The sequence below is a fragment of the Glutamicibacter sp. Je.9.36 genome (assembly GCF_051129975.1).
In the GTDB taxonomy this organism is placed as follows: domain Bacteria; phylum Actinomycetota; class Actinomycetes; order Actinomycetales; family Micrococcaceae; genus Glutamicibacter.
Genome location: NZ_JBCPSN010000005.1, coordinates 57,672 through 111,329, shown reverse-complemented (window position 1 = coordinate 111,329; position 53,658 = coordinate 57,672). Strand labels below are relative to the sequence as shown.

63 protein-coding genes and 1 riboswitch (1 of these 64 cut by a window edge) are annotated in these 53,658 nt (G+C 61.0%); of the genes, 34 read left to right on the top strand and 29 right to left on the bottom strand.

All coding sequences use genetic code 11. The features are described 5' to 3' along the window. Nucleotides 1–30: 30 nt before the first annotated feature. Complete coding sequence (locus AAZQ98_RS13270) at nucleotides 31–537, bottom strand: Lrp/AsnC family transcriptional regulator (RefSeq protein WP_105657592.1); 507 nt, start codon at nucleotides 535–537, stop codon at nucleotides 31–33. A 112-nt stretch (nucleotides 538–649) separates the two neighbouring features. Here AAZQ98_RS13270 and AAZQ98_RS13265 point away from each other — a divergent pair, with 112 nt between their 5' ends. From AAZQ98_RS13265 to AAZQ98_RS13250, 4 genes are all read left to right on the top strand, one after another. Further along, complete coding sequence (locus AAZQ98_RS13265) at nucleotides 650–1,120, top strand: NUDIX hydrolase (RefSeq protein ID WP_402470595.1); 471 nt, start codon at nucleotides 650–652, stop codon at nucleotides 1,118–1,120. A gap of 40 nt (nucleotides 1,121–1,160) precedes the next feature. After that, entirely contained in the window at nucleotides 1,161–2,066 is a 906-nt protein-coding gene (locus AAZQ98_RS13260; protein WP_434692897.1) for a glycine betaine ABC transporter substrate-binding protein, read from the top strand. Between the two features lie 92 nt (nucleotides 2,067–2,158). Beyond that, complete coding sequence (locus AAZQ98_RS13255; RefSeq protein ID WP_434692894.1) at nucleotides 2,159–3,379, top strand: pyridoxal phosphate-dependent aminotransferase; 1,221 nt, start codon at nucleotides 2,159–2,161, stop codon at nucleotides 3,377–3,379. A gap of 303 nt (nucleotides 3,380–3,682) precedes the next feature. Beyond that, the gene (locus AAZQ98_RS13250) at nucleotides 3,683–4,546 is read left to right on the top strand and encodes a PPK2 family polyphosphate kinase (RefSeq protein ID WP_105657588.1); all 864 of its coding nucleotides are present in this window, start codon (nucleotides 3,683–3,685) and stop codon (nucleotides 4,544–4,546) included. Nucleotides 4,547–4,563: 17 nt separating this feature from the next. On the opposite strand, the gene AAZQ98_RS13245 is transcribed toward AAZQ98_RS13250, so the two are convergent. Next, nucleotides 4,564–4,794, bottom strand: a complete 231-nt coding sequence (locus tag AAZQ98_RS13245; RefSeq protein ID WP_434692892.1) for an exodeoxyribonuclease VII small subunit — start codon at nucleotides 4,792–4,794, stop codon at nucleotides 4,564–4,566. Between the two features lie 28 nt (nucleotides 4,795–4,822). Further along, nucleotides 4,823–6,085, bottom strand: coding sequence for an exodeoxyribonuclease VII large subunit (xseA, locus tag AAZQ98_RS13240; protein WP_105657586.1), 1,263 nt, complete (start codon nucleotides 6,083–6,085; stop codon nucleotides 4,823–4,825). A gap of 327 nt (nucleotides 6,086–6,412) precedes the next feature. Here xseA and AAZQ98_RS13235 point away from each other — a divergent pair, with 327 nt between their 5' ends. The 3 genes from AAZQ98_RS13235 (at nucleotide 6,413) to ychF (ending at nucleotide 9,905) form a co-directional block, all read left to right on the top strand. Continuing rightward, entirely contained in the window at nucleotides 6,413–7,555 is a 1,143-nt protein-coding gene (locus tag AAZQ98_RS13235; RefSeq protein ID WP_434692890.1) for an SH3 domain-containing protein, read from the top strand. A 100-nt stretch (nucleotides 7,556–7,655) separates the two neighbouring features. Beyond that, on the top strand, nucleotides 7,656–8,747 hold the full coding sequence (locus AAZQ98_RS13230; RefSeq protein WP_105657584.1) for a 4-hydroxy-3-methylbut-2-enyl diphosphate reductase: 1,092 nt from the start codon (nucleotides 7,656–7,658) through the stop codon (nucleotides 8,745–8,747). 72 nt (nucleotides 8,748–8,819) lie between these two features. Beyond that, nucleotides 8,820–9,905: a redox-regulated ATPase YchF gene (ychF, locus tag AAZQ98_RS13225; RefSeq protein WP_105657583.1), complete on the top strand. Its 1,086-nt coding sequence runs from the start codon at nucleotides 8,820–8,822 to the stop codon at nucleotides 9,903–9,905. Between the two features lie 102 nt (nucleotides 9,906–10,007). Here ychF and AAZQ98_RS13220 read toward each other — a convergent pair whose 3' ends face one another. From AAZQ98_RS13220 to AAZQ98_RS13200, 5 genes are all read right to left on the bottom strand, one after another. Beyond that, a complete protein-coding gene (locus AAZQ98_RS13220) occupies nucleotides 10,008–10,997 on the bottom strand; it encodes a Clp protease N-terminal domain-containing protein (protein WP_434692888.1) in 990 nt (329 codons plus the stop codon). Further along, a complete protein-coding gene (locus AAZQ98_RS13215; RefSeq protein ID WP_096146702.1) occupies nucleotides 10,994–11,239 on the bottom strand; it encodes a hypothetical protein in 246 nt (81 codons plus the stop codon). Before AAZQ98_RS13215 ends, AAZQ98_RS13220 begins: the two co-directional genes overlap by 4 nt. Nucleotides 11,240–11,466: 227 nt before the next feature. Further along, nucleotides 11,467–12,069, bottom strand: coding sequence for a GNAT family N-acetyltransferase (locus AAZQ98_RS13210; protein WP_332594886.1), 603 nt, complete (start codon nucleotides 12,067–12,069; stop codon nucleotides 11,467–11,469). After that, nucleotides 12,066–12,641 carry a TetR/AcrR family transcriptional regulator gene (locus AAZQ98_RS13205; protein ID WP_434692884.1) on the bottom strand — a complete coding sequence of 192 codons (576 nt, stop codon included), beginning with the start codon at nucleotides 12,639–12,641 and terminating at the stop codon, nucleotides 12,066–12,068. Before AAZQ98_RS13205 ends, AAZQ98_RS13210 begins: the two co-directional genes overlap by 4 nt. A 645-nt stretch (nucleotides 12,642–13,286) precedes the next feature. After that, the gene (locus AAZQ98_RS13200; RefSeq protein ID WP_434692882.1) at nucleotides 13,287–13,646 is read right to left on the bottom strand and encodes a MerR family transcriptional regulator; all 360 of its coding nucleotides are present in this window, start codon (nucleotides 13,644–13,646) and stop codon (nucleotides 13,287–13,289) included. Between the two features lie 177 nt (nucleotides 13,647–13,823). Here AAZQ98_RS13200 and AAZQ98_RS13195 point away from each other — a divergent pair, with 177 nt between their 5' ends. Then, nucleotides 13,824–15,155 (top strand): NtaA/DmoA family FMN-dependent monooxygenase, encoded by a 1,332-nt coding sequence (locus AAZQ98_RS13195; RefSeq protein WP_434692880.1) that lies wholly within the window; start codon nucleotides 13,824–13,826, stop codon nucleotides 15,153–15,155. Nucleotides 15,156–15,504: 349 nt separating this feature from the next. Then, nucleotides 15,505–16,092 carry a GNAT family N-acetyltransferase gene (locus AAZQ98_RS13190; RefSeq protein WP_434692877.1) on the top strand — a complete coding sequence of 196 codons (588 nt, stop codon included), beginning with the start codon at nucleotides 15,505–15,507 and terminating at the stop codon, nucleotides 16,090–16,092. 397 nt (nucleotides 16,093–16,489) lie between these two features. Here the strand turns inward: AAZQ98_RS13190 and AAZQ98_RS13185 are convergent, their stop codons facing one another. From AAZQ98_RS13185 to AAZQ98_RS13160, 6 genes are all read right to left on the bottom strand, one after another. After that, nucleotides 16,490–16,783, bottom strand: a complete 294-nt coding sequence (locus AAZQ98_RS13185) for a DUF4287 domain-containing protein (RefSeq protein ID WP_332489176.1) — start codon at nucleotides 16,781–16,783, stop codon at nucleotides 16,490–16,492. Nucleotides 16,784–17,063: 280 nt separating this feature from the next. After that, the gene (locus AAZQ98_RS13180; RefSeq protein WP_332489177.1) at nucleotides 17,064–17,441 is read right to left on the bottom strand and encodes a hypothetical protein; all 378 of its coding nucleotides are present in this window, start codon (nucleotides 17,439–17,441) and stop codon (nucleotides 17,064–17,066) included. A 48-nt stretch (nucleotides 17,442–17,489) separates the two neighbouring features. Then, entirely contained in the window at nucleotides 17,490–18,329 is an 840-nt protein-coding gene (locus tag AAZQ98_RS13175; protein WP_434692872.1) for an alpha/beta fold hydrolase, read from the bottom strand. A 73-nt stretch (nucleotides 18,330–18,402) separates the two neighbouring features. Continuing rightward, on the bottom strand, nucleotides 18,403–19,170 hold the full coding sequence (locus AAZQ98_RS13170; RefSeq protein WP_332489179.1) for an SCO1664 family protein: 768 nt from the start codon (nucleotides 19,168–19,170) through the stop codon (nucleotides 18,403–18,405). Further along, nucleotides 19,167–19,706, bottom strand: coding sequence for a DUF3090 domain-containing protein (locus tag AAZQ98_RS13165; protein ID WP_133833662.1), 540 nt, complete (start codon nucleotides 19,704–19,706; stop codon nucleotides 19,167–19,169). The genes AAZQ98_RS13170 and AAZQ98_RS13165 overlap by 4 nt, the downstream gene beginning before the upstream one ends. A 10-nt stretch (nucleotides 19,707–19,716) precedes the next feature. Next, a complete protein-coding gene (locus tag AAZQ98_RS13160) occupies nucleotides 19,717–20,400 on the bottom strand; it encodes an MSMEG_4193 family putative phosphomutase (protein WP_434692869.1) in 684 nt (227 codons plus the stop codon). A 368-nt stretch (nucleotides 20,401–20,768) separates the two neighbouring features. On the opposite strand from AAZQ98_RS13160, the gene AAZQ98_RS13155 reads away from it, so the two are divergent. Next, a complete protein-coding gene (locus tag AAZQ98_RS13155; protein WP_434692867.1) occupies nucleotides 20,769–21,734 on the top strand; it encodes an RluA family pseudouridine synthase in 966 nt (321 codons plus the stop codon). A 29-nt stretch (nucleotides 21,735–21,763) separates the two neighbouring features. Then, nucleotides 21,764–22,627, top strand: a complete 864-nt coding sequence (locus AAZQ98_RS13150; protein WP_332503855.1) for an MBL fold metallo-hydrolase — start codon at nucleotides 21,764–21,766, stop codon at nucleotides 22,625–22,627. A gap of 66 nt (nucleotides 22,628–22,693) precedes the next feature. On the opposite strand, the gene AAZQ98_RS13145 is transcribed toward AAZQ98_RS13150, so the two are convergent. The 4 genes from AAZQ98_RS13145 to AAZQ98_RS13130 all read right to left on the bottom strand — a co-directional run bounded on the left by AAZQ98_RS13145 (nucleotide 22,694) and on the right by AAZQ98_RS13130 (nucleotide 27,189). Next, on the bottom strand, nucleotides 22,694–23,158 hold the full coding sequence (locus AAZQ98_RS13145) for a phage tail protein (protein WP_133833666.1): 465 nt from the start codon (nucleotides 23,156–23,158) through the stop codon (nucleotides 22,694–22,696). A 63-nt stretch (nucleotides 23,159–23,221) separates the two neighbouring features. Continuing rightward, on the bottom strand, nucleotides 23,222–24,421 hold the full coding sequence (locus tag AAZQ98_RS13140) for an acyl-CoA dehydrogenase family protein (RefSeq protein WP_105657569.1): 1,200 nt from the start codon (nucleotides 24,419–24,421) through the stop codon (nucleotides 23,222–23,224). Next, nucleotides 24,418–26,010, bottom strand: coding sequence for a fatty acyl-CoA synthetase (locus tag AAZQ98_RS13135; protein WP_434692864.1), 1,593 nt, complete (start codon nucleotides 26,008–26,010; stop codon nucleotides 24,418–24,420). The genes AAZQ98_RS13140 and AAZQ98_RS13135 overlap by 4 nt, the downstream gene beginning before the upstream one ends. A gap of 30 nt (nucleotides 26,011–26,040) precedes the next feature. Then, the gene (locus tag AAZQ98_RS13130; RefSeq protein WP_434692862.1) at nucleotides 26,041–27,189 is read right to left on the bottom strand and encodes an acetyl-CoA C-acetyltransferase; all 1,149 of its coding nucleotides are present in this window, start codon (nucleotides 27,187–27,189) and stop codon (nucleotides 26,041–26,043) included. 648 nt (nucleotides 27,190–27,837) lie between these two features. Here AAZQ98_RS13130 and AAZQ98_RS13125 point away from each other — a divergent pair. The 3 genes from AAZQ98_RS13125 to AAZQ98_RS13115 are packed head-to-tail and all read left to right on the top strand — an operon-like array spanning nucleotide 27,838 to nucleotide 29,654. Further along, complete coding sequence (locus AAZQ98_RS13125) at nucleotides 27,838–28,596, top strand: class I SAM-dependent methyltransferase (protein WP_400288409.1); 759 nt, start codon at nucleotides 27,838–27,840, stop codon at nucleotides 28,594–28,596. Next, nucleotides 28,589–29,134 (top strand): GNAT family N-acetyltransferase, encoded by a 546-nt coding sequence (locus tag AAZQ98_RS13120; RefSeq protein WP_434692859.1) that lies wholly within the window; start codon nucleotides 28,589–28,591, stop codon nucleotides 29,132–29,134. Before AAZQ98_RS13125 ends, AAZQ98_RS13120 begins: the two co-directional genes overlap by 8 nt. Continuing rightward, nucleotides 29,127–29,654, top strand: a complete 528-nt coding sequence (locus AAZQ98_RS13115; RefSeq protein WP_434692857.1) for a 2'-5' RNA ligase family protein — start codon at nucleotides 29,127–29,129, stop codon at nucleotides 29,652–29,654. The genes AAZQ98_RS13120 and AAZQ98_RS13115 overlap by 8 nt, the downstream gene beginning before the upstream one ends. Here the strand turns inward: AAZQ98_RS13115 and AAZQ98_RS13110 are convergent. Continuing rightward, on the bottom strand, nucleotides 29,651–30,229 hold the full coding sequence (locus tag AAZQ98_RS13110; protein ID WP_434692854.1) for a CDP-alcohol phosphatidyltransferase family protein: 579 nt from the start codon (nucleotides 30,227–30,229) through the stop codon (nucleotides 29,651–29,653). The genes AAZQ98_RS13115 and AAZQ98_RS13110 overlap by 4 nt on opposite strands. 181 nt (nucleotides 30,230–30,410) lie before the next feature. Beyond that, on the bottom strand, nucleotides 30,411–30,704 hold the full coding sequence (locus tag AAZQ98_RS13105; RefSeq protein WP_105657563.1) for a Fe-S cluster assembly protein HesB: 294 nt from the start codon (nucleotides 30,702–30,704) through the stop codon (nucleotides 30,411–30,413). A 235-nt stretch (nucleotides 30,705–30,939) separates the two neighbouring features. Between AAZQ98_RS13105 and AAZQ98_RS13100 the strand changes: the two genes are divergently transcribed. From AAZQ98_RS13100 to AAZQ98_RS13085, 4 genes are all read left to right on the top strand, one after another. After that, nucleotides 30,940–31,419 carry a GNAT family N-acetyltransferase gene (locus AAZQ98_RS13100; protein ID WP_286172153.1) on the top strand — a complete coding sequence of 160 codons (480 nt, stop codon included), beginning with the start codon at nucleotides 30,940–30,942 and terminating at the stop codon, nucleotides 31,417–31,419. Between the two features lie 56 nt (nucleotides 31,420–31,475). Continuing rightward, a complete protein-coding gene (locus AAZQ98_RS13095; protein WP_434692851.1) occupies nucleotides 31,476–31,862 on the top strand; it encodes a VOC family protein in 387 nt (128 codons plus the stop codon). A 28-nt stretch (nucleotides 31,863–31,890) separates the two neighbouring features. Then, the gene (locus AAZQ98_RS13090) at nucleotides 31,891–32,367 is read left to right on the top strand and encodes a GNAT family N-acetyltransferase (protein WP_434692849.1); all 477 of its coding nucleotides are present in this window, start codon (nucleotides 31,891–31,893) and stop codon (nucleotides 32,365–32,367) included. A gap of 129 nt (nucleotides 32,368–32,496) precedes the next feature. Then, complete coding sequence (locus tag AAZQ98_RS13085; protein ID WP_434692846.1) at nucleotides 32,497–33,258, top strand: isocitrate lyase/PEP mutase family protein; 762 nt, start codon at nucleotides 32,497–32,499, stop codon at nucleotides 33,256–33,258. Nucleotides 33,259–33,485: 227 nt separating this feature from the next. On the opposite strand, the gene AAZQ98_RS13080 is transcribed toward AAZQ98_RS13085, so the two are convergent. Genes AAZQ98_RS13080 through AAZQ98_RS13070 form a run of 3 tightly spaced genes read right to left on the bottom strand, consistent with a single transcriptional unit; the run spans nucleotide 33,486 to nucleotide 34,869 of the window. Further along, on the bottom strand, nucleotides 33,486–34,103 hold the full coding sequence (locus AAZQ98_RS13080) for an NAD(P)-dependent oxidoreductase (RefSeq protein WP_332731047.1): 618 nt from the start codon (nucleotides 34,101–34,103) through the stop codon (nucleotides 33,486–33,488). A gap of 41 nt (nucleotides 34,104–34,144) precedes the next feature. Continuing rightward, on the bottom strand, nucleotides 34,145–34,432 hold the full coding sequence (locus AAZQ98_RS13075; RefSeq protein ID WP_434692843.1) for a transcriptional regulator: 288 nt from the start codon (nucleotides 34,430–34,432) through the stop codon (nucleotides 34,145–34,147). Between the two features lie 5 nt (nucleotides 34,433–34,437). Continuing rightward, a complete protein-coding gene (locus AAZQ98_RS13070) occupies nucleotides 34,438–34,869 on the bottom strand; it encodes a hypothetical protein (RefSeq protein WP_434692840.1) in 432 nt (143 codons plus the stop codon). Between the two features lie 151 nt (nucleotides 34,870–35,020). On the opposite strand from AAZQ98_RS13070, the gene AAZQ98_RS13065 reads away from it, so the two are divergent. Continuing rightward, nucleotides 35,021–35,758: a hypothetical protein gene (locus AAZQ98_RS13065; RefSeq protein WP_434692838.1), complete on the top strand. Its 738-nt coding sequence runs from the start codon at nucleotides 35,021–35,023 to the stop codon at nucleotides 35,756–35,758. Here AAZQ98_RS13065 and AAZQ98_RS13060 read toward each other — a convergent pair. From AAZQ98_RS13060 to AAZQ98_RS13050, 3 genes are all read right to left on the bottom strand, one after another. After that, nucleotides 35,755–36,249, bottom strand: a complete 495-nt coding sequence (locus tag AAZQ98_RS13060) for a DinB family protein (RefSeq protein WP_434692835.1) — start codon at nucleotides 36,247–36,249, stop codon at nucleotides 35,755–35,757. The two genes, AAZQ98_RS13065 and AAZQ98_RS13060, sit on opposite strands and share 4 nt — an antisense overlap. Then, complete coding sequence (locus tag AAZQ98_RS13055; RefSeq protein ID WP_434692833.1) at nucleotides 36,246–37,133, bottom strand: GNAT family N-acetyltransferase; 888 nt, start codon at nucleotides 37,131–37,133, stop codon at nucleotides 36,246–36,248. Before AAZQ98_RS13055 ends, AAZQ98_RS13060 begins: the two co-directional genes overlap by 4 nt. Before the next feature lie 128 nt (nucleotides 37,134–37,261). Further along, entirely contained in the window at nucleotides 37,262–39,373 is a 2,112-nt protein-coding gene (locus AAZQ98_RS13050; protein ID WP_434692830.1) for an FAD-dependent oxidoreductase, read from the bottom strand. A gap of 275 nt (nucleotides 39,374–39,648) precedes the next feature. Here AAZQ98_RS13050 and AAZQ98_RS13045 point away from each other — a divergent pair, with 275 nt between their 5' ends. The 6 genes from AAZQ98_RS13045 (at nucleotide 39,649) to AAZQ98_RS13020 (ending at nucleotide 44,434) form a co-directional block, all read left to right on the top strand. After that, nucleotides 39,649–40,335, top strand: coding sequence for a VOC family protein (locus tag AAZQ98_RS13045; protein ID WP_434692827.1), 687 nt, complete (start codon nucleotides 39,649–39,651; stop codon nucleotides 40,333–40,335). Nucleotides 40,336–40,395: 60 nt separating this feature from the next. Further along, nucleotides 40,396–41,115, top strand: coding sequence for a lysoplasmalogenase (locus AAZQ98_RS13040; RefSeq protein WP_434692824.1), 720 nt, complete (start codon nucleotides 40,396–40,398; stop codon nucleotides 41,113–41,115). After that, the gene (locus AAZQ98_RS13035; protein ID WP_434692823.1) at nucleotides 41,106–41,900 is read left to right on the top strand and encodes an alpha/beta fold hydrolase; all 795 of its coding nucleotides are present in this window, start codon (nucleotides 41,106–41,108) and stop codon (nucleotides 41,898–41,900) included. Before AAZQ98_RS13040 ends, AAZQ98_RS13035 begins: the two co-directional genes overlap by 10 nt. A gap of 121 nt (nucleotides 41,901–42,021) precedes the next feature. Then, nucleotides 42,022–42,456, top strand: a complete 435-nt coding sequence (locus AAZQ98_RS13030; protein WP_434692821.1) for a GNAT family N-acetyltransferase — start codon at nucleotides 42,022–42,024, stop codon at nucleotides 42,454–42,456. Nucleotides 42,457–42,487: 31 nt separating this feature from the next. Next, nucleotides 42,488–42,919: an OsmC family protein gene (locus AAZQ98_RS13025; RefSeq protein ID WP_105661525.1), complete on the top strand. Its 432-nt coding sequence runs from the start codon at nucleotides 42,488–42,490 to the stop codon at nucleotides 42,917–42,919. A gap of 294 nt (nucleotides 42,920–43,213) precedes the next feature. After that, nucleotides 43,214–44,434: a mechanosensitive ion channel gene (locus tag AAZQ98_RS13020; protein ID WP_434692819.1), complete on the top strand. Its 1,221-nt coding sequence runs from the start codon at nucleotides 43,214–43,216 to the stop codon at nucleotides 44,432–44,434. 83 nt (nucleotides 44,435–44,517) lie between these two features. Here AAZQ98_RS13020 and AAZQ98_RS13015 read toward each other — a convergent pair whose 3' ends face one another. Beyond that, entirely contained in the window at nucleotides 44,518–45,546 is a 1,029-nt protein-coding gene (locus tag AAZQ98_RS13015) for a GNAT family N-acetyltransferase (RefSeq protein WP_434692817.1), read from the bottom strand. A gap of 10 nt (nucleotides 45,547–45,556) precedes the next feature. Next, a riboswitch (TPP riboswitch) is annotated at nucleotides 45,557–45,661 on the top strand. On the opposite strand from AAZQ98_RS13015, the gene thiO reads away from it, so the two are divergent. The 7 genes from thiO to AAZQ98_RS12980 all read left to right on the top strand — a co-directional run bounded on the left by thiO (nucleotide 45,659) and on the right by AAZQ98_RS12980 (nucleotide 52,077). Further along, a complete protein-coding gene (gene thiO / locus AAZQ98_RS13010) occupies nucleotides 45,659–46,756 on the top strand; it encodes a glycine oxidase ThiO (protein WP_434692815.1) in 1,098 nt (365 codons plus the stop codon). It overlaps the preceding riboswitch by 3 nt. Before the next feature lie 26 nt (nucleotides 46,757–46,782). Then, nucleotides 46,783–47,028: a sulfur carrier protein ThiS gene (thiS, locus tag AAZQ98_RS13005; RefSeq protein ID WP_434692812.1), complete on the top strand. Its 246-nt coding sequence runs from the start codon at nucleotides 46,783–46,785 to the stop codon at nucleotides 47,026–47,028. Nucleotides 47,029–47,030: 2 nt separating this feature from the next. Next, nucleotides 47,031–47,852, top strand: coding sequence for a thiazole synthase (locus AAZQ98_RS13000; protein ID WP_332727127.1), 822 nt, complete (start codon nucleotides 47,031–47,033; stop codon nucleotides 47,850–47,852). Next, a complete protein-coding gene (locus tag AAZQ98_RS12995; protein WP_434692809.1) occupies nucleotides 47,849–48,994 on the top strand; it encodes a ThiF family adenylyltransferase in 1,146 nt (381 codons plus the stop codon). The genes AAZQ98_RS13000 and AAZQ98_RS12995 overlap by 4 nt, the downstream gene beginning before the upstream one ends. 67 nt (nucleotides 48,995–49,061) lie before the next feature. Then, nucleotides 49,062–49,604 (top strand): GNAT family N-acetyltransferase, encoded by a 543-nt coding sequence (locus tag AAZQ98_RS12990; RefSeq protein WP_434692806.1) that lies wholly within the window; start codon nucleotides 49,062–49,064, stop codon nucleotides 49,602–49,604. 147 nt (nucleotides 49,605–49,751) lie between these two features. After that, nucleotides 49,752–51,659, top strand: a complete 1,908-nt coding sequence (gene typA, locus AAZQ98_RS12985) for a translational GTPase TypA (protein WP_105657542.1) — start codon at nucleotides 49,752–49,754, stop codon at nucleotides 51,657–51,659. Next, nucleotides 51,640–52,077, top strand: a complete 438-nt coding sequence (locus tag AAZQ98_RS12980) for a hypothetical protein (RefSeq protein ID WP_105657541.1) — start codon at nucleotides 51,640–51,642, stop codon at nucleotides 52,075–52,077. The genes typA and AAZQ98_RS12980 overlap by 20 nt, the downstream gene beginning before the upstream one ends. 81 nt (nucleotides 52,078–52,158) lie before the next feature. Here AAZQ98_RS12980 and AAZQ98_RS12975 read toward each other — a convergent pair whose 3' ends face one another. Beyond that, nucleotides 52,159–52,668 (bottom strand): helix-turn-helix domain-containing protein, encoded by a 510-nt coding sequence (locus AAZQ98_RS12975; RefSeq protein WP_105657540.1) that lies wholly within the window; start codon nucleotides 52,666–52,668, stop codon nucleotides 52,159–52,161. Nucleotides 52,669–52,793: 125 nt separating this feature from the next. Next, entirely contained in the window at nucleotides 52,794–53,036 is a 243-nt protein-coding gene (locus AAZQ98_RS12970) for a putative acetyltransferase (protein ID WP_105661520.1), read from the bottom strand. Nucleotides 53,037–53,251: 215 nt separating this feature from the next. On the opposite strand from AAZQ98_RS12970, the gene fdxA reads away from it, so the two are divergent. Both fdxA and dapC read left to right on the top strand, forming a co-directional pair. Beyond that, on the top strand, nucleotides 53,252–53,575 hold the full coding sequence (fdxA, locus tag AAZQ98_RS12965) for a ferredoxin (protein ID WP_013349521.1): 324 nt from the start codon (nucleotides 53,252–53,254) through the stop codon (nucleotides 53,573–53,575). 12 nt (nucleotides 53,576–53,587) lie between these two features. Further along, a protein-coding gene (gene dapC / locus AAZQ98_RS12960; protein WP_434692804.1) for a succinyldiaminopimelate transaminase crosses the window boundary here: on the top strand, nucleotides 53,588–53,658 show its beginning. The gene runs 1,045 nt beyond the window's last position; the window shows 71 of its 1,116 coding nt (coding positions 1–71); it begins with the start codon at nucleotides 53,588–53,590; the stop codon falls past the right edge of the window.

Genomic DNA, 53,658 nt, shown 5'->3' with positions numbered 1-53,658 from the left:
AGGTCCGGGCCACAAGTCGCTTAAGCGCTGCTAGCTGATCATGTCATCGAATGGCAGCGGGCCGCGGTTGCCGCGGTGGTGCGCGAAGACCAAGGTGGTTTCGGTATGGCCCACCGACTCGTCGGTGGCGAGGTTGTCCAGCACCCAGTCACGCAGCGCATCGGTGGAACCGACCGCGATATGCAGCAGGTAATCGGTGCCGCCGGAAACATGGAACATGGACAGCACCTCGGGCAGCTGCGGGATGCGTGCCACGAAAGCGTCGATCTTCTCGCGGTCGTGGGCGCGCAGCTTGACCGAGATCAGTGCCTGCACGGTACGGCCTACAGCGCCCAGCGATACCTCGGCGTGGTAGCCGGTGAGGATGCCGCGCTCGACCAGCGAACGGGTGCGCAGCAGTGCGGTGGATGGAGCGATGCCCGCACGCTGTGCGAGGGTCGCATTGGAGATACGTGCATTAGCGACCAATTCGTCGATGATGATTCGATCGATTTCGTCCAGATCGACGTTTGATGAAAGCTCTGATTGCTGGGCCATAAGAATATTTCATCATATTCGCGAGATATCAGTGGGATCTTTGGCAGAAAAATCGGTGTATGCCGTCCGCGTACGAGTAAATAATCGGTGAACAAACGGATATATTGGGGATATGACACGTCGTTCTGAGCACACCGGTGAATCCTTTGATACCAGGCTGGCGGCCTATTGCTTGGTGGAACACGAAGGAAAGGTACTGCTTACGCTCTGGGATATGCGTCATCGCGATCCACGCTTCACCCCGCGCTGGTCCCTTCCCGGCGGCGGCATCGACTTGGGGGAGCCTATCGAAGAAGGCGCGCGCCGTGAAGTCTATGAAGAGACCGGCTACGCGGTGGGCGAGCTGGCGCTCCTGGATGTCAGCACGGGAGTTATTCCCGGTTCCAAGCGCTACTCGGGCGAAGGCCATGCCATGCAAACGGTGGCGGTCACCTATCGGGCCAAACTGACCGGTGGAGAACTGCGCCATGAAGTCAACGGTTCTACCAGCCAGGCCGCCTGGTTTACCCGCGAGGAGATCGCCAAGCTGAACTGCATTGAACGCGTTGAGAGCATCTTGCGACTGACCGCACCCGGCAAGTAGCGGCGGATCGCCGCTGGCCTGCCCTAGAATCAATAGGGACATGAACTTGCGAAATACCATCACCGTTGGCGCACTCAGCGCAACCCTGCTGCTAACCCTGTCTGCTTGCACCGAAGAGGCAACGCCGACGGCCGAGCCAAGCAAGGCCATCACCTTGCAGATTGCTGCCGGTTCCCAGCCTGCGGACCAGGCCTTGGCCCATGTCTATGCCAATGCGCTGAAAGCCGAAGGCTACAAGGTGTCGCTGAACAAGCCCAGTGCTGATCCTTACCAGCAGGTGGTCGACGGAAAAGCCGATTTGGCGGTGGACCAAGCGGCCAAGGCCCTGCCCCTGGTTGCTGACCCGGCGGCTATCACCGGTGAAGATCAATTGCTGAGCGTCGAGGAATCCAAGAACCTGCGCAGCGCCATCAATGACGCTGGGGGGCAGCTTTCTGCCTTGGAACTCAGCCCAGCTGATGCGGGAAAGGTCTTGGTCATGAGCCAGGCCCAGGCAACCTTGCACAAGGTCGATTCGGTGGAAACCCTGATTGCGGCTTGCACAGATCTGACGATCATTAGCGATGAAGCCAACGCCGCATCCTTGAAGGCATCATTGGAGGACGCTGGCTGCGAGAAGCCGAAGGTCGTGGCTGAGGAGCCGGCGAAACTGGCCAGCAAGCTGCGTGCCTCGGTGGACAGCGCGGTGGCGCTCGGGTCGGGAGATGCAGTCATCTCCGATGAAGGCTTCTACAGCATTCCGGGAAGCGCCGCCTTCTTCAACGCCGAGCAGTACATGGTGCTGGCCAACGGCGACGTGAATGACAAGGCCCGGGCAGAACTGGACAAGATCACCGGCGAATTCTCGCAGCAGTCCCTCGTGGACCTGAACCGGATGGTCAGCCAGGCCGACGGACTGAGCCCAGAGCAAGCGGCCACCCGTTGGGAATGGATCATCGAAGAGTAGGCCCCAGCCAGCTCTCCCAGGATTTCGACCGCTGACCATAGCGGTCGAGTAACAAGGTGTGTCGATCGCACCTGACGTGAGAAAGTGTAACCATGGCAGAATTCAAACAATCAACGAAACTGCACAACGTCCTCTACGACATCCGCGGCCCGCTGCTTGAGCACGCCACGCGCATGGAGTCCGAAGGACACCGCATCCTGAAGCTGAATATCGGCAATCCCGCGCCGTTCGGCTTCGAGGCGCCCGACGCGGTGCTCGTTGACATGATTCGCAACCTGCCTAACGCCCAAGGATACTCGGACTCCCGCGGCATTCTCTCGGCACGTACCGCCGTCTCGCAGTACTACCAGACCCGTGGCATCCAGACCATCGGCGTGGATGACGTCTACCTGGGCAACGGTGTCTCCGAGCTGATCACCCTCTCGTTGAATGCGCTGCTGAATAACGGCGACGAGATCCTGATTCCCGCCCCTGACTACCCGCTGTGGACCGCTTCGGTTTCACTGGCCGGCGGCACCCCGGTGCATTACCTGAATACCGAGGAAGAGGGCTGGCTTCCTGATCTTCAGGACATGGAAGCGAAGATCACCGATCGCACCAAGGGCATCGTGATCATCAACCCCAATAACCCGACCGGTGCGGTGTACCCCAAGGAAACCCTGGAGGGAATCCTCGAGCTGGCGCGCAAGCACAACCTGATTGTGTTCTCGGACGAGATCTACGAAAAGATCCTCTACGAAGACGCCGTGCACATCAACACCGCTTCGTTGGCAGATGACGTGCTGATACTGACCTTCTCCGGCCTGTCCAAGGCCTACCGCGTGTGCGGCTTCCGTGCTGGGTGGATGGCTATTTCCGGTCCCAAGCACCAGGCCGGCGACTACATCGAGGGCATCAACCTGCTGACCAACATGCGCCTGTGCGCCAATGTGCCGGCGCAGCACGCAATCCAGACCGCCTTGGGCGGCTACCAGTCGATCAATGACTTGATCCTGCCTGGCGGACGCCTGCTTGAACAGCGCGATGCGGCCTACAACCTGCTCAACGCGATTCCTGGCGTGAGCGTCCAGAAGGCCAAGGGCGCGCTCTACATGTTCCCGAAGCTGGATCCCGAGGTCTACCCGATCCACAACGATGAGACCTTCGCCCTTGAGCTGCTCAAGGCGCAGAAGATCCTGATCTCCCAGGGCACTGCCTTCAACTGGATCCGTCCGGACCACTTCCGTTTGGTCACCTTGCCCAACGTGCGCGACCTGACTGATGCGGTTGGACGCATCGGACAGTTCTTGGAGGACTGGCGCGCTCGCGCATAGGCTGCCCGGATGCGGAACCGGCCCAGAATCACCCACGTGATTCTGGGCCGGTTGTGCGTTAAGGCGGCTATCGGGGAATGCGGTCCCCGGAACTTCAGGGATATCGCCTGCCAGCGACTGCGATCGGAGAATTTGGTGTCCTGCAGCCGAAGAATTGCGTTTTCGCGGGGCTCAGCGATCCTGAGCATCGAGCCGTGATGGGTGCTTCGCCGTTGACGAATACCGCTTCTCACGGCGCCCGCAGTGGAAGTAGGCTGGCAACAACGAATCGCATCACTTCGACACACGCGTGAGGACTTAATGATGAGCGCCTACCCTGCCAACCTGTTAGAAGCACTACGTGCAGAACCGGGCGTGAAGCTTTCAGAGCGCGCAACCAAGGATGCTGATTGGTGGCCCGGGGACGCCCCGCAGGATAAGAAGGCCGCCGAGAAGCGCATGGTGCAGCTGGCTGAACTGCTCTCGGATCTGCAAGAGAGGCTCTTCGCCGCCTCGGTAGCTGGCGGACAAGGCCCAGCAGTCCTGCTCATTTTGCAGGGAATGGATACGTCCGGCAAGGGAGGGACTGTTCGCCACGTCCTTGGCATGCTGGATCCGCAGGGCGTCAAGCACCATGCCTTCAAGGCGCCAACCGAGGAAGAAGCAGCCCATGACTTCCTCTGGCGCATCACCAGGCAATTGCCCGCCGGGGGACTAGTGGGAGTCTTTGACCGTTCCCACTATGAAGACGTTCTGGTCGCCAAAGTGAAGGGCTTCGCCACCCCGGATGCGGTCGAGTCCCGCTACGGGAAAATAGTCGACTTCGAGAAGCAGCTGATCGAGCAGGGCATCCACCCGATCAAGGTGATGCTGCATATCAGCCGAGAAGAACAATTCGAGCGCCTCTCGGCACGCCTGGAGCGTGCCGACAAGCATTGGAAGTATTCGCCGGGCGATGTCGATGATCGCCTGCTGTGGGATGACTTCCAGTCCGCCTACGAGGTGGCGATTAACCGCACCGATAACCAGGGCGCACCATGGCATATCGTTCCCGCTGACCAGAAGTGGAAGGCCCGCTTGTGCGTCGCTGAGCTGCTGCTGGCTACCCTGGAGCGTGTCGCTCCGGACTGGCCCGTTGCCACCTTCGATGTGGAGCAGGAGAAGGCCCGGCTGGCGGCCGCGAAGTAGGTCCGGGTGAGGACAGGCTATTCGCCGGCGGCCTGCTCGTGCTTGGCGCGGGCCTGCTCCAGACGCTGAGAGACACCGTTGAGCCAGTTCTCGCAGTGGGCTGCCAGTGCTTCGCCACGCTCCCACAACGCCAGCGAGGCTTCCAGCGCAACTCCGCCGGTCTCGAGCTGGTTGACCACGGCCAGCAGTTCTTCGCGAGCCTGCTCGTAGGAAAGCTTGGCAATGTCTTCAGGGATTTGTGCAGTCATGATTACTCCAAATTGGTATTCGTGGTGATTAGCTTGCGTTGTCGCCGGCAGGGAGGGATTCAAGGGTTCGTGCAACCAGCTGCCCGGAAGCCACCCGGATGAGCACCTTGCTGTCTGCTGGCGCCTGGGCTGCCTCGCGCACGATGCTTCCGTCCTCCAGCTGGGTGACCGAATAGCCGCGGTCCAGGGTCTGCTGCGGGGACAGGGCACGCATCTGGTTCTTCAGATGGTTGATCTCGTCGTTGGCGCGCATCACGCGGTGGCGCAGCAGATCCGTCGAGCGCTGCTTCCAGCGCTCCAGGTCTTCGGCACGGGAGGTGACCATCACCTGCGGGTTGGCCAGCACCGGGCGTTCGCGCACCGAGGCCAGCAGCTGGGCTTCGCGCTGGAGAAGATTGTTGATGGAACGGTCCAAGCGATTGCGGGCGATTTCCAAGCCGGCGAATTCTTCTTGCAGATCCGGGACAATGCGCTTGGCTGCATCGGTGGGGGTCGACGCGCGAAGATCGGCCACATCATCCAGGATCGGGCGGTCCGCTTCGTGGCCGATGGCCGAAACCACCGGCGTCTGGGCTGCGAAGACCGCACGCACCAGATCCTCATTGGAGAAGGGCAAGAGGTCTTCCAGGGCTCCGCCGCCACGGGCGATGACGATGACATCGATGTCCGGGTCCGCATCCAGCTGCTGCAGGGCTGCGATGACCTGGTTGGCGGCATCCATTCCCTGCACGGCGGTATTGATGACCTTGAATTGCACGGATGGCCAGCGCAGGCTGGCATTGCGCAGCACGTCCTTCTCCGCATCCGAATCACGCCCGGTAATCAGGCCGATGCGGTGGGGAAGAACAGGCAGCGGGCGCTTGTGCTCAGGGGAGAAGAGGCCTTCTGCTCCCAGCGCCTGGCGCAATCGTTCCAGGCGCACCAGCAGCTCGCCCAAGCCTACCGGTCGCAGGTCCGTGGCATTCAAGGAAAGCCGGCCGGTTTTCGCGTAGAAGCTCGGTTTCACCTGGGCCACCACGCGGGAGCCCACCTGCGGGGTGGCATCCAGTTTGCGCATCGTCGAGGCCCAAATGGTCACCGAGAAAGAGAAGTCCGCATCGACATCGCGCAGGGTGAGGTAGGCGTGGCCGTTGCGCACATTGGCTTCCAGCAATTGGCCTTCAACCCAAACCACCGGAGAGTTCTCGATATGGATTTTCAGCTTTTCCGAGAGCAGCCGCAGCGGCCAAGGATTGTCCGCGGTGGTCTGCCCGGCGGTCGCCGGCAAACTGGCGGGGGCTTGGGGATCCATCGGTGCCGCTCCTTGGAAAGTCGAATCTCTGATGCATCTGTGAGACTACCGCATGGCACCGACGGCTGGCCGGATCCCCGGGGGCTGGGGCTAGGCCGCGGCAGGTGGAGCGCAGGTATCGCAATGGGCGATTTTCATACCCGATTGGCCCCGCAAGACCCGGGGAAACGGGGTTTTCCAACGATTGGGACAAGCCTGCCTGCGGGCATTGCGAGGGGCAATGTGCGGGTGGACACTATTGAGCATTGGGGAAGCACTTCAGAAGGATGCAGGGCCATGCGTGGGGCATTGGGGAATAAGAATATTGCGCGTTCTGGGTGGACTTGGGTGGCAGCGCTCAGCTTGCTGGCCGGTTCCATTCCGCTCTCCGCCGCGGCCTCGATGCCCGTGCTGGCGGCTGCGGCAGTGCCGGCCGCAACGGTGGACGTTGCCAGTGCCATATCCATCGACTTGCCGGTCCGGGTGCGCACCACGGCGGATCTGAATATGCGCACCGGCGCCTCGACCAGTTACCGGATCCTGGTGCAGATACCCACGGGGACCTCGGTTCCTGTATCCGGGCGTGCCTCCAACGGCTGGTACAAGGTCAGCTACAACGGGTACACCGGGTACGTCAGCGGCTACTACGTGGTCGCCGCTTCGGTGCGCACGCTCGATGACCTGAATCTGCGCACCGGCACATCCACCAGCTACCGGGTCCTGCTGAGCATCCCGAAAGGGAAGACGGTGCCCGCGTACGCCCGCGCCTCCAACGGATGGTACAAGGCCAGTTACGGAGGGTACACCGGCTGGGTCAGCGGCAGCTACGTGACCACCTATCCGAAGCCGCCCTCCGCCCCGCAGTCCACCGGTCCCAACCGGACATCGAGGGTGGTGCTCACCTTCGATGACTGCCCGCGCACGCTGAGCGCCTTCACCTCGGTGATGGATTACGCCGCCAGCAGCAACATCGGCCTGGTGATCGCTCCCACTGGCGATTGCCTCGGCTCGTTCAAGTCGCGCTACGGCGTGGACCTGGCCGCGCTGGCCCGGGCCAAGGGCCAATGGGTGATCAACCATTCGATCAGCCACCCGGATCTGCGCCCGCTGTCCTGCCAGCAGGCCGGTGCGCAACTGGGCGGCTCCGGAGTGCACACGAATTTCGGGCGCCCGCCTTTTGGAGCCATCGACGGTTCGGTGCGTTGCGGCTACGACAGCCGCGGGATGGCCATCTGGACCTGGTCCCGCGACACCCGCGACTGGGACGTGAAATCCAAGTCGATCACCATCTCGCGGGCCTCGGCCGCGGTGCCCGGGGACACCGTGCTGATGCACATGCAGTGGTACGGCTTCTCGCCCGATGCGCTGCGCCAGATCAAGGCGAACCTCGGCGCCCGCTCGGTGGGCGTGTGCCGGGCCTACCGCGGGTCCGATGGCACCGGCGCGGTGGTGCGCACCCCGGTGCTGCTGCCCAGTTCGCTGCCCTGCTGAACCGGCAAGCACCCTTCGGAGGCAGATCTCACAGTCCCCGGAGGGTGGCGCGCATCATATGAGCATGGGCTAACTTGCATGCACTTCGTAGACTAGAGGTATGGCTACTTCCACTTCCACTACGGTCTCGCTGTCAATGCCTCGGATCCCGCGGGTGCGCCGCACCCCGGCCGAGATTGCAGCTGCCTCCCCAACGGTCACCGAGCGCAAGGTCCTGCTGGCCGCTCCTCGCGGCTACTGCGCAGGCGTGGACCGGGCAGTGGTTGCCGTTGAAAAGGCGCTGGAGCACTACGGCCCGCCGGTGTACGTGCGCAAGCAGATCGTGCACAACCTGCACGTGGTCTCCGAGCTGGAATCCCGCGGAGCGATTTTCGTCGAGGAGAACGAGGAAGTGCCCGAGGGCGCCCTGGTGGTCTTCTCCGCCCACGGCGTCTCCCCGGCTGTGGTGCAGTCCGCGGCGGACCGCAACCTGCAGACCATCGATGCCACCTGCCCGCTGGTCACGAAGGTGCACCGCGAAGCCGTGCGCTTCGCCAAGAACGACTACGAGATCCTGCTGATCGGCCACGAAGGCCATGAAGAGGTCGAGGGAACCTACGGCGAAGCCCCGGAGGTCACCACCATCGTGAACAACCCCGAGGAAGCCGACACCGTCCAGGTGAAGAACCCGGACAAGCTGATCTGGCTCTCGCAGACCACCCTGAGCGTGGACGAGACCATGGAAACCGTGCGCCGGCTGCGCGAGCGCTTCCCGAACCTGCAGGATCCACCCAGCGATGACATCTGCTACGCAACCACCAACCGCCAGGCCGCGATCAAGAACATTGCGCCGCAGTCGGATCTGGTGATCGTGGTCGGTTCGGCGAACTCCTCGAACTCGGTGCGCCTGGTCGAGGTGGCACTGGACCACGGGGCAAAGGCTTCCTACCGCGTGGACTTCGCCAACGAAGTGGACGAGGCCTGGTTCGAGGGCGTCTCCACCGTCGGCGTGACCTCCGGTGCCTCGGTGCCAGAGGTGCTGGTCCGCGAAGTCGTGGCGCTGCTGGCAGAGTACGGCTTCACCGACGTTTCCGAGGTTACCACCGCGCAGGAAGACATCATCTTCTCGCTGCCCAAGGAAATCCGCGGAAAGCTCAAGGAAGCCGGGGACGAGGAACGTGCCCTGGGCGGACACGCCCGCCCGCAGGCCTGATTTCTCCATAAGAATTCAAGCGCCAGTACAACATTGCGCGCTCATCACTAGTAAAAGGTAGAATTTCCTCCCGTGGCTCTTACTATCGGAATCGTCGGACTGCCAAACGTCGGCAAGTCCACCATGTTCAACGCGCTGACCCGTGCCCAGGTGCTGGCAGCCAACTACCCGTTCGCAACCATCGAACCCAATGTGGGTGTCGTGCCGTTGCCTGACTCGCGGCTGAAGGTGCTCGCCGGAATCTTCAATTCCGAGCGCATCCTGCCTGCGACCGTCTCCTTCGTGGATATCGCCGGCATCGTCAAGGGCGCTTCGGAAGGCGAAGGCCTGGGCAATAAGTTCCTGGCGACCATCCGCGAAGCTGATGCGATCTGCCAGGTCACCCGCGCATTCGTGAATGACGACGTGATCCATGTGAACGGCAAGGTGGACCCGGCCTCGGATATCGAGACCATCGCTACCGAGCTGATCCTCGCGGACCTGCAGACCATCGAGAACCAGCTGCCTCGCCTGGAAAAGGAACTGCGCACCAAGAAGATCGAGAAGTCGTTCCTGGACGCAGTGCTCAACGCGCAGAAGGTGCTCGAAGAAGGCATCACCTTGTTCGCCGCCGCGAAGACCAAGGGCGTGGACCTTGAAGAGCTCGCGCCGATGCAGCTGATGACCACCAAGCCATTCATCTACGTGTTCAACACCGATGAGGCTGGCCTGGCCGATACCGAGATGCAGGCCAAGCTCTCCGAGCTGGTTGCCCCTGCCGAGGCGATCTTCCTGGATGCCCAGTTCGAATCCGAACTGGCTGAACTGGAAGAAGACGAAGCGGCCGAAATGATGGAAGATGCCGGCATCGTCGAGTCCGGCCTGGGCAAGCTGGCCCGCGTCGGCTTCGACACCCTGGGCCTGCAGACCTACCTGACCGCTGGCCCGAAGGAAACCCGCGCATGGACCATCGCCAAGGGCGCCACCGCGCCTGAGGCAGCCGGTGTCATCCACACCGACTTCCAGCGCGGCTTCATCAAGGCCGAGGTCATCGGCTTCGAAGACCTCGTTGCCGCTGGTTCGGTGGCTAATGCCAAGTCTGCGGGCAAGGCCCGCATCGAAGGCAAGGAATACATCATGAAGGACGGCGACGTCGTGGAGTTCCGCTTCAACGTGTAGTCGCGTTCCGCTTCAATGTCCCGCTCGAGTGCCCGGATCTCCCTGTGGAGATCCGGGCACTTGATCTATGTGCGACCAGCAGGCGAGTCGCCGTGCCTGGGACTACCGAAATGTTCGGCTGATCGCGCTGCCGGTCTGGAACAGGGTGATCCACACCAGGAACTTCTGGACTGGACGCAGCGGCCATGCGACAAGTCCTCGCCATCCTTGGCGTCGCGACCAGGACCTGCTGATCCGCAGCTGTGTGCCACCGGTCGCGTTCGCCAAGGTGAATTCAGCCAGAATCGAATTACCCTGCGCGACGTCGGGATAGCCAAAGCTCCATGCGATCCTGTCCGGTTGGTGAATTGCGATGAGCTCAACACTGCGTCGACGAAACTGAGGCTTGATCTTCACAGGTTTGCCGTCTGGATAGATTGCGGGTGCCGTGCCCTCCCAGACCGTACCCGGCGTCGCTTCTTGACCGGTCTGGTCGAGGGTGCCGATGCTCGGTTCCCACTCGGGGATACGTGCGGGATCTGTGAGGTACGCCCACACTTCGTCCAGTGGTGCGGATACGAAAGTCTCAATCGTTCCCGTGGTCCGTCCCTTCACTTTCGCTGCGAGGGGCATGGACTTCATGGAGGGCGAGACGGCCCGATCGAGGCGTTCGATGAGCGCATCGGATGTCGTGCCAAGGCGGCCGAGGATATCCGTGATCAGGCCGCTGGGCTCTGCGACGAGTTCCCGGAGAACGGCGGCAGCGTCGCCCGACTTGCCTTTGCTGCTGGATTTCGCGATGAGGTCCCGAGCGCGACGAGTCCACTCGTACCCATCCGTCTCATGGAACACGATGCGCCCGGCCTCGGGGAACGACGCCTCGATGCCGAGTGAAGTCAGCTGTGCATCACGTTGGTCCTCGACGGCGAGACGGGCGCTGTCAATGTCGATACCCAGCTCGCGCAGTGCGCGGCCGGCAGACTGGTCGTTGATGACCAATGCGAGGAACAGGTGGTCGATGTCGGCTTCGCGGAGCCCGAGCCGGGATGCTTCCTCCATGGCGGCCAGGGAAAGCGATTGGCTGGTCTGAGCGGCGCGGACGAGTTTGTTCATCTGTTCCTCCTGGGTGTCGAGATCGCGGGGTCAATTCTTTTGGAGTGCTTCTTGTGGGCAGCTTGTCGCGTCACTCCGAGCGCGTCGGCGATCTCCTGCCAACTCATGCCCGAACGCAACGCGGCCTCGACCTGCCGGAGTTCCAAGGTGTCAGCGAGCACGCGCAAGGACGCTACGGCCCGCAATCCTGCTTTCGGGTCGCTGGTATCGGCTGCTACTGCTGCGATCCGCGGAGACTCCATGTCGTCAACCTATGTTGCTAAGTGGCCGGATGTCAACCTGGGTTGCCTAATTGCTCGGCGAGTTTGGTGTTCGCTGGGCCAGGAGAGGGTCGACGCTTCGGGGATTCGCCGGGTACTGAGAGGTTGGTAAGGACGGCGACGTGGTGGAGTTTAGATTTTCGAACTAGAGTGCGGACTTGAGGACAGCCCAGAAGCGCGCTTCCGGGCCTGTCGAGCCCGGACGCTCTTCAAGCATCAGCCTGAGCGCGGTTGAGCCCCATGGAGACATACGCGGAGAACCCCGCTCGCTTCGCGAACTTGATGCGTCGCCGCTGTGTTTCGGTGAAGCCGAGCTTGGCGTACAGCCCGAGGGCGGGGGTGTTGGTGTCCTTGATGTCGCGCAGCACGAACTCGTCGGAGGGCAGTTCCAGGAGTCGGCGCATCAGCGCAGTGGCTACGCCTTTGCCCTGATGCTGCGGCGCTGTCGTGACGAACGCAATCTCCGTCAGACCGGTGCGGGCACCGCCATAGGCCCCCATGAATTGACTGCGGATGATCCGATAGCTGATCATGCCGTGTATTGGACCGAGCACGCGCTGGAGCTCGCGCCGATCCGGCTCGAAGCACTCCTGCTCGCCTTCGGTGACGACCGCGACCGCGGCGGGCTCGCCGTCGACGAGCGCGACGTGGAAGCGCTCCAGGATGAGCATCGGGGCGAACGCGTCGGCAAGCACACTGGGGTCCTTGGAGAAGAACGCGAAATCCTCGGCGAACCCTTGCGTGAGAACTTCAGCGATCCTGTGCCGATACCCCTCACCCAGTTCGTCTGCGCGCGCGACTTCGATCTTCATCGGGGTCCTCCTGTGAACATTCGTAGGATCAGCTCGACATCGGGCTCCGCAAATCCCTCCCGAAGAGCAACGTGCATCGTCGTTATACCGGCAAGCATGGCGAAGTAGTGAGAAGTCATTCGGGTTGGGTCTCCCGCGGTGATTTGGCCTGCGGCCTGGCCTCGACCGATGAGCAAGGCGAAGGCCCGCCAGAGCGTCCCCTGCGTTGCGGCCAGTCGCGCCGCAGTCCCCTCAGGAGTGTCCGTCGAGAAGCCCTGGTTGATCACCATGTAGAACTCGGCCGCGCCGTTGTTCGCTGCGAGGTCTGCCACGTATACCTCGGTGAAGGATCGGATCATGGAGAGCGGATCCCCTTCGGTCGAGAGCTGAACGGCGACAGCCTCGAGCCCGCGTGAGGCCTGATCGATTAGTTCATCGAACAGTTCTTCCTTGCTCGCATAGTGCCGGTAGATCGACCCAGTGCTGATCCCCGCCTCGACGGCGATCTGACGCATGTTCGTGGCCGCGAAACCACGGTGCGCGAAGACCCGGACGGCGGCCGTCTCCACAGTAGCGCGTGTGGCTGAACGCAACGCTTCATTCTGTTCCGTCGTCCGCGGCACGAAGATCCTTTCAATGAAGTTCTGTTCATTTTATGCTTCGATCGCAGACGGCACAACTCTGTGCTCGACCTGGGCTGGTGCCCGCGAGGTGCCAGGTGGTCGGTGGATTGATTCGTGGCACCGGTTCGGCACCCAGCGGTTGGTAGTGCCGGAACTCGGTGGAGTTCCGCTTCAACGTGCAATTCTCATGTCTCAATCGCCCTCGATTTCTTTTGGAGCCGGGGGCGATTTTTTGCCTCGTGCCCTTGATTCATCACGAAGTGGCGCCGGAAGGAAAGCTCCTCCACATTAGCGATGCCGTTCAAGGTACATGGGCCTTTTCCCTTATGGGGCAACGCCGCAAGCAGGCTGAAGGACCAGGCCCCCGCGTTGCGGCGATTTAACCGACGGTCCCAGAGACGGATCCGCGAGGCAGTCCGGTCGGACTCCGCCGTGCGCTCTAGAGCTCTTACTTGGGTGGAGCCCCGAAGCGCGATTAGGGACCTGTTGAGTTCATGGGCACTCAAGTATCGGCCTGGGCTCCCTGCGGCCACTGCCCGCGGCGTGCAAGGAGCTGCCCTGCCGGTCAAGCTCCGCAGTGCACAGGATTTCTCCGGTGCCTTGCGCGTGCGGAAGTCAGGCGCGATCCATCGCGTCGATGTATCGCGTCAGCGCGTCGCGGTTCTGCTGGAGCAGGACGATGCGCTCGGCCAGCTTGTCGCGCTGATCGACGAGCATCGCGCGCAGTTCAGGATCGGGATCGGCAACGATCGTGCTGCCAATGTCGTTCAGGCACGGCAGCATGTCGCGGATGATCCGGGTGGGGACCCCTGAGTCGAGCAGCCTGCGGATCTTCAGCACGCGCTCCACGAGATACTCGTCGTAGTCGCGGTACCCGTTCTCCAGCCGCAGCGGCGTGATGAGTCCCTGCTCCTCGTAGTACCGGAGCATGCGCGTGGGAACCCCAGTTCGATTGGCCAGCTCGCCGATCCGCATTCCAGTTCTCCTTCACATCCATGTCAAGGATACGGGTCGGAACCGCCTCCCGGCCACGGCAGCTCTCATCGAATCCGCCCGCAGGCTGCGCGCAATCGGCCATGGTGCCAGAGTCCGCGGGCCTGCAGGCAAGGTAATTTGACCTTTACATGGATGTCAGTGTTCGATGATGGTTCCATGAACATGGAACAACGCAAGATGATTCTCGGCTTGGCGCTGACTGACGGCTACGGCACCCTGCCCGGTGCCTGGCGCGCACCGCACGTAGACCCCGGAAACTACTCGAAGGTCGAGGCGAACATTCGCTACGCCCAAGCCGCCGAGCGCGGTGGCTTCTCGTTCGTATTCACGCCCGACTTCCCGGCCGTGCGGGGCAGCCTCGAGCATTCGACCGTCAGCAACATCATGGATCCGCTCATGGAGGCGGCCGCGATCTCGCAAGCGACGAGCAACATCGGTTTCGTGCTCACGGGGTCCACAACGTTCCAGGAACCGTTCAACACGGCCCGGCAGTTCAAGACGCTGGACATCATGAGCCGTGGCCGCGCCGGCTGGAACGCCGTCACGACGAGCGACCAGCTCGTCGCGTCGAACTACGGCAAGCCCGTCGCGGACCGGGCCGAGCGATACCAGCGCGCCCATGAATCGATCCAGATCGTGCAGTCGCTTTGGGGCAGCTGGGAGATGGATGCCTGGATCAAGGACCAGGAATCGGGCCGCTTCATCGACCCCGCGAAGCTGCAGCCGATCAACCTCAGCGGCGAGTACGTCGCATCCCGCGGGCCGCTCGCGTTGCCGCCGTCGGAGCAGGGGCAGCCCGTCGTCTTCACCTCGGGAGGACCGAGCCCGCATCTGCTCGAGCTGGCGGGGCGCTATGCGAGCGGCTTCATCACGGAGGTGTGGACGATCGACGAGGCTCGCGCTGCGCGCAGGGCGCTGCGCCGGGCCGCCGAGGAAGCTGGCCGCAACCCCGACGACGTGAAGTTCATCGTCGGCATCATGACCACAGTGTCCCCAACGGTGCGCGAAGGGCTCGACCGGCGCCTGTCGATGTCAGGCGAGGTCATGGAGGCGCGCCTGCCGCACCTCAGCGCGATGATCGGTGTGCCGATCCTGTCCGAGCGCATCGACAAGCCGCTCACGCCCGAACAGCTGGCCAGCGCTCACGCCTCGCCGCAGGACCCGCGCTCCGGGATCGCGCTCAAGGTGGCGCGCGAGGGGTGGTCGCCGCGCGACATCCTCGCGCACGGCGTGATCGACTACCATCCCGTGACCGTGGGGCCGGGAACGGTGCACGCCGATCACCTGCAGGAATGGTTCGAGGCCGGTGCTGCCGACGGCTTCTGGCTGTCGCCCGACGTCTATGAGGACGGCGTTGACGCGTTCGTCGACGAGGTCGTGCCGATCCTGCGCGAACGCGGACTCTATCCCGAGGACTACGTGGGAACCACTTTGCGCGAGAACCTCGGCGTCCCCGGCCAGTACGGACTCGGCGAATGGCTGAAGTGATCACGCCTGATCGGATGCCTGCGAACTCGCTCGTGCTGGTGCCGCTGGTCGCACCGCTCGTCTGATTGCAGGTCGCGAGAGCAGAGGCTGGCCTGTGCCGGAACCTCGTGGAGTCCAGGGATAATGCATAGTCGCGTTCCACGCTGATTACTGGATGAGCTGCGCCAGACAGAGGGCAGGATCCGCACGTTGGTGCGGGTCCGGCTCTTTTTCGTTGGACTCAGCCATCCCGGAAGCTCGGAAGGTGCGGGATACTGGCAAGGGAAATATGGCAGGAGACAGTAATCCATATCCCACGTATGCTCCTGATACTTGAAGCAGTTACCGGAATCCAAAAGGAGGCCTGTCGTTGACGCGAGCAGACGATTCGAGCGAAGCCACGATACTTGAAACTGCGCTGGAGATTGTTGCGCACGCAGAACTGGCAGAGCAAGATGCCGCGGAGCTTCGCAGACTGTTCGATGCCGAGTACCTGCGGGATGCCGGCATCTGGGATCCGGATCTGCCATATGGCTATGCCCCGCATGATTTCCACATCATGGCCCGGTGCAAAGGCGAGGTTGTCGGCCATGTCGGGTGGGCGCGACGCACGATCGGTGTGGGAGGCCGCGACCTTGTCGTTGCAGGTGTGGGTGGAGTTCTGGTTTCCGAGCGCGCGCGGGGCCGCGGCCTAGGCGGGATCCTGATGAATCTCGTGGCTTCATCGATGGTTGATGCCGGCGGTATTGCGTTCGGCTATCTCGGTTGCCGCGAGGAGGTGGCCGCTTTCTACAGCTCGTGCGGATGGACTCGGATTTCCGCTGCCGAGCGTTCGATTAGCCGTGGAGGACAAGCAATTTACGACCCGCCGGGCCAACCCCTGCTCATTTTGCCCATCGAGTCCCAGCTTGCTTCCTGGCCAGAAGGTGAAGTCGACCTTCGCGGGCGGGCGTGGTGACGCCCAAGCGGTATCCTGCGCAGGATATGACCGGGCTTGGCGATAGCCCGGGCTATTTTTCACGGTCGATGTTGTCTATCCCCACAGCTCAACATACCCTTGGAAGAAAAAGGACCGAGCGCTAGGGAAGTGGAGGCAGATCGAATGAGGAAACTTCCCAAGGTAGCCTGGCTACGAGCCTCGGTGTACCTTGGCATCTGCATTTTGGGGCTGGCCTTGTTCCTTGCGTGCTATTGCATGATTTCCGGCCGGTCGCTCGCCGAGGCTCTTGGCAGCTTCTGGATCGCGATAGCAATTGCTCTTGCTACATCCGCTATCACTGCGGTACGCGACCAACGGCAAGACACTGGAACCGAGTATTCCGAGCCGGAACTATAGCCCCTGCCTTTCGGCTGGTTCAGTTGGAAGGCTTAGTTGCGATGCCGTCGAGCCACAGAACATCTGATTCGTCATTGTGCTTGCCTCCGGATCCAACGTGCTTGCTAGCGATAGTCGGTCCCTTTTGAATGACATGGACCATCGCCATGCCGTGGCCCCGGCCCAGCTGGTAGTCCTCCTTGAGCCATGCCAGAATCTCTGCTGCTTTGACCCCTTCTTGGCTAAGGCCTTTCTCACGGGCGATCTCGATCAACTGGCGAGCAGTGAGCCCGGTCTTCATTTCTATGGTGTCCAGATAGGCTTGAAATGACATGGAGAAACCTCTCGAAGGCATGAATAGGTGCCTCGAATACTAGACCTAATCCCACGCCGCGCATAGAAGTAGTAGCCGGAGGATGCCACGCGGCTAGCGCACGAGAACCACGGTGTGCTCCACGACTGGCATCCTTGCGGCCTTCCGCGTGTAATCGCCACCAGTGATGGCGCCCTGATCAGCAGCAACCAGGCTGGTTGAAATGACCCGCAGGCAAGTAAAGACGCATGCCTCGGGACAGTGGAGAACGGCTGCCCGCAAGTGCTGAAGCCTAGTTCCGTCAGCTGAATTCCAACGTGTAATTCTCCGCCGTTGGCAGGTGCCCGGGATCGTCTTCAAACGGCATGTAATCGACTGAATGCAGGTATCCGGCAACAACCCAGAGATCCAGATGCCCCAGCTCCTTGCCATCTTTTGAAACGAGAACAGTGGAGAATGGGCCACCACCATGCCGGACGCTTTGGCAATCGAGTTTGCTTGTGAAGGAAATCGAGAAGCACTCGCATTCTTTGAACTGGTAGCCGCCCCAACGCGCAAACTTCAGTTGCTGTCGAGCTTTTGCTGATTCAGCATCTGTGCCGCTGCAGAGCAAGGCCAGCAGCTCTAGTTCAGCAGGTCGAAGTTCTCCGCCTGGGACTCGCTTAGGTCGGTTATCCATGGGGACAGCCTATATTGCCCTGTGACTAGGAATTGCATCGCTACGTTCCTAGAGCAGCAGCATCGAAGAAGCTACCTCGGAGATCGCCGAAGACGGAATGGCAGTTGAAGCGTTTTCAAGGACGAGCAAGGAAGCGTTCGGGATTTCTTCGGCTAGCACTATGCCGTTGCCGACGGGGAAAAACGGATCCTTTGCACCGTGAACCACCAAGGTGGGGATATCGAGCTCGGACAGCCGCTCGCGCCAGCGCGGAGTGCAGTCCAGCTTGGAAAAGACGATCCCGATTTGGTTTGCCAGATGGGCTTCTGCCTCTGCGCTTGCCGTACGGTCCCAGATGCGGGAGGCCAAGTCCATGGCAACTTCTGGATCATTGCCTAGAATTTGCGAACCCTCGGCGGAGAATTGGGCAACGGCCGCGCGGTCTGCCCAATCCGGCATAGGGCGGGACAACAGCTTGCCCATGGTTGCCTGGTCATGATCTGGCAAATCTTTGTCTACCGGACCGGGAGCTACTGGTCGTGTGCCTATCAGCGTCAGGGCGCCAAATGATTTGGGATGATCCAGCGCCGCAATCTGCGCGATCATGCCGCTGACTCCGATACCGGCTACATGCGCTGGACGGTTATCCAGTAATCTGGCCAGCGCTGCGGCATCCGAGGCCAGATCGCGCAGGTTGTAATCGGGTTTCATCGGGTTCCCGGCCGTTGATTCACCGCAATCCCGCAGGTCGTAGCGAACCACATGGCGCCCGCCAGCGGCCAGAGCCTGGCACAGGGCATCTGGCCAAGCAAGCATGGTGGTTCCGCCGATGAGGAGAACCAATGGAACACTTTTGCTGCCGAAGGATTCGGCACCGAGCTCCACACCGTTGGCTTCAACCGTTCCCATGCGCGACCTGCCTTTGCTATCAGAATCCAAGGATGGCTTGCCTGCCGTCCTGGGGTCAATAGGAATCGGAGTTCTAGAAGAGCGGCCAGGGCACGGCGGGCATCTGCCCCCTATGAGCAGGGAAGTGCCCTTCGCTGCACAGGGTAGCGCAGCGCTCGGCGAGCGCCGCGATTTCTTCATCGTCTAGCAGGTTGGTCAGTTCTTGGCCAAGTTCTGCGTGCAGGGCTTCGCTGACCGTCCGGAGGCCGGCCAGTTCTTCTTCACCCAGCGGTTGGCCAACCCAACCCCAAAGCACGGTGCGCAGCTTGTGCTCTGCGTTGAAGCAGAGCCCATGATCGACTCCGTAGCGGTGGCCACCGGGCATGGCTAGAACGTGGTCGCCCTTGCGGTCTGCGTTGTTGACCAGTGCATCGAAGACCGCCATGCGCCGCAGCGCAGGTGTATCCTCGTGGATCAACGTCATCTGCCGCCCCGATTCATCCTGCCCATGCAGAATGGTCTTCCAACCGCCAGCTGGCACCATGTCCGCGGCTACGATGTCTACTGGGTGCTGTCCTCGATCAACTTCTTGCCATAGCTGCACCATGCCTTCGCCAAACTGCCCTTCGCGCAGCCAAGTGCGCGGGACGAGGTTCCAGCCCAGGGCTTCAGATACGAGGAAGGCGGCAACTTCGCGGTATGCGAGGGTGCCTTGGGGAAAATCCCAGAGGGGTTTCTCGCCAGCAATGGGCTTGTAGACCACGCTGTTCTCGCCGATGCTGCCCAGGAAAGTTGCGTTGGAGGCGGTGGTGATGCGGCCGGTGAGTTCCAGCTGCGCGGTCAGCAGATCGGGAGAGCTCATTCGCCGTTCTCATCTTTGCAAGTGTGCCCATCCGGATCAATCGGATAACCGCAGTTGGCGCACATAGGCCGCCCAGCAGCCACGATCTCGTGGGTGCGCATGGCGAAAGCGCGTGCAGTGCCTACGGGCATGCGCACGCGCAGGAGCGCGCCCGGTCCATCTGGATCAAAGTCGGCTTCATCTTCTTCGTTCAAGGAGAAAGCTTCCAGAACTACCTGCGCTACGGTGGCATCCCATCCGAGATTCATGGAACCCACCCGGAAGGACTCGTTGACTTCTTCCAGCGGATCGTTGTCAACCAGTTCCACCGGAGTATGTTCGGGAACGCTGAAGGGGTTGCCCTTGACGGTGGAGAGCTGATCGAGAATCTCGTCAATCATCTCGGCAACCACCGCGGCTTGCTGTTTTTCCAAGGCGATGCTGGACAGTTCCTTGCCGGCTCTTGCCTGGAGGTAGAAGGTGCGGGACCCGGGCTCGCCGATGGTGCCAATGACAATGCGGTCTGGCCAATTGAATTCGTTGACTGTTGCCGTCATTTCGCTCTCCTTAGTGTCCTGCTCCGCCGCCGACTGGGGCGTCGGTTGTCTTGATTCCTGGGGCTAGCCAGGAGAGGTCTCCGGCGTCGGTGTTGATGGAATACACGCGAGGCGCACCGGTCCCGTAGTGCACAATTGATGCGGAAGCCGGGCCCACATTCAGTCGCTGGAACAGATCCAAATGCATTCCCAGCGCGTCAGCCAGTATCGATTTGATGATATCGCCATGGCTGAAGGCTGCCCATACTGCTCCGGCACCATGTTCGGCCTCGATGGCCGCGTCATGGCGCTTGATGGCTGCTACTGCCCGGGATTGCATTCCGGCCATGGATTCGCCATCCGGGAAGGTCACCGAGGACGGAGCTGACTGCACTGTTTTCCAGAGGTCTTCGGCGGCCAAGTCCTGCAGCGTGCGGCCTTGCCACTGGCCGTAGTCGCATTCCGAGAGTTCGGGTTCAATCAGCAAATGCGCCGCTGGGCTTTGCCGTTGCATGGCGAACTCCGCCGTCTGCACACAGCGTTCCAGCGGGCTTGAGACAACGCCAGCCAAGGGGAGCGCTGCTAGGCGTTCGGCGGTACGAATCGCCTGTTCTTCGCCGGTTTGGTCGAGGAATACTGAGGGGGTGCGTCCGGCCAGTACGCCGGTGGCGTTGGCGGTAGTGCGTCCGTGCCGCACAAGGATTACTGTGGCCATGAACCCAGCCTAGTCATGGAGATGGTGGCAAGCGACTCCTGGGCTGAAAACAGGTCCGGGGCTTCGAAGAGCCCGGCAGGTTCTGGAGGTGCGGTACCTTCACCCGTTGCACCCTTGCTGCAACGCGAGGGCCAGGGCTGTTCATTGGTTCGCCGAGCGAACGCTATGGCTCGATGAGCGCCGGGCGAGGTGTGAGTTCAGTCCTCATAACAGCGCCTTTGCTCGTACCGGCTCACGGCATCGGGGTACCATGAAAGTTGGCCAATTCGGGGGCGGCAGCTCCCGGAAGTCCCTTGCAAATGACTCGTCGAAAGCGGCGACGCCATGATCCACCACTGGATGTGGCCTTATAAACGGAGTGATAATTCTTGTCTGGAGTCCTCCAGCAGCCAGCGTCAGAACAGCAGTCTGATTCCAAGACACGCACCATCCTTGTCGACGGCGGGCATGCTGGCCGGCGGATCGAGAAGTTCCTCCGGGTCCAGCTCAAGACGGTGCCCGCCGGGCAGCTTTTCCGGCTGATGCGCAAAGGGCAACTGCGTGTCAACGGCAGGAAAGTCCAAGAAGGCTACCGGCTAGCCGTAAACGACCAGATCACACTGCCGGCGCTATATGCAGAACAGGGCGTGGCACCAGCCTTCGATGTCCCGGCACCCTTGCTCAAGCGGCTACGCAACTGCGTCCTGCACGAAGACCAAGACGTCCTGGTGATTGACAAACCTGCCGGCGTCGCCGTGCACCGGGGAACCGATATTCCTGCGGGGGTTATCGAAGCTTTCCGCCAGTTGCGCCCCGAGCTGCCGGACCTGGAATTGAGCCACCGGCTGGATCGCGATACTTCCGGGCTGCTGGTGTTGGCGAAGACCCCGAGCATGCTGCGCTACCTGCATGAGATGCTTCGGGAGAGCGAAGAGGAGATAGAACGCCACTACCTTGCGCTCGTTGCCGGGCATTGGAGCGAAAAGACCGAATCGATCCACTCGCCGCTGCTGCGCCGTGCCGACAAGGTCGTAGTTGATCCGAACGGGCAGCGAGCCGAAACACATGTCACCGTGAAACAGCGCGTAGGCCAGCGCGCCACCATTCTGGATGTGCAACTGATGACCGGGCGCAAGCACCAGATCCGGGTCCACCTGCAAAGCGAAGGCCATCCGATTGCAGGAGACGACCGGTATGGCTTCGCGACGTTCAACCGCCGCGTCGAACAGCTTGGGGGTCGCGGGCTGTTCCTGCATGCGACTAAGCTGGTGATTCCCAAGCCCGATGGCCAGGAACTGGTGATCGAGGCACCCATGCCGCAGCGCTGGAAGCAGTTGCTGAAGGCAGGGCTATAGCCCAAGCAAGGCTGGCGGGAGGGGAAAAGATGGCTGAAGGACCCTGGAAGCACGTTGCCGAGGGAGTATTCCAGCGCAGATATGATCCGTTGGATATTACCGTGGGCGCGGTGCTCGGCGGGCAAGGCGTGGCGATCATCGATACCCGCAACAACGCACCCGAAGCACAAGAAATCCTTGACGAAGCCACAACGCAATTCGGACTGCCGATCGTTGCCGTGATCAACACCCACGCGCATTATGACCACACCTTCGGCAACCAGCTCTTTGCCCAGCGGGGAATCCCGATTTACGGCCATCACCGGATCCCCGCGCACTTCGAGCAGTTCGAGAAGCCCCGGCTTGAAATGGTGCAGCGCTCGCCGGAACTCGAACCTGAAATGAATTGGAGCGGTGTAACGCTGACGCCGCCTAGCCACTTGCTGGCCGAACCCTGCACGGCAAATCTAGGCGGACGGGAAGTTGAACTGATCCCGCTGGGTGCCGGGCATACCGACACCGACCTTGCGATCCATATTCCTGATGCCAAGGCGTGGTTCCTTGGCGACATCATCGAGCAGTCTGGTCCACCGATGTTCGGCTCGGGCGCCTATCCGATGAAGTGGCCTGTGGTGCTCCAATCCCTGCTAGCGCGCATCCAGCCGGGAGACGTGATTGTTCCAGGCCATGGAGAGCCCGTCGACCGGGAATTCGTCGTTCGGCAAATGCACTGCTTCGAGCTGCTCGCCACGACCCTGGGTTCGGCTCATGAGAAGGGTGCGGCAATCAAGGACATTGCGTTCCCTGCAGAGCTGCAAGAACTGTGGCCTGCCGATTTCCTTCTCGAAGCTGCCAAAGATGCCTACGCGCAGCTGCCGGGTAATGCGAAGGAACCAGGAAAGCGCGGCGCATGAAGCCAGAGCACGAAATGACCTCATGGCCGGCACTCGACTGAGGGCAGCGGCGGAATGGGCGAAATGTCAGTATTCGTTCTTGATCACGAAGTACGAGCCGCGGATGGTCCCTGCAAGCTTGGACTTCTGGCGAGCGAACTTGAACTTCCCTTCCAGCTCGCTGGGCACAGCCATGCCATCGGAAAGCTTGAAGCCCACGGCGCGCTTCTCGCCGGGATCCAGGCCGTAGAGAACATTGATGGACAAGCCGGACTCGTAGAAGACATAGGCGCGCTTGGCGCCATCCGCCTCGAACACAGCTGCCTGCAATGGCTTCGATGCGATGTGCAAGTCGCGTTCCTGCGCCAGAATCGTGTGCACCCAAGCTATGGCTTCCCTAGCGTCGTCTGCTTGCTCCACGGCAAAGTCGTGGTTGAACTTGTTCTTCAGATAGCGCGCTTCGTTGGCGCGCAAGCCTGCCAGCGCGTCAGCAACAGGCGAAGTCTCAAGACCCTGGGTGGATACGTCTTTGAAATCAACAAGGTATGGCATGGGCATCCCTTCGGGCGTTGGCCCCGTGGATTGGGTAATTCGTTGTTATCGTACTCCGCGAAACTAGCCGAAGGCACTGAAGCCGGTCAGATCCCTGCCGAGGATCAACGCCTGCACAGACTCCGTTCCCTCATAGGTATGCAAGGCTTCGATATCGCCGAAATGGCGAATCACGTGATTTTCCAGCAAGATTCCATTGCCGCCGAGCAGGTCGCGGGCGGTGGCTGCCACCCGGCGGGCGGCCCGGGTGTTGTGGTACTTCAGCAGCGAAGCTTGCGTGTCTTTCAACCGGCCGGCAGCCTGGGCGCCGGCCACGGCCACGCACTGCAACTGCATATTGGTGATTTCGGCGAGCATCTGCGCCAGCCGTTCCTGCACCATCTGGTGCGCGCCCAGGGGTTTGCCGAACTGCGTGCGCTGCTTGGCGTACTGCAGGGCCGCTTCGAAGACGAACTGGGCATGGCCTAGCGCCGACCAGCCAACATTCACCCGGGTTTCAACCAGTGCCCGCGAGACATCCTTGAATGCGCCGGCCCCGGTGAGCCTGGCGGATTCAGGAACGCGAACGTCCGTGAGCCGGATCTCTGCCTGTTCGATCGCGCGAAGCACGCCCTTGCCGCGCACCGGGGAAGCCTCGTAGCCAGGGGCCTGCTGGTCGAGAATGAACCCCTTGACCCGGGAGTCGGCGACGTCGCGTGCCCACACAATGGTGATGCCTCCGGCGGCTCCATTGCCGATCCATTTCTTGTGTCCATTGATGATCCAGTGATCCCCGTCGCGCCGGGCACTGGAATCCAGGCCAACAGAGTCCGAGCCATGATGCGGCTCGCTGAGGGCGAAACCACCGAGCAGCTCACCGGAGGCCACGGGTTCCAGATACTTCTCCTGCTGTTCGGGGCTGCCGAAGAATTTCAGGCTGCGCAGCACCAGGCCGCCCTGCACCGCGGCGGCCGCGGCCATCGAACCGTCTGCGCGCGAAAGCTCCATGGCCACTAGGCCCGCGGCCAGCGGGGAGAAGTGGGCGTGGCCTGGAATCCGAAGACCGTCGGTGAACAAATCGAGTTCGCCCATGCGGCGAACCAGATCCAGCGGATAATGCGCGTTCTCCCAATGCTGGTTGATGCTGGGCAGGATCTCTACTCCGTAGTGCCGGGCGCGGGCCCAATGCTTGCGATCCTCGTCGGTGGCAGCATCGAAGGCGGATAGATAATCGATGTCCAAAGCCGAGGCCAGGTCGTAGGGTGCCCATGGGTCCCGGGTCACTGGGTGCCGCCCGAAGTCTTGTTGCGTTCGGCACGCAGCTGGCGCTTGAGCAATTTGCCCGATTGGTTGCGGGGCAGCTGTGCGGCAAAGTCCACCCGCTTGGGAACCTTGTAGTGCGCCAGCTTGGACTTGACGTGCTCGCGCACCTCTTCGGCGGTGAGTGTGGCGCCGGCCTTGAGCACAATGACCGCGGTCACCGCCTCGATCCAGCGTTCATCATCGATGCCCACCACCGCGACTTCCGCAATTTCGGGCAATTCGTAGATGCAGTCCTCCACTTCGCGCGGGGCTACCAGCACCCCACCGGTATTGATGACGTCCTTGATGCGATCCACCACCTGGATGTAGCCGCCCTGGTCCTTGACCACTTGGTCCCCGGAGCGGAACCAGCCGTCGGCAAATGCCTGCTCGGTTTCCGCCGGCTTGTTCCAGTAGCCGCTCATGACCTGTGCAGAACGGTATTGGATCTCTCCGGGCTCACCGGCATCGGCGAGCTTCCCCTCGGCGGTCATCACGCGCGCTTCGATGAAGAACACCGGGCGGCCGCAGGACGCGGGGCGTGCATCGTGCTCCTCGGGGCGCAGCACCGTGCACAACGGGCCGAGCTCGGACTGGCCAAAGCAGTTGTAGAACCCGATCTGCGGATAGCGGTCGCGTAAGCGGGCCAGCACGGTTACCGGCATGATCGAGGCACCGTACTGCGCCTTGGCCAGCGAGCCCAGGTCGCGGGTGTCCAGATCCGGGTGATTGCTCAGAGGCACCCAGACGGTGGGGGCCAAGAACAGCGAGCCGATGCGTTCGGATTCGACGCGTTCCAGGATTTCGCCGATATCGGGTTTGGCGAGCAAGCGGATGCTGGCACCCAATGACAGATAGGGAAGCAGGAACACGTGCATGGCCGCCGAGTGGTAGAGCGGCATCGCGATCAGGGGCCGGTCCGTGCCCTCCAGATCCAGGGCGATAATGGCTGAGACGTACTGGGCCACCAGCGCCGAATGGGTCATCATTGCGCCCTTGGGTGCCGAGGTGGTTCCGGAGGTATAGAGCAGCTGGGCCAGATCCGTGCCGGCCACCGCAGCTCCAGGCGGCGCGGCCTCCACGCTTTCATCCATCGCCGTTTCCAGCACGCTGGTGCTGTTTCCGGTTCCGGGCAGCAGCGGCCAAACATCCTTGACTGCCTGCAGGCCGCCGGCATCGCGCAGTTCCTGGACCAGTTCGAGGCGGGACTCATCGGCGATGACCAGTGCGGCCCCGGAATCGTGCAGCAGGTAGCGCAACTCGTCGCCCCTGAGCGCGAAGTTCACCGGCACGTGGACCAACCCGGCACTGGCGCAGGCGAGGAACAAGATGGCATAGGCGTCGCTGTTCGCTGCATAGGCAGCAACTCGCGAACCGGCCGGCAGGCCTGCCTGCCGCAACCGGGCAGTCACCCGATTCACCCCGTCGGCCAGCTGGCTGTAGGTCCAGTTCCGTTCCCCGAAGGCCAGAGCATTGTCCGCGGGGCAGCGGGCCACCGAGCGGCGCAGCAGCGCGCCAATGGTGTTCTGGTCATCGGAATTCATCGCCGAGGTGGCTCGCAATGCACTCATGGTAGTTTCCTTTGCGGCGGGTGCGGGTAGCTAGAGGCGTTCGATGATGGTGACGTTGGCTTGGCCGCCGCCCTCGCACATGGTCTGCAGGCCGAAGCGGGTATCGCTGCGTTCCAGCTCATGGAGCAAGGAGGTCATCAGCCGTGCACCGGTGGCACCGATGGGGTGGCCCAGGGCGATGGCGCCGCCATTGACGTTGACCTTGGACATGTCGGCGCCGGTTTCCTGCTGCCAGGCAAGCACTACCGCGGCGAAGGCCTCATTGATTTCAATGCGGTCCATGTCTTCGATGCCCATCCCGGCGCGTGCCAGGGCATGCTTGGTGGCGCGGATCGGGGCCGAAAGCATCATGACCGGGTCATCGCCTCGGGCCGAGATGTGGTGGATGCGGGCGCGGGGTTTCAGCCCATAGCGTTTGACCGCGGCCTCGGAAGCAATGAGCAGCATCGCGGCGCCGTCAGACATCTGCGATGCTGTGGCTGCCGTATGCGCGCCGCCTTCGGCAATCGGTGCCAATGACTGCATCTTGGCACGGTCCACGGGGCGTGGCCCCTCATCTGCAGCCAGGGAATCCAAAGCAAGGATCTCGCGGTCGAAGTATCCTTGCGCCTGGGCGTTCAATGCCCGCTCATGGGAGGCCGCAGCGAAGTCCTCTAGCTGGGTGCGGGTGAGGCTCCAGCGTTCTGCCATCATCTCTGCGCCGCGGAACTGCGAGATTTCCTGCTCGCCGTAGCGGGACGCCCACAGCGTGGAGCCGGTGTAGGGATCGGGGAAGCCGAAGTCCTTGGCGGCGGAGTTGGAATAGGACAGGGGAATGCTCGACATGGACTGGACGCCACCGGCAACCACGAGGTCGCTGCTTCCGCTCATGACTGCTTGGGCCGCGTAGGAGATCGCCTGCTGCCCGGAGCCGCACTGGCGTTCTACCGTTGTCCCGGGGACGTGTTCGGAAAGGCCGGCGGTCAACCATGCGTTGCGGGCGATGTCCATGGCCTGGGGTCCCAGCTGGTCGATGCAGCCGAGGATGATCTCGTCGTATTGCTCGGAATCAATGTTGTTGCGGTTCACCAGTTCGGCCAGCGGCGCGGCGGCGAGGTCCAGCGGATGCATATGCGCCAGAGACTTTCCCCGGCGTCCGACAGGTGTACGCAGCGCATCGATGATGTAGGCCTCGGGCATGGGCTCCTCCAGGAAGTTTTTGACAGGAAACGTCTGCTGAACCAACAATGCCCAATTCATCAATGGTTGTCTAGGTCACAATTGCCACGCTTGGCTTGGGAAAATGCCACTTGCGCCGGAGCCGCTCCCGACAAGTAGGGTTTGGCTGGGGAATATGATGCGGAACGAAAAATGGATGCGCGGGCGAAGCGAGCCGGGAAATTGCCTGCGACCGGAATAGCGCCCAGTCCGGGTTCAGCGACCCCAACCCGGACCTGCTAAACGTCGCCGAGTCACGGGCACAAGACCGTCTGATCGTTTTTGCTTCGGGGAGCCTGCAGTCGATGCCGGGACTCATCCGGCCTCCGCTGGACCTGTGGTGCCCAAGGCCGCGGTCAACTCGTGGCGCGATTCCGGGGACTGCCAGGTGGAGACAGGGCATGGAAGTCAGGCAATTCGGTTCCGCGTTTTGCCAAGGCTGGAGTCCTGGAAGGTCAAAGCAGGAGCGTGGTGCCCTCGGTGTTGGCGCGAGTACTCGGCGTGGTGTCCGGCGAATTGAACACGCCTGATGGAAGTAGCTGCCAATGGGCGGGCTGTACCTAGGCAATGCAAGAATTGATGGAGCATGCTGTACCTTGACGGAAAACTCTGAGAACGGAACAGGCCCAAGTGAGCTTCGCTGACTATGATCCACGAATCATTGCGCTCTACGATACGGATAATCCCGACGGCCCGGATCATGACTATTACCGTGCCTTGGCGGCTGAAACCAAAGCGCACCGGATACTGGATCTGGGCTGCGGCACCGGCCTTTTGACGGTTACGCTTGCCATTACGCAAAGAACTGTCGTTGGGGTTGACCCCTCACCGGTAATGATGGACTACGCCAGGCAACGGCCCAACGCTGAGCGAGTCACATGGATTCACGGTGACGCTTCGGCAATCGACGGCGGGCCCTTTGACCTGATGGTGATGACCGGCAACGTAGCCCAGCACATCCCGGATCCGCAGTGGGCGCAAACTCTGGAACAACTACGCGCTGCCGCGGCGACCGGGGCCGTGCTGGCCTTTGAAAGCAGGAACCCATCGACTCGCGCCTGGGAGCAATGGAATGACGAAGAAGCCGCAACCCGGGACACGCAATTCGGTCCGCTGACCGAGTGGAGCGATGCGGAAGAAACCAGTCCTGGCCTCGTCAAACTACGCTTCCACAACAGGTTTGAGGAGACATGCGAAGTGCTGGTTGAGGAGCTGGACCTGGCTTTCCGCAGCGTCGAGCAGATCAGTGCAGATCTAGTTGCCGCAGGGTTCAGAGTTCGCGCAATTTGGGGTGACTGGCAGAAGAACCCCTTCAACGGAGAACAACCCCTGATGATCTTCGAAGCTGAAGCGATCAGGAAAGTGGCCGGGGAGACTGCTCATGGATAGGCAACCTTCCAAGTTGCCGGTTACCCTGCTTTCCATCGAGCATTCAGCTTGCCTGCAACGGCTGATGGAAAGCAACCCGGGATATTCGCAACGTGTCACCGGTGCCGGGCCTGCATCCGATGCCGCAATTCAGGCATTGAGCGCCCTGCCGCCGAAGGCGCAATCCGAGCAGAAAATTGATCTTGGCCTTTGGGAAGGCGAAGAACTGTCCGGATTCGCGGATCTGATTGTCGGCTGGCCGAGATCAGATACAGTCCACATCGGATTGCTCATGGTCGACGGCGCCAGGCAGGGACAAGGCCTGGGGAAGCGGATCCATGAAGCGGTGCTCACTGTGATCCAGGATCATCCGTCAATCACCGCCTGCCGGATTTCGATTGTCGATACAAATGCCGCAGAAGCGGAACCGTTCTGGAAGAGCCTTGGCTATGTGCCTACCGGAGAAGCCAGCAACTATGCAGTGGGGGACAAGCAGTCATGCGCACGCACGTGGTCGCGTCCGGTCACCAGCATGAGGAAGGAAAACCTCGATGAGTAAGTCCCCAGACAACATCTTGTTGCACCTTCCAGAAGATGAGGAACAGCAAGTGCGGGAGGTCTTTGACCAATTGGCGAAGCGAGGCTTCCCCGCGCAACACCAGACTCCGCATATCACCATTACCTTTTCGCCCAGCATGAGCGAGATCGTGACGCAGCGGGCCGCAGAATTACTGCCTGCGCTCATCCCCGCGAGCTTCCAACGGGTGGGCACTATTGTCTTTGGCACGAAGCGCGAGCAGACGGTTGCGTGGCTGCTGGAAACCACGGATGCCTTGGAAATGGCAGCCCGGGAAATCAGCGCGCTGAATCCCGATGGGCGGGGACCGCGGTGGACCCCGCACCTGACCATGGGGTTGCGGCTGCCACGCGAAATTGTTCCCGACTATATCCGGGCACTTGATGAGCTGGCCTCAACACAGCTCAGGGAACTGACTGCCTGCCGGGCAGCCTTGTGGAAGCCGCGAATACCCGAACCGACGCTCCTGGCCGGAGCAATGCAGCAGGAAAACCGCGACTAGCTGGCCGATGCCCCTTGCTCTTTGGCAGAAGCACGCATGATGCGCAGATAGCCGAACCCGACAAATAAATGCAGCACCGTACCGGCAGTCAAAATGGCTACGCCCGGGATTGCCAGCACCGAAAAATCGGGGATCCTGCCACACGCCACGCAGGCCAGCCCCAGCATCATGATGGCGGTGCGGATCTTTCCCAGCCACGTGGAAGCCGGCGGGGAGCCCAGGCGCAAGAGGAAATAGGTGCACAGCAGGATCAGGTCAGTGATGAAAATGGCCAGGCCAACCCATACGGGGATCGCCCCATTGGCCACCAGGGCGATCGCGATAGCCACGATGCCCAAACGATCAGCTATGGGATCCAGCAGGACGCCCAGATGCGAAACCTGATTGAACTTGCGGGCAATAAACCCGTCAACCCAGTCGCTCAGGCCGAAGGCAAGAAGCAGAACCGCTGTCAGTGCCGGTTCGGTATCGGCCAGCAAATAGCCGACGATGGGAACCACCAGGAGAAAGCGAATAATCGTGATGGCGTTCGGAATCGTCGCCCACTCATGTTTGCGTACCGCGCGCGTTTCCACTGCTTTCCCCTTTCCCTTAGTTGAACGATGACGCACTGCGTCGCAATATACAAGGGTGCGGGGCATCTGGCCCGCAAATATGGTCCGTCCAGCGTACCGGTGCAGGGAGATTGTTAACGAACTGCGGGGGCCGTCCCGAAGGACGGCCCCCGCAGCCAAAGTTAAAGGGCAGGGTGCAGAATTAGCCCTGCTCAAGGAGCTGGAAGCTTACGCCACCCTGCTCATCCACCGCCGCGTCGAGTACTTTGCCCTCCAAAGCGTCGGCAATCGCTTCATCCACGTAGACTGGGCTGCCTTCGGAAGCCACGACGCCGTCGGTGCTTTCGGGAGCGGGGACAATCTGCAGGCCGAAAGCGGCATCTTCCGGGTGGGTGCTGTCTGCCTGCATGATGCGCAGACCAGCGGTTTCTTCCTCGGCCTGGTTGGTGACGATCGCGGTCACGATCGATGCTGCTTGGTCGGTCAGTGCGAGCACGAGGCTCTCCTTCCGGTTGAGGACATACCAAGTTCAGGGCATGTGGGTGCCACGATTCCAAAAAACGCAACGAATCTCAACACCGCTTAACAGCTGCGCAACATGCTTGGACTTGAACCCCGCCAGCCCGATAGGGTCCGCCCCAACACATAGACTGGCGTTGCCCTGCAAAGGAGAAATAATGCGCGATGCTCAGGCAGCCAGCGGCAGGAGTGCCGCTGGGCACGGAATACGCTTGGCTGATTTTCAACCGCAGGACTTGCCTGCAATCCATGCCTTTGCCGCTGACCCAGTGGTGTGCCAGTACTCGACATGGGGACCCAACCAACTGGCCGACACCCGGGAATTTCTCGCCGATGCACTGCTCGAGCAACCGCATAGGGTCCTGCAGGCGGTCATGCTCGGTGATGTTCTCATCGGTTCAGCGTCGGTGTGGGTCACCGACCGGAAAGCCAAGGCAGGGGAGATCGGCTACACCCTGAATCGAGAATACTGGGGAAACGGATACGCCACCGAAACCGCTGGACTCCTGCTCCGTCGGGGATTCGAGGATCTTGGTTTGGAACGGATCAGTGCAACCTGCGATGCGAGAAACGCAGCTTCCATCCGAGTCCTTGAAAAGACCGGATTCAAGCTGGAAGGACGCCGGGTTGAAGATCCAGACAGTGACGCAGCACGGGCTGAAACCCTGATCTTCAATATTGGCCGAACCTAGCCCTGGGCAGTCTCCTTGCAGGTATATTGGCAGCAACAGCGACGAGGAAGGCCCAGATGAGACTCCATCACGTTCAGTTGCCGATGCCACGCGGCCAGGAAGCTGAAGCCCGCCGGTTCTACGGCGAAGCCCTGGGCCTAAGCGAAGTCCCCAAGCCGCCTTCCCTTGCCGGCAGGGGAGGTTGCTGGTTCCGCGCTTTCAACGCAGATGCCGTTGTGGCGGAAATCCATCTGGGCATAGACGATCCATTCATTCCAGCCAAGAAAGCGCATCCTGGAATGGTCTGCGACTCGGTAGAGGAGTGGGAAACCCTCGCTGGCCGTATCGATTCCATGGGCTATGAACTGTCTTGGGCAGAGCGCGAAACCTTTGAAGGATATCTGCGGTTCCATGCCCGCGACGGTTTCGGGAATCGTCTGGAAATCATGACCCCATCTAGCTAGCGCAAGTACTATACGGTCAGGAGCCATCGTGGAACAATCCAGCTTTGCAGCAACCAGGGACCATCCCGTGCCAGACGACGTTGCGCGGTTGCTTGCCACCGTTCCTGAATGGTTTGGCCAACCTGAATCAAACGCAGAGTACATCCAGTCCGCGCGGACCAAGGAAACCTGGACCGTTCGCAATGCCCAAGGCGCAGTGCTCGGTGTGCTCTTGGCAGAACGGCACTACCCCCACTCCGTTGAGATCCATCTGATGGTGGTCGACCGTGGATACCACGGCGGTGGAATCGGTTCGGCTTTGTGCGCAGCCATTGAAGCCGAGGCGCTCGCCGGCGGAGTGCAGCTCTTGCAGGTCAAGACCCTGGGTCCTTCGCACCCGGATGCCGGCTACGCGAAAACTCGGCGATTCTATGAAAAGCAGGGCTTCCTTCCCCTGGAGGAAACTAGCCTCTGGGGAGCTGGGACGCCCTGCTTGATCATGGTTAAACCGCTACCTGGCAAGTAGCAATAGGATTGAAATGATGCCTGGTTCCGGCGCTCATGCCGAATCTTGGGAGTTCATCTTCCAGTTGTTTCCATCGTGGACTCCGAGCCGTAGACTGGGTGGATTCCGTCACGACTCTAGGAGATATCCTTGACTGAAATTTCAGCCCTCGCCCAGAACCTCGCCAAGCAGCACGCTTCAGGTGAACTGCTGGTCATGCCAACCGTGTGGGATGCCTTCAGCGCCAACATCGCGGCATCCGCTGGCTTCGCCTCGCTGACTGTCGGAAGCCACCCCGTCGCCGATGCCTTGGGCAGTGAAGATGGCGAGAAGATGGACTTCGCAGACTATCTGGCCGCGGTTCAGCGAATCACCAGCAGTGTCGATGTGCCGGTCAGCGCTGACGTTGAATCCGGCTACGGCCTGGCTCCGAAGGAACTCTTCGAACGCGTTGCGGCAGCGGGCGCTGTCGGCGTGAATATCGAAGATGTTCTCCACCGTGAAGGCGGCCGTGTCCGTGAACGCCAGGAGCATGCGGACTACATTAACGGCGTCCGCCAAGCAGCAGATGCAGCAGGCATCGAATTCGTGATCAACGGACGCACCGATGCAGTGAAGCTGGCCGATAAGTTCGCAGACCCGCTGGGCGAGGCAATCGAGCGCATCAAGCTGATGGAGCAGGCTGGCGCGCGTAGCGTGTATCCGGTGGCCCTGGCCAATGCCGATCAGGTTGCTCAAGTCGTGCAAGCAGTCAGCATTCCGGTGAACGTGACGGCCCACCCAGTCAACGCGCACCCCGCCGGTGACCTCAGAGCCTTGCGTGAGCTAGGGGTTCGTCGCGTGAGCTTCGGACCGCTGTGGCAAATGTGGTTGGCGGAGATGTCCGGCAAGCAGCTCGGAGCTTGGCTCTAGGCCTTCCCCGGATTAGGCAGTGCGCGCCAGGCGGGCGACGGCCGCACGCTGGTTGCATCGAGGAACGGCAATCCGGGCACAGCCCGGCACCTCCCAGGACATTTGTGTTCTGTGAATACTTGGAAAATCTGCCGCCAGGGCATTTCGCCTTGGCGGCAGGCTCCGGCATTGCCGGGACTGGCCCGCACCAAACGGGCGTAAAGGGCCCCTGGCTTTCCGCAGCCGAACTAGTTGCTGATGCCGTAGGCCTTGCTGATGCTCTGGTTGCTTTGAAGCGTTTCGAGCATGAACGCGGCAAGATCATCACGCGTGATGCTTCCACCCAGCCGGCCTGGTTCACCAACTTGCAGTGCGGTCCACTTGCCGAGGGCAGGCTTGCTGCCCAATCCGGTGGGGCGCACAATGCTCCAATCCAAGCCAGAATCTTCCACTAGCTTTTCCTGCTCGGTGTGGTCGGCCAAAGGCTTGGCCAATAGCATTTTGGAGAGGAAACCGATGACGCCGGGAAGTTGCGAACCGGAGTTTCCGGCGCCCAGGGAAGACTGGATCAACAGGCGCTGGGGACCGTTCGCCTGCATCGCGTGGACAACACTGCGAGTCACGCTGGTGCGGGCATTTTTCTTTCCCTTGCTGCCACCCACGGTGATAGCAACGGCGTCGGCGCCGGCAATCGCCTGCACCGCGAATTCAGGATCAGAAGCATCGCCGTTGAGCTGATTTATTTGCCCATGCGCGGTGCGGGAACCGCTTCGCGAGACGACGGTAACTTCATGGGATGCCTGGCGCGCGAGTTCAGCCAGCGCAGCGCCGGTTCCGCTGTTGCCACCGATAATAACGAGTTTCATGAGTTCTTTCCTAGAAGCGTGAAGGCATCAGGTGCCCCGCACTATTCTCCCGCAATACGGTTGAGAGTTTTCATCAGTTTCTTGAAGGTGCGCTGGCCACTCTCCGACAGGCGCACGAGGGTGATGCCGTAGCGGTCTTTGCGTTCCTTTGACAGGTGGATTAGTTCACGATTTTCCAGATCCTTGAGGATCTTTGAAAGGTCGGCGGTGGACAGCCCCGTGGCTGCTTGGAGTCCAGCGAAATCCGCCCGTTCGACCTGGCTCAGATGCGCCAGCGTAACGAATCTTTTGGGCGCCAGAAGCAAGGGATCAAGTTCTTGGTAATTCATGGAGCTCAGCGCCGAATTAACAGGAAGAGGTAGTAGCCAAGCCACAGCACCGGTGCGAGGCCTGCCAGCAGCAGTGCTTCAGGCCAAGGTGCGGTTTCATGATGGACGATGCTTCGCCAAATAGGCAGGAACAACCAGGTGGCAAAAAGGACCAGGATCGTGCGGGCACCGCGATAACGCGGTTCATTGATGCGGCGTTGCCGCGCAGAGAACCAGTGATTCGCTGACAAAAGGGCAATAATTGCTGGCGCTATGGCGATCCATCCGTATCCGGACAGCGCCAGAAGTCCTGCCGCCAATGATGCGGCGACGACCAAGATCGCTATCACGTGATCGACGGCCTTGAGTTCTCGGCGGGGGCGGTGGGGGACCGAACCGAGCAGTTGCTGCGCCTTGCCGGGCGATAGCGGGGTGGGTGAACTGGATTCTTGGCTCATGTCTCAACCTTTGCAACTAGTTGCAATATTTGCAAGTAGTATTTTGTTTCAATTCCGTATCTGTTCATGCTTTGTATGATCGGACGGTTGAGGAACTGCTATTCTCGGACGGAGCCAGCTAAACCAACCCACGGCACCGAGGCAAGTCAACATGAATGCTTTTTCTGCTCGATCTGAAACAGCCATGGGCCACCGTCGGAGTGCATTCGCGTGGCGACCTGAAGCAGATACGCTCATTGCCTTGGCCACGTTGCTGGCGTTTTCCCTGTGCTACTACGCGGGGACCGCGATTAATAGCCTTTTTCTCTGGCTCGGCATCTTGGTCTTCGGAACCTTTGTCCCTCTCTGGACGGTGCTGCACCGGCGCCGAGAGACTCTTGCAGGGGTGGGGATCACGAGAAAACTCCTGCTGGCATCCCTCGCTATTTCCCTGGTGCTGGGTGCCGGGTCCGCTTACCAGCTGGTCGCCTTGGCCAACGCCAGCGGCGCCGATATCGCAAGCCATCTGGCGGCGAACTTCTTGGCCTTGTGGGAACCGTTTTTTGTCTTTGGATGGTTGTATTTGCGGTGGGAACGCGCTTTCGGATGGTTGCCGGCTATTGCGCTGACTGGCCTCGGCTTCATGGTTCAGCACCTCGGTTCGGTTCCGGTGGCATCGGCAGCAGGATTCGGTGCTTTCGCGATCTTGTTCGCGATTGCCTTTGCCATGATGCGCAACCTCGCGGTGTTGTGGCCGCTGTTCTACCCGGTAGCCAGCGGAATCGGGACCTTGCAGGCTGGGTATTCGATGGGATGGGGCGATGCTGGCATCTCGGCTATCCTACTGGTGCTCCAGCTGGTGATTTTCTGGTGGATCGCCAAGAGGGCCAAAAGCCTGCCTGCAGCCTAGCCCAAGGCGCCAGCGGCATAGGCAGCCTGCCCGACATGGACCGAGGCGTCGTCAATGATCGATACCAAGCGCACCCCACGGGTAACCGCCGGGTCCCAGTTTCGATCAATGATTTCGTCGAGTTCGTCCTCGCGCAGTCTGGAGGCGTAGCCGCCGAGCGCGGAAAGGCACGCCTCCAAATAGTCCAGGAGCAGCTGCTGGTCGTTGACGATGATCGAGCGAGCCTGCTCGGCGCTGTGCCCGAAGCCCATCGAATCGCCGAGCTCGCCCAAATTGAAGCGGTCCCGGAACTGCTCCCAGAGTTCAGGCTGACCGCTCAGCGCCGAGAGCTGGATATCTGCTTCGCGCCCTGAATGCCATAGAAGCCATGCAATGGAGTTGGGATGGTTGCCCGGATGCGCGTTGAGCTGTTCACTGCCCAGCTGCGGAAGCGCGCGTACCGCGTCAATGGTCCGCTGGGCCAAGTCGGACAGGAGCTCGGAGGCTTTCATGATTCCTCGTTCTTCCCGCGATGCCAGTCGCAGGATTCGTTATCGGCAATGAATTCGGCGGCGAGGTAGGTGGCAACGGCGGCAGTGTTGTCGCTGGCTGTGCATACCAAGGCGCTGGATGCTCCCATGGATCGCAGTTCTGCAGCGGCCGCCAGGCTGATCGCCGTGCCGAACCCCTGGCCGCGGAATGCCGGATGCACCGCTATGGGCTCCAGCAGCCCTGGCCGTCCGGGACCAGCAGACCAGACCGCTGCGACAGCCAGCGGGTTCATGTCGTTGTCATAGGCGGTCAGGCATTGCCCCTGGGCATAGATGGGAGTACTGGCCATGGTATGCCAGCGCTGCACCGCACGCGCCAAGTCTTCTGCGGAGAAATCGGCGCCGCGAAAGGCATTGAGGTGGACTTCCATCCATTGGCTGGCTTGGGCGGAATCCACCCGTCGAAAGGTAAGCTCCGGCAGATGCACCGGAGTGTCCAGCGAACGGCGCAAGGGAGTCCATGCTTCGCCCGGAACCCACCCGTTGGCCTGCAGGACCTGGCCCAAGGCCGTCGCGCCGCGGGCTTCGATGCTGGCGGATGAGGAAGGGAAGATCCGCTGTTGCGGCGAGAGGAGGTCGGTGTGGATCTGCTCGGCCAAAGGCTGGATGCCGACGTAGTCCGGATGCAGGGCCATTCGAATGAGATCCGGGCCATCGAGCAGGCCAATGGCATAAATCGATTCGCGATCCGCCCAGACCCGCAGGCTTTGCGCAGTGATTTCCAGACCCCGCATTGCGTACCAGCCCACATCCCCGGGATGCAGCTGCAGGGGCAGGCCATCGCGTTGCCAGCTGGCGAGCTCATCGACGAGGTCGGCAACCTGCGCCGCGGCGGGGGTAAGCATTCTAAGGCCCATTGGCCCATTCAAGCACTGGGCATGCCATGGGACAAGGGTTCGCGACAGGCAGCGGGCCAGCAGCATCCGGCGGACGCTGCTGGCCCGCTGCCTATGGGCGTGCAAGTTGCATCGGACTAAAGGTCGGCGGTGGCCTTCCACGCCGAATGCACGGCACCGTGGATGTAGTTGACCGCACTGGCATCGCCGATGACATCGACGCTGAATCCGGCACCGCGCAGCTGATCGGCTACCGGCGCGGCACTGGTGGTGCCATCGGCGTAGATGACCATGTCGGCCGGGGCGCTGAACTGCTCTTCGCCTTCGGTCCATTCCACGGTCTTCTCGGTGATGCGGGTGACCGAGACATTGCGGTGGATCTTGACGCCATGCGCGAGATTGTCCTTGACGGCGGTCCAGCGGCGCGGCATGGCCAGCGGCAAGCCCAGCTGCTGGCTCTCATGGACCAGAGTGACGTTGCGGCCGCGCTCGGCCAGGAACTCGGCCAGTTCCAGTCCCACCAGCGAGCCGCCGATGACTACAACGTCCTTGCCCATCGGCAGCCAGAACTTGGTGAACTGGCGGACGAATTCCGGGGACTTGGTCAAGCCCGAGAGCCGTCCGAGCTTGCCCATGGTGCTCAGCACCAGTCCGGCTTCCTCGGCTGTAGCGGTACCCAGCATCATGGCGCGCAGGGTGTCGCCGGTCTGCACGTTGGGCAGGTCGCCGCCTGGCATGTCCGGCTTCGGGCGCACGGCGCCGGTAGCGACAATGACGTGGTCGGGGTTCAGCCCGCGGATGGTTTCCACGGTGGCTGGGGTATTGAGCTTCACCGCAACCCGCAGGCGCTTGAGCTCGGATTTCAACCAGCGCAGCAGGCGCTCGTTATCCGGGGTGGTCATGGTGGAGAACCACATGGTTCCGCCCAAGCGGTCGGCCTTGTCGACGATGGTCACCCGGTGCCCGCGCTCGGTGAGCACGCGTGCGCTCTCCATGCCCGCAGGGCCCGCGCCAACGACAACCACATGCTTCGAGGCGCTTGCCGGCTTCAACGGCAGCAGCTTCTCGTTACCCAGTGCCGGGTTCACTGCGCAGAACGGGGTGTCATCGAAGAAGTTCTCCGCCACGCACAGGTAGCAATTGATGCATGGGCGCACCTGGTCAAGCTTTCCGTCGCGCAGCTTGTTGGGAAGCTCCGGGTCGGCCAGCAGCTGGCGTCCCATGGCAGCGAAGTCCACCTTGTTCTGGGCGATCGCCTTCTCGGAAATGTCCGGGAGCATGCGGCCCACGGCGATTACCGGAATGGAAACATGCTTCTTGATCTCTGCGGCATTCTCCAGATAGGCCCCGACCTTGTTCGGCAGCGGCCCGTCGGTGAAGTTGTCGAAGGGGTTGCGTCCCCAACCGGTCACGTGGATGCCGTCAGCGCCTGCGGCTTCGAACATCTTGGACGCCTCGATGGATTCGGCAAGGCTCAACGCGCCTTCCTGGCCGTATTCCTCTCCGGCTACGCGCACCAGGATCGCCAAGGAATCTCCCACGCGTTCCTTGACGGCGGCGATGACCTGGCAGGCCAGGCGGGCACGGTTCTCCAGCGAGCCTCCGTACTGGTCGGTGCGCAGATTATCGCGCTGGTTCAAGAAGACGCCAAGGATGTAGCCGTGCGCCGCGTGGATCTCGATGGCGTCTGCTCCGCCCTTGGCTACGCGTTCTGCCGCGTCGGCCCATGCGGCGATCAGCCAGTCGATATCCTCTTGGGCCATCTCGTGGTAGCTGGCTTGCTTGCCCTTGGTGGCAGCACCCATCTTCGCGAGTTCCTCGGGGGTGCAGTCGGCCAGCGCGCTCATGGAGTAGCTGTAGTCCGGCTTGTTCGGCGCCATGACTGGACGTCCGTTGGCGGTGTCTACGCGCGCTACCTTGCCATGGTGGGTGGACTGGATGCACAGCTTGGAGCCTGCAGCGTGGATGGCGTCGGCCAGTGCCTTGATGCCCGGGATGTACTTGTCGTCTGACAGTCCCGGTTCCTTCATCGAGGCCGCTCCGTAAGGGAAGGCGATAGCGCATGCGCCGGTGATGACAAGTCCGGCTCCGCCGGCGGCACGCGCGACATAGTGGTCGATTTCCGACTGCTCGATTTCACCGCCTTCGGAAACGTTCATGTCCATCGCGGGAAGGACAATGCGGTTGGCGGTGCTCATAGGCCCGATCCGGCCTTCTGACATCAGGTGGGGAAAATCCGTGTTGCTCATGGCAACATAATACCGGCGGAAAATGCCCCAATTTCCGCCAAGAGGATCTTGGAATTGGAATTAATGCGACTAAAATAAACGACTTGTTCAAATTCAGTCATGCCACCATGGTGTTTGAAATTGGCATTGCAACTAATTCTAGCGAGAATCCTGCGAAAAGAATTCCTGTTTCCATTGCCTAAGTCAACGATAATCAATTTCCATATGCGGATATTATTGGCCGGTTCAACGAATGCGCGAAGTGACCGGCATCACCCCGGCGGTAGGCTGGAAGCATGTACTGGGAAAATATCGTCTTCGATGCCGAAAGCCCGAAACAGCAAGGGGAATTCTGGGAGGTCCTGCTCAAATGCCAGATGCTGACCGATAACGCCGACGGCTATGAAACCCGGCTGCAGCTGGCCGGACCGAGATACCTGGATTTGTGCTTCCCCGCTGTCCGGGACCCGGACCGTGCTCAACAGCGCGTGCACCTGATCCTCGGATCCGGCACCCATTTCAGCGAACGCCTTGGCGACGGGCACCCGGATGCCATGGAGTCCAGGCTCGATGCCGCAGGCAACGAATTTCTGCTCCGTGCCCACGACCAGGACGCAAGCGGCTTGGTGCTTGAAGCCCTGCAACTGGCCTGCGTTGACCCGGCTGGAGATGCAGAATTCTGGAAGCAGCTGCTGGGCTGGGACATCGTTGCGCGGTCTCCAGTGGTTCTGGCTCATCCATCAGGCGCGGGCCCGCGGCTGGTCCTTGTCCGGGAGGCTTCACCCAAGACTGCGGGGAAGAATGCGATCCATCTGGACCTGCGTCTCGAACAGGCCGAGAGCATGGAGGACGCGTTGGGAATCATCTGCGCATTGGGCGGCAAGGAACTGGACCCTCCGTGGGGTACGCTGCCATGGCGGGTATTCCAGGACCGCTCGGGCAATGAGTTCTGCGTCCTGGCCCCGTCGGTTTCCAACCGGTGACGGATCCGGCAACGCCCCGGGGCCGCCAGGCGCAATTATCGGCACTACCCAAGGAAGAAAGTGCAACCACACCTAGGCAATGAGCACACCGTTGCGGTGATCCCGGGGCAGTCACGCAGCAGGATCGCGGCTCTGGCGCTCCTGCTCGCAACTGCCACCCACTTGCTGGCACAACTGTTCTGGCCTTCGGGGCTGCTGGCGGACGCCACGCAGATCCTGCTGATGCCGCTGTTGGCAGGAATGGTTCTCGCCCTCACCACCTCGCCGCGTGGCACACTGATCCGGTTGGTGCTCATAGCCCTTTTCTTCTCCTGGGTCGGCGACACCTTGCCCCGGTTCATGGACGGCGATTCTGCATTCCTGGCCATGGTTAGCGCATTCCTGGTTGCGCAGTTCTTCTACATCGCCGCTCTGGCAAGATACTGGAAATCCTCGATACTGCGCCATTGGTGGATGCCGCTTCCTTATCTTGCCGCATTTGCCCTGCTGCTGGTCCTCTGCTCACCCGGTGCAGGAGTGCTGCTCGCCCCGGTGATCATCTATGGCTTGGCATTGATGATGATGGCCATCCTCAGTACCGGGCTGGGTCCGATCGCAGGCTTCGGTGGCGCAATATTCTTCCTCTCCGATTCCTTGATCGCGCTGCGCTCATTTGCGGATATCGAGGTCCCCGGAATGGGATTCTGGATTATGCTCACCTACGTAGCTGGCCAATGGATGATCAGCTACGCTGCGAGCCAGCGCGAGGCACAGGAGAAGAGCACGGTGAAATGCAAGTAGCCCCAAAGAGCAGGATCCCGTTGTTCATGGTGCATGGCAACGGGGTAGACCACCGTATTCTCAAGCCGCTGGAAGCAGAGCTGGCCAACGCGCAGATCTTCGACTTGCACTACGTCGACTTGCCCGGCTTCGGAACCTGTCCACCGCTAGGGAACCCCGGGGGACTGCCAGAACTTGCAAACTGGTTGGAGGAACTGATCAGGCAAACCGCGGGAGAGGGGCCGTTCGCACTGCTGGGCAACTCCCTTGGCGCCTTGCTCTGCCAGGAGATGGCCGACAGGTTTCCCGGCCAGGCCCAAGGGCTATTCCTCCTGGCCCCAGTGGTCTTTCCCGATGCCGCGCGGCGCACTGTGCCCGAAGCGCAGGTAGTCGTGGAGGATCCCGGGCTGCTGGCCCGGATTGATCCCCGCCAAGCACAGCAATTCTCCGATATTGCCGTGGTGCAATCGCAGCAGGCGTGGCAGAGCTTCGCGCAGTGGGTGCTGCCCGGGCTGGACTGCGCGAACTTGCGCTCCATGGCCAAGCTATCCAAGCGCTACTTCCTGGATCCTCTGCCCGTGGAGCGTAAAAGCCAGCTGGATATTCCGGTAACCATCCTGTGCGGGAGACAAGACCACATCACCGGATACCGGGATCCCGAGCGGCTATCGCGACGGTACCCTTCGATGAGGATCCGCGTGCTTGATCCTGCAGGGCATAACGTGCACCTTGAGCAGCCCGAGCAGGCCGCGGCCGAATTGCGGGACTGGGCCCACCGCACGGGCCGCATGAACGAGCCGGCTTGAGCCGGGGAAAAACCGCATGCTGGTGTGCCGCAACGATCGATGAAAACTTGAGGAATCGCTGGCGCCCGGCTACATTTCGAATCAGGAAGTACGGATTCGCTTGAGCATGAAGGAATATGGCATGGAAGAGACTCTCCTGCTGCGCGAGCTGTCGAGCGTGGATGAAGTGCCTGACCTGCTCGACATTTGGCGCAGTTCGGTGGAACGCCGGGGAGACTTCCTCTCGGCTGCTGATATTGACGCAGTGGCCGTCGCCTTGGAGGCTGTCTATAGCCAATCGGTATCAGTCAGGATTGCCCAGCATGGGCGGCGCATTGTTGGCTTTGCGGCATGGAGCAGTGCACGCATCGAACTGCTCTGGGTGAGGCACACTGATCGCCAGAAGGGTGTGGGTCGAATCCTGCTGGATGAAATCATCGCCAGCATTCCCGGGATCAGCGTTCATCTCGATTGCCAGCGCCAGCCTGCCATTGCGTTCTTTGGCGATTGCGGATTCGTGCCTGTGCCCGGGGAATCTGCATCGTCGCCGCGACGAGTCGTATTGCGCCACGTGTAGTCTTCAGCCTGGATCGTGGCACGATAGTTTCATGAGTGAAAATAGCCGTGAGATCCGTGAAGTCAGCATCGAACGCGTCGAGGCACGCAAGTACAAGGCCACCAGCCTCGAATCGGGAGCCAGCCTAGAATTCGGCCAGGGCGAAGGGTTGCTAACCCCGGTGGAGTTGCTGCTTGCTGCCATCGCAGGGTGTTCCGCAATTGATGTTGATGTGGCGACCACCAGGAGAAGCGAGCCTGAGAAATTCGAAGTCAAAGCGGGCGGCTACAAGGTCTCTGAGAACTCGGCGAGCCGGATGGAGGACATCCATCTTGGTTTCGATTTGAAGTTCCCCGATACCGAGGAAGGCCGCAAGGCAGCCAGCATGGTGGAGCGCATCGTCAAGCTTTCGCATGACAAATACTGCACCGTCTCCCGCACCGTTGAACTGGGTGCTTCCGTGCGGAGCGAAGTCATCAACTAGGTATCGGGACTTCCGGCAATTCCCGGATTGATAAAGGTCAATGGCTGAATCCGCAATAGCTTCCATGGCAATTCACGGGTTTGGACGCAACCGCGAACTTTCTAATATTGCGTGGATCAGTTGTCGGTAGGACCTTATTGTTCGGAATTCGTTGAATCCATTGGGATATAGTCAGCTTTTCGCAATTCGAGCTGTGAAAGTCCAATGATTCAAGCTGGGAGCATGGGTCTTTGCCCTAGTCAGCGGAGAACCTTCATCGTAGGGTCGGATTGTCCCTACGTTGAAGGAGCAGCAATGCAGTCTGAGAACGTTTTAGGCAATATCGACTGGGCGTCGATGCTACAAAAGGTTGGCATCGCGCTAATCATCCTCATCATTACGTGGCTAGTTGCACGCATAGTTCGTTGGGCTGCCGCCAAACTGGTGAACAGGGTGAAGTTCCTGCAAAAGCAGGGCAATGACGGAGAACAAATAGGCCAATCCCTGGGCAAGGTCGCGGGGTTGATTGTCTGGCTCTTCGGCCTCGTGGCAATCCTGCAGGTCTTCGCTCTATCCGAAGTGCTATCGCCGGTGCAAGGCCTGCTCGGCGGCGTCATGGCCTTCATCCCCAACCTCATCGGTGCGGGCTTCATCTTCTTCATTGGCTACGTCATCGCGAATATCGTTCGCCAGCTGCTGAGGACCGGTTTGGGAACTGTCGATTTTAGCGGACTGGTCCGCAAGGTCACCCCAGGCAACGAACCAGTAGATGAAGTTCAGTCTCGCGAATCCCAAGCGAAGATCGTTGACATCATTGCCAACATCGTCTTCGCCTTGATCCTGCTAGTCGTCGCAATATCAGCCCTGCAGGTTCTGGGCATCGCGGCAATTTCGGTACCTGCCCAGCAGATGCTGCAGCTGGTCTTCACCGCAATCCCGCAGGTCATCATGGCCTTGGCGCTCTTGGCCGTAGGTATCCTGATTGCCAAGTTCGTCGGCCAGCTACTTGAATCCACCCTCCACGGCGTGGGTACCGACACCGTTGTTGCCCAGTGGGGCGTAGTTCCCGAGGGCAAGAGCGCTTCGGGAATCATCGCTGGCATCGTCAAGATTGCTATCGTGCTGTTCTTCGGTGTGATGGCGGCCCAGATGCTGAACTTCCCAGCGATCACCAATATCCTCAATGAGATCCTGGCCTTGGGCGGCAAGATCCTCTTCGGCGCAGCAATTATCGCCGCAGGTTTCGTCATCGCCAACGTCATTGGCCGCTTCTTGGGTGACACTACTGCTTCGAAGATCATCCGCTACACGGCAATTGCGCTGTTCGTGGCGATGGGCCTGAAGTACATGGGTATCGCCGATTCGATCATCAACATGGCCTTCGGCGCAATCGTCATTGGCGCAGCATTGGCAGCGGCTCTGGCCTTTGGCCTCGGCGGTCGTGATGCTGCGGCCCGCACGCTGAAAAAGATGGAGGCCCAACAGGCCACCAACAGCCCGGACTCGACGCCACCGGCATCGAACCCAGGCATCTAACCACGCATCACAAAACCTGAGGGACAGATAAGAAGTCGCGGAATCCAAGACCGGATTCCGCGACTTTTTTGAGGCCCGCCAAGCTACTGCTGCGTGCCCCACGGCAAGGGCATGACCGCAGAGCCGCCATCGGTACGCAACCGTGCGTAGGTGTGCACATCGATGCGTTCTCCGGCAACCAGGAATTTGCCCCGCTCGACGCCTTCGTGCAGGAAGCCGTTGCTTTCTGCCACATGCTTCGACCCGGGATTATTTGCCCGCAAGCCCAGCTCCAAGCGGTACAGTCCCAGCTCGTCGAACAGGTAATCCACCAAGGTTGCCACGGCACGGGTGGCCAGCGACCGGCCCCGGTAATTCTGGTTCATCCAATACCAAACCCACGCGTTCCGATTGGCCGGGTCGACCGTACCGCACACCAGGCCCACCAGCCGATCCCGATATGCGACGGCCATCGCCTGCTGGCGTTCCCCGGCCTCCAGCAGTGCGCGCACATACGACTCAGCCTTTTGCGGGGAATCGGCGTCGCCTTGGCGCAACATGTCGGGGTTCGAGGAGAATGCCTCGAAGACCGCTTCGGCATCCGAAAGGCGCAGCCGGCGCACCGTGAATTCACCGTCGGCATGCACGGCTTCCTCCGGTCCTGCAGATGGCTGCGGATGAGCGGCGGCCGTGCCCTGGTGGAAGAGCAGCTGCCAGCGGCCCTGCTCATGGATCCACAGTGAACTGCGTTCGCTGGGGGAACCGGCGAGCAGCTTCCAGCGCAGCAGCACCAGCTGGTCTGAAAGCTGGAGAGCCACCGGGCTTTCGACTTTCAACGCCCCGGCATCCCGTGCCGGCTCCCGGGCCAGCTGGGCAATGATGGCCTCGCGATCATAGACTCGCCCGCTGGCTCCCACCTCGGCGAACCGAGGATGCAAGCGCCGCTGCAATTGCTCCTGGCTATGGCGTTGGCTGGATTCCAAGAGTTCTTGCTCCAACGAGATGATGGTGCTGGATAGCGCAGAACCTTGGGGAAGCACGATAGGGAAGTCATGGAATGCCATGTCAGCTAGTACATCACAGAAGATGACGGAACTGCGTTCAATGAAGTTCGACTTTATGAGCTGCATCATGCTTATAATCGCTGTAATCCGCGGGAGCCTGAATCGACCAGGCTGAGAGGGCACCGAGCCGACCGCTACACCTGATGCGGGTCATGCCGCCGTAGGAAGGAAGCGTGCCCTTGTGCATGTCAACATTGTTGGCGCCGGGATAATCGGCCTGGCCGTCGCGTTCGAGCTGGAATCACGCGCACACACGGTCACCCTCATCGATCCGGCACCCGGCCAAGGTGCAAGCTACGCGGCAGCAGGAATGCTGGCCCCGGCAGCTGAAACGGTCTGGGGCAATGGCCCGTTGCATCAGCTGCTTGCCGCCTCGAATGCCGCCTACCCGCAGTTCATCGAGCGCATCGAATCGGCCACCGGGCAACGCCCGGACTACTTGCAGAACTCCACGCTCGTTGTCGCCGCAGAGCCTGCGGACCGCGAAGTCCTGCACGAGCTGGCCGAACTGCAGATATCCCTCGGCCTGTCAGCGCAGAAGCTGCTGCCCAGCCAAGCCCGCAAGCTCGAACCAGCCTTGGCCGCCAATATTGCTGGCGCGGTCCTGTGCCAAGATGACCACCAGGTCGACCCTCGATCCATCGTCAAGATCCTGTTGGAGCATCTGCGTCCGCACCTGGTCGAGGAATGGGCGCAGGCACTGGTGACCGACGGGAAGCGGACCACCGCTGTGCGCACCGCATCAGGCCGAATCCTCGAAGCGGAGCAAACCATCGTGGCCACCGGTCTTGGAACCCTCGATGGCTTGAACGAACTTCCGCTGCGCCCGGTCTACGGGGACATCCTCCGGATCCAGGGACCAGCAGGCCCGCCGCTCATCACCCGCACCATCCGCGGCATCGTGCACCGGGAACAGGTGTATCTGGTGCCGAGAAGGGACAGCAGCCTCGTCCTTGGCGCCAGCGTCCGTGAAGACCGTCAACAAGCGGTGAACATTGGCGCGATGCACCTGCTGCTGGACAACGCGCGAAAGCTGGTCCCCGGCATCAGCGACTGCACGCTGAACGAGGCAACGGCCCGGGCACGTCCCGCCACGCCAGATGACCGGCCGCTGCTGGGACGCCTTGATCCAGGGCTGCTGCTCTGCACCGGGTACTCCCGGCACGGCGTGCTGCTGGCTCCGCTGGGCGCAACGCTCACTGTGGATCTCGCCCACGGCTGCCAATCCCACCCCTTGCACCAGGCTGTGGATCCCCACCGCTTTGCCAACGCAACCTAGACCGCTCACCGAACGGAGCAGCAACCATGACAAGCATCGGCATCAATTTCAATTCACGGCAACTGAACCTGGACGAAGGAACCACCCTTCGCGAATTCATCAGCACGCAAATCGGCAAGGAACTGGACGCCAACTCGGTGGCCGCTGACGGCAGCAAGCTCGGAGTTGCCGCCGCCGTCAATGGCGCTGTCGTTCCACGCAGCGCCTGGAATAGCTACCTGCTGGCCGACGGGCACAGCATTGAACTCGTTACCGCGGCCCAGGGAGGCTAGGCATGGAAACGCGCAACATCACCGAGCTGGACATCCACAGCGACCCATTCCAAATCGCCGGACGCACCTTGTCCTCGCGCTTGATCCTCGGCACCGGGGGAGCGAGTTCGCTGACCACCCTGGAAAGCGCCCTGCAGGCCTCCGGAACGGAGCTGACCACCGTGGCCATCCGCCACTTTTCGGCGGCCGGCGCAGGCAACGTGTATGAACTGCTGCAGCGCAACAACGTGATTGCGCTGCCCAACACCGCTGGATGCTTCACCGCCCGCGATGCGATCCTCACCGCGCACCTGGCCCGTGAAGCTCTGGAAACCAATTGGATCAAGCTCGAAGTCATTGCCGATGAGCACACGCTGCTGCCGGACCCGCTGGAACTGCATGCGGCCACCGAGCAACTAGTGGCCGACGGGTTCCAGGTCTTCGCCTACACCAATGATGATCCGGCACTTGCCCAGCGCCTGCAGGACGCCGGGGTTGCGGCAATCATGCCGGCCGGAGCGCCGATCGGCTCGGGACTGGGGATCCTGAATCCGCACAATATTTCCACCATCGTCTCGCGCGCGCAGGTACCGGTGATCCTTGACGCCGGGGTGGGCACCGCCTCGGATGCGGCCCTGGCCATGGAGCTCGGCTGCGACGCGGTGCTGCTGGCCAGCGCGGTGACCCGGGCGCACAACGCGCCGCTCATGGCCAGGGCCATGAAGGATGCCGTGCGTGCCGGGCGCGCCGCGCGGCTCGCTGGCCGGATCCCGCGCCGCGATACCGCACTGGCCTCCTCGCCGGCCGAAGGCATGATGCAAACCCTGGTCGGTGACTTCTCGTGAGCCGGGAAGCCCTGGTAGCACCCGGCGCGGAGCTGGAACCGGAAGAGCTGGCGCGCTACTCCCGGCACTTGTCCCTGCCCGGGGTGGGAGAAGAAGGGCAACGACGCATCGCCAACGCCAAGGTGCTGGTTATCGGAGCCGGGGGCCTGGGCAGTCCCATTGCCAGCTACCTGGTCGCTGCGGGAATCGGCACCCTCGGGGTCATCGACGATGACACCGTCGAGCTGTCCAATCTGCAACGACAAACCATGCACCGGCAACAGGATGCAGGGCGCCTGAAAGTGGATTCGGTGCGGCGGATGGCCCACGAGCAGAACCGGAACGTCCAGATCATCACCGTGGATGTAAAGCTGGATGAATCCAACGCCGTGGCGCTTTTCAGTGAATACGACTTGGTCATCGACGGCAGCGACAACTTTGCCACGCGGTACCTGTCCAATGATGCCGCGGAAATCACCGGCACCCCGCTGGTGTGGGGAACCCTCTTCCAGTTCTCCGGGCAGGTGTCCGTCTTCGATCCGCGCACCGGCCCGATGCTGCGTGATCTTTTTCCTGAAATCCCCGACGCGGACTCCGTGCCCAGCTGCGCCGAAGGAGGAGTCTTCGGCGCACTGTGCGGCGTTATCGGTTCGGTGATGTGCGCCGAAGCCCTGAAGCTCATTACCGGAATCGGGACCACACTGAGCGGCAAGCTCTGGCTCTATGATGCGCTGGAAGCCAGTGTGCGGACCCTCGATTTCGCCAGGGATCCGCAACGTGCGCCGGTGACCGGGCTGGGGGAGTACCAGCCGGTTTCCTGCGCTGCCGACGGGCATGTCCCTGAGCTCACAGTTCAGCAGCTAGCGGAGCTGGAAGCGGATGAACCGGTATTGCTGGTGGATGTGCGCGAATCCTGGGAACGCGACATCATAGCGATCCCGCACAGCCAGCACCTTCCGCTCGCGCAGCTCAAAGAACGGGGACTGGGAAAGCTCGCACACAGCGCTTCGGCGGTCGTATTCGTGTGCAAAACCGGTGCCCGTTCGCAGCAGGCGGCGCGGATCACCATGTCCGGTCGGGATGCAGGCATTGCGGTCTACAGCCTTAGCGGCGGAACCGTGGAATGGGCCAGGCAAGTGCGGGGCCAGCACGTGGCCTACTAGGGCTCAGGCGCATCTTTGGCGCGCAATTCACCGGTGGGAGGTGGAGGCGCTCTGGCATACTGGCGCTATGACGTTGGGAAAGACGCTGGAGATCCGTGAATTGGAAAGCCAGGACGAACAGCAGGCAATCGACGCCCACCACTTGATGCTTCGCGAAGATTTCGAGTTCTTGCCGACTTGGTCTGCAGCCGAGGACTGGGAGGACTATATCTACCGGATGAAGGCCGGGCGCCGAGGCGAGCACATTCCAGAAGGCTGGGTTCGCTCGGCGCTGTTCGCCGCCTTTGACGAAGGGGATCTGGTAGGTCGGGTTTCCGTCAGATATGAAATCAACGAGAGCCTGTTTCAGGTCGGCGGACATATCGGCTATGGTGTAGTTCCCGAGTATCGTCGCCGTGGTGTGGCACAGGAACTGTGCAAATTCGGGTTGCAGGAACTTCGCGAATCAGGAATTGAACATGCGCTGGTTACCTGTGATTCCGATAACATCGGTTCAAAATCCACCATAGAAAAATGCGGCGGCTTGCTGGACGCTGAACTCCCGGAAATTGAAGTCAACTTTGGGCCTAGCAAGCTGCGATTTTGGATGCCAACGCGGTCAACCCGCTGAATTCTTTGCGACTGATACATGAAATTCCTGTATGTTCTGACACAGATCAACAGACTATGAGTCTCGAGCGCGTAAACTGGATTGTTGGGTCGACTTTGGCCCCGACTCCACAGACCCAAATTTTCGAGCGGAAGTGAGCCTTCACGCATGTCAGCAAACACCATTACTCGCGATGAACTTCGCAATGTAGCCATCGTTGCGCACGTTGACCACGGCAAGACCACCCTCGTCAACGCCATGCTCCAGCAGACTGGCGCATTCGACAGCCATGGTGAAACCGAAGATCGCGTGATGGACTCAGGTGAGCTGGAACGCGAGAAGGGCATCACCATTCTTGCTAAGAACACCACCGTGTTCTACAACGGCCCAGCAGCCGAGGGCAAGAAGATGACCATCAACGTCATTGACACCCCAGGCCACGCCGACTTCGGTGGCGAGGTGGAGCGTGGCCTGTCCATGGTTGACGGCGTGGTTCTGCTCGTTGACGCATCCGAGGGCCCGCTCCCGCAGACCCGCTTCGTGCTGCGCAAGGCATTGAGCGCCAACCTGCCAGTGATCATCGTGGTCAACAAGACCGACCGTCCCGACTCCCGCATCGATGGCGTCATCTCCGACTCCATGGACCTGCTGCTGGGCTTGGCTTCGGACTTGGCTGACGAAGCTCCGGATCTGGATCTGGACGCGATCTTGAACGTTCCTGTCGTCTTCGCCTCGGGCAAGGCCGGCTACGCTTCGATGAACCAGCCTGGCGATGGCACCCTGCCGGACAACGAAGATCTTGAGCCACTGTTCGAGACCATCATCAAGCACGTTCCTGCACCGACCTACACCGAAGGTGAAGTCCTGCAGGCCCACGTCACCAACCTTGATGCTTCGCCATTCCTTGGCCGCCTGGCGCTGCTGCGCATGATCAACGGCACCTTGCGCAAGGGCCAGCAGGTTAACTGGGCTCGCCAGGATGGCACCATGAAGCAGGTCAAGATCACCGAACTGCTGGCCACCCAGGGCCTGACCCGCGTTCCAGCTGACGAAGCTGGTCCAGGCGAGATCGTTGCAGTTGCCGGTATCGAAGACATCATGATCGGCGAGACCCTCACCGACCTTGAGAACCCTAAGCCGCTGCCACTGATCACCGTTGATCCACCTGCGATCTCGATGACCATCGGTATCAACACCTCGCCACTGGCTGGCAAGGTCAAGGGTGCCAAGGTCACCGCACGACAGGTCAAGGATCGCCTGGACAAGGAACTGATCGGCAACGTTTCGCTGAACATCCTGCCTACCGAGCGTCCAGATGCTTGGGAAGTCCAGGGCCGTGGCGAATTGGCACTGGCCATCCTCGTTGAGCAGATGCGCCGTGAAGGCTTTGAGCTGACCGTTGGCAAGCCACAGGTTGTTACCAAGATGGTTGACGGCAAGGTTCACGAGCCAATGGAACGCATGACCATCGACGTGCCTGAAGAGTACCTGGGTGCTATCACCCAGCTGATGGCATCGCGCAAGGGCCGCATGACCGACATGGCCAACCACGGCACCGGCTGGGTTCGCATGGAATTCATGGTTCCAGCACGTGGCCTGATCGGCTTCCGTACCCGCTTCATGACCGAAACCCGCGGCGCCGGCATTGCTGCTTCGCTGGCTGAAGGCTACGAGCCATGGGCAGGCCCAATCGAATACCGCATCAACGGTTCGATCGTTGCCGACCGTTCAGGCGTTGTGACTCCATTCGCGATGATCAACCTGCAGGAGCGCATGAACTTCTTCGTGAAGCCAACCGAAGAGGTTTACGAGGGCATGATCGTCGGCGAGAACTCCCGCGCCGACGACATGGACGTGAACATCACCAAGGAAAAGAAGCTCACCAACATGCGTGCTGCTTCCTCGGACTCGTTCGAGAACCTGACCCCACCACGTAATTTGACTCTGGAAGAGTCGCTCGAATTCGCTCGCGAAGACGAGTGCGTTGAGGTTACCCCGGAAGCCATCCGCATCCGCAAGGTTCTGCTGAACGCCAACGACCGTGCCAAGGCTACCCGTGCACGCGCTCGCTCCTAATAAGCGCAAATCCCTCGGCAGCAACTTCTCCGCGCTCTGGCGCGGTGTTGTTGCTGCCGTGGCAGCAGGATTATTCGGGACCGCAATCCACGCCTCCATCAGCTATGTCGGAAACGACATCCCGCTGGTTTGGGGTGTGGGTCTGGCCTGGCTCCTGCTCGGAGTTCTGGTGTACTGGGCTGCGGTTTCTTCATCGAAGCTGTGGGCCGGTGCGCTGGGGTTCATCGGTTGCTATGTGACCGTTGGCCTGATTTCCTATGTGGGCGATGACCAGCTGATCTTGGGCATGGAGTACTACAAGTACCTGCCCGGGCCAACGCTGGCCTCGGCCTTGTGGATGTATGGAATGGTTATTCCATCGGTGATTGCCCTGCTGTGCTCCTTGCGAGTGCTGCGCAAGCAACAACGCCAGAACTGAAAACAGAGCCAGAACTGAAAACAGAAGGAGCTCTTCCCAACGGGAAGAGCTCCTTCTGTGTTTAACTAGGCGAAAAGCAGGCTACTGGTCTTTGCGCGCATTGCCGGTGATATCCAGGTGGTGGGCCAAGAACAACGAGGTGGCAACGCCATCTGGATCCGGATCTCGCATCGCGTAGTCCTCAATCACAGCGCGCAGCCGGCTCATGAGATCCTTCTGGCTTTCTTCATTGAGCTTCAGGCCCAAGCGGATTACCTGTATCTCCTGGGGGTCAAGTCCCTCGATTTCCTGCAGGAAGGTGTCCACCAGCATGGGGGCCGCGTCGGGAATGCGCGTGCCCCAGGACTGCTTGGTGCTGCGATAGGGCACTTCTTTGGCGCCACGGTTGCCTCGGCGTGATTCTTCTGCCGCGAGGTAACCGTTGCTGACCAGGGTTCGCACGTGATGCAAGGAGGTGGCGGGATTCAAATCGAGAATGTCCGCAATTTCCTTGTTCGTTCGTGACTCATGCAGGCACAAGCGCAAGATGCGAAGCCTCAGCGGGGAGCTGAGGGCTCGTGCTCGCGATTGGACAAGTTTATCGGAGGGCATGGAAACAGCATACGCGAAAAGCGCTGAGTGATTGGCAGTTTCAAATCACATGTCGTCCCAAGCGGTATGGGTGTGCCCGCGGCAGCAACCCATGGAAGCAGGAAAATTGCGCGGCTTGCAGGCTGCTACTCGGCGCGAGGGGCACGGGGCCTGCGGCGCGCCGGAGCCGGCGGTACCCGCTTGGCGTGAGTGATCGCCGCGCGGGGGATGCATACCAGTTCAGCCCGGGTTTGGATGCTCACCGATTCCTCCGTCACTTCCTGCAGCTCGCCCAGTGCATCGGAAAAATGCTCACCGGCCCGGCCGTCGGCCAAGCGGTAGCGGACAACAAGCCGTTCACCGGGCGTCACATCACTGAAATTAAGCATTTGGAAACGTCATCTTTTCGTAAGAAGAATTCATCTGGACCCCGGGAAGCTGAAATGTGAATGGTCGATTACGTCACAGCGAGCCAATGGGCGGTCCGATGCATGGGTATCAGGACTAGACTGTAGTTTGAGCTGGTAAAGGATTCAAAGAGCATCTGAGGAAGACCACTAGCTCGTGTTGAAACCACCCAGTGCAAGGAAAGGTCTCGGCCCTCGTGACTTACATCATCGCTCAGCCGTGCGTCGACGTTAAAGACAAGGCGTGCGTCGAAGAGTGCCCGGTAGATTGTATCTATGAAGGTGAGCGCTCGCTCTACATTCACCCGGATGAATGCGTTGACTGCGGCGCCTGCGAACCTGTCTGCCCCGTTGAAGCCATCTACTACGAAGATGACGTGCCGGATGAATGGGCCGACTATTACAAGGCAAACGTCGACTTTTTCGACGAACTTGGATCCCCGGGCGGCGCCGCTAAAATTGGTAACACCGGCACTGACCACCCACTGATCAGCGCCTTGCCACCACAGAACCAAGGCTAGGTTTTCACTTTTATGCTTGAGCTCCCCGATTACCCCTGGAACCAGCTTGCACCATACCGCGAGCAAGCATCCACGTATCCGGG

Excerpts from the sequence above, each read along its gene's own strand:
- AAZQ98_RS13270 (WP_105657592.1), bottom strand. The coding sequence starts at position 537 with ATGGCCCAGCAATCAGAGCTTTCATCAAACGTCGATCTGGACGAAATC.
- AAZQ98_RS13265 (WP_402470595.1), top strand. The coding sequence starts at position 650 with ATGACACGTCGTTCTGAGCACACCGGTGAATCCTTTGATACCAGGCTG.
- AAZQ98_RS13260 (WP_434692897.1), top strand. The coding sequence starts at position 1,161 with ATGAACTTGCGAAATACCATCACCGTTGGCGCACTCAGCGCAACCCTG.
- AAZQ98_RS13255 (WP_434692894.1), top strand. The coding sequence starts at position 2,159 with ATGGCAGAATTCAAACAATCAACGAAACTGCACAACGTCCTCTACGAC.
- AAZQ98_RS13250 (WP_105657588.1), top strand. The coding sequence starts at position 3,683 with ATGAGCGCCTACCCTGCCAACCTGTTAGAAGCACTACGTGCAGAACCG.
- AAZQ98_RS13245 (WP_434692892.1), bottom strand. The coding sequence starts at position 4,794 with ATGACTGCACAAATCCCTGAAGACATTGCCAAGCTTTCCTACGAGCAG.
- xseA (WP_105657586.1), bottom strand. The coding sequence starts at position 6,085 with ATGGATCCCCAAGCCCCCGCCAGTTTGCCGGCGACCGCCGGGCAGACC.
- AAZQ98_RS13230 (WP_105657584.1), top strand. The coding sequence starts at position 7,656 with ATGGCTACTTCCACTTCCACTACGGTCTCGCTGTCAATGCCTCGGATC.
- AAZQ98_RS13220 (WP_434692888.1), bottom strand. The coding sequence starts at position 10,997 with ATGAACAAACTCGTCCGCGCCGCTCAGACCAGCCAATCGCTTTCCCTG.
- AAZQ98_RS13215 (WP_096146702.1), bottom strand. The coding sequence starts at position 11,239 with ATGGAGTCTCCGCGGATCGCAGCAGTAGCAGCCGATACCAGCGACCCG.
- AAZQ98_RS13210 (WP_332594886.1), bottom strand. The coding sequence starts at position 12,069 with ATGAAGATCGAAGTCGCGCGCGCAGACGAACTGGGTGAGGGGTATCGG.
- AAZQ98_RS13200 (WP_434692882.1), bottom strand. The coding sequence starts at position 13,646 with ATGCGGATCGGCGAGCTGGCCAATCGAACTGGGGTTCCCACGCGCATG.
- AAZQ98_RS13195 (WP_434692880.1), top strand. The coding sequence starts at position 13,824 with ATGAACATGGAACAACGCAAGATGATTCTCGGCTTGGCGCTGACTGAC.
- AAZQ98_RS13185 (WP_332489176.1), bottom strand. The coding sequence starts at position 16,783 with ATGTCATTTCAAGCCTATCTGGACACCATAGAAATGAAGACCGGGCTC.
- AAZQ98_RS13180 (WP_332489177.1), bottom strand. The coding sequence starts at position 17,441 with ATGGATAACCGACCTAAGCGAGTCCCAGGCGGAGAACTTCGACCTGCT.
- AAZQ98_RS13175 (WP_434692872.1), bottom strand. The coding sequence starts at position 18,329 with ATGGGAACGGTTGAAGCCAACGGTGTGGAGCTCGGTGCCGAATCCTTC.
- AAZQ98_RS13170 (WP_332489179.1), bottom strand. The coding sequence starts at position 19,170 with ATGAGCTCTCCCGATCTGCTGACCGCGCAGCTGGAACTCACCGGCCGC.
- AAZQ98_RS13165 (WP_133833662.1), bottom strand. The coding sequence starts at position 19,706 with ATGACGGCAACAGTCAACGAATTCAATTGGCCAGACCGCATTGTCATT.
- AAZQ98_RS13160 (WP_434692869.1), bottom strand. The coding sequence starts at position 20,400 with ATGGCCACAGTAATCCTTGTGCGGCACGGACGCACTACCGCCAACGCC.
- AAZQ98_RS13150 (WP_332503855.1), top strand. The coding sequence starts at position 21,764 with ATGGCTGAAGGACCCTGGAAGCACGTTGCCGAGGGAGTATTCCAGCGC.
- AAZQ98_RS13145 (WP_133833666.1), bottom strand. The coding sequence starts at position 23,158 with ATGCCATACCTTGTTGATTTCAAAGACGTATCCACCCAGGGTCTTGAG.
- AAZQ98_RS13135 (WP_434692864.1), bottom strand. The coding sequence starts at position 26,010 with ATGAGTGCATTGCGAGCCACCTCGGCGATGAATTCCGATGACCAGAAC.
- AAZQ98_RS13130 (WP_434692862.1), bottom strand. The coding sequence starts at position 27,189 with ATGCCCGAGGCCTACATCATCGATGCGCTGCGTACACCTGTCGGACGC.
- AAZQ98_RS13120 (WP_434692859.1), top strand. The coding sequence starts at position 28,589 with ATGGATAGGCAACCTTCCAAGTTGCCGGTTACCCTGCTTTCCATCGAG.
- AAZQ98_RS13115 (WP_434692857.1), top strand. The coding sequence starts at position 29,127 with ATGAGTAAGTCCCCAGACAACATCTTGTTGCACCTTCCAGAAGATGAG.
- AAZQ98_RS13095 (WP_434692851.1), top strand. The coding sequence starts at position 31,476 with ATGAGACTCCATCACGTTCAGTTGCCGATGCCACGCGGCCAGGAAGCT.
- AAZQ98_RS13080 (WP_332731047.1), bottom strand. The coding sequence starts at position 34,103 with ATGAAACTCGTTATTATCGGTGGCAACAGCGGAACCGGCGCTGCGCTG.
- AAZQ98_RS13075 (WP_434692843.1), bottom strand. The coding sequence starts at position 34,432 with ATGAATTACCAAGAACTTGATCCCTTGCTTCTGGCGCCCAAAAGATTC.
- AAZQ98_RS13070 (WP_434692840.1), bottom strand. The coding sequence starts at position 34,869 with ATGAGCCAAGAATCCAGTTCACCCACCCCGCTATCGCCCGGCAAGGCG.
- AAZQ98_RS13065 (WP_434692838.1), top strand. The coding sequence starts at position 35,021 with ATGAATGCTTTTTCTGCTCGATCTGAAACAGCCATGGGCCACCGTCGG.
- AAZQ98_RS13060 (WP_434692835.1), bottom strand. The coding sequence starts at position 36,249 with ATGAAAGCCTCCGAGCTCCTGTCCGACTTGGCCCAGCGGACCATTGAC.
- AAZQ98_RS13055 (WP_434692833.1), bottom strand. The coding sequence starts at position 37,133 with ATGCTTACCCCCGCCGCGGCGCAGGTTGCCGACCTCGTCGATGAGCTC.
- AAZQ98_RS13050 (WP_434692830.1), bottom strand. The coding sequence starts at position 39,373 with ATGAGCAACACGGATTTTCCCCACCTGATGTCAGAAGGCCGGATCGGG.
- AAZQ98_RS13045 (WP_434692827.1), top strand. The coding sequence starts at position 39,649 with ATGTACTGGGAAAATATCGTCTTCGATGCCGAAAGCCCGAAACAGCAA.
- AAZQ98_RS13035 (WP_434692823.1), top strand. The coding sequence starts at position 41,106 with ATGCAAGTAGCCCCAAAGAGCAGGATCCCGTTGTTCATGGTGCATGGC.
- AAZQ98_RS13030 (WP_434692821.1), top strand. The coding sequence starts at position 42,022 with ATGGAAGAGACTCTCCTGCTGCGCGAGCTGTCGAGCGTGGATGAAGTG.
- AAZQ98_RS13025 (WP_105661525.1), top strand. The coding sequence starts at position 42,488 with ATGAGTGAAAATAGCCGTGAGATCCGTGAAGTCAGCATCGAACGCGTC.
- AAZQ98_RS13020 (WP_434692819.1), top strand. The coding sequence starts at position 43,214 with ATGCAGTCTGAGAACGTTTTAGGCAATATCGACTGGGCGTCGATGCTA.
- AAZQ98_RS13015 (WP_434692817.1), bottom strand. The coding sequence starts at position 45,546 with ATGATGCAGCTCATAAAGTCGAACTTCATTGAACGCAGTTCCGTCATC.
- thiS (WP_434692812.1), top strand. The coding sequence starts at position 46,783 with ATGACAAGCATCGGCATCAATTTCAATTCACGGCAACTGAACCTGGAC.
- AAZQ98_RS13000 (WP_332727127.1), top strand. The coding sequence starts at position 47,031 with ATGGAAACGCGCAACATCACCGAGCTGGACATCCACAGCGACCCATTC.
- AAZQ98_RS12990 (WP_434692806.1), top strand. The coding sequence starts at position 49,062 with ATGACGTTGGGAAAGACGCTGGAGATCCGTGAATTGGAAAGCCAGGAC.
- typA (WP_105657542.1), top strand. The coding sequence starts at position 49,752 with ATGTCAGCAAACACCATTACTCGCGATGAACTTCGCAATGTAGCCATC.
- AAZQ98_RS12975 (WP_105657540.1), bottom strand. The coding sequence starts at position 52,668 with ATGCCCTCCGATAAACTTGTCCAATCGCGAGCACGAGCCCTCAGCTCC.
- AAZQ98_RS12970 (WP_105661520.1), bottom strand. The coding sequence starts at position 53,036 with ATGCTTAATTTCAGTGATGTGACGCCCGGTGAACGGCTTGTTGTCCGC.